Annotated in this window: 47 protein-coding genes (2 of these 47 cut by a window edge); 26 read left to right on the plus strand and 21 right to left on the minus strand. The window is 70.5% G+C overall.

Features of this window, described 5'->3' with window-relative positions:
* Positions 1–1725: the 5' portion of a cytochrome c oxidase subunit I gene (ctaD, locus tag OG975_RS13115; protein ID WP_406329279.1), read on the minus strand. The gene continues 12 nt to the left of window position 1, outside the view; only the first 1725 of its 1737 coding nucleotides appear in the window; the start codon lies at positions 1723–1725; its stop codon lies off the left edge, out of view.
* The gene (coxB, locus tag OG975_RS13120) at positions 1722–2681 is read right to left on the minus strand and encodes a cytochrome c oxidase subunit II (RefSeq protein WP_406329280.1); all 960 of its coding nucleotides are present in this window, start codon (positions 2679–2681) and stop codon (positions 1722–1724) included. Before coxB ends, ctaD begins: the two co-directional genes overlap by 4 nt.
* 353 nt (positions 2682–3034) lie before the next feature.
* Here coxB and OG975_RS13125 point away from each other — a divergent pair, with 353 nt between their 5' ends.
* Positions 3035–4417, plus strand: coding sequence for a cysteine desulfurase/sulfurtransferase TusA family protein (locus OG975_RS13125; protein ID WP_406329281.1), 1383 nt, complete (start codon positions 3035–3037; stop codon positions 4415–4417).
* A 52-nt stretch (positions 4418–4469) separates the two neighbouring features.
* Here the strand turns inward: OG975_RS13125 and OG975_RS13130 are convergent, their stop codons facing one another.
* On the minus strand, positions 4470–5444 hold the full coding sequence (locus OG975_RS13130) for a carbohydrate kinase family protein (RefSeq protein WP_369258066.1): 975 nt from the start codon (positions 5442–5444) through the stop codon (positions 4470–4472).
* A gap of 134 nt (positions 5445–5578) precedes the next feature.
* Between OG975_RS13130 and OG975_RS13135 the strand changes: the two genes are divergently transcribed.
* Together OG975_RS13135 and OG975_RS13140 are read left to right on the plus strand one after the other, a co-directional pair.
* Positions 5579–5800 (plus strand): hypothetical protein, encoded by a 222-nt coding sequence (locus OG975_RS13135; RefSeq protein ID WP_330303992.1) that lies wholly within the window; start codon positions 5579–5581, stop codon positions 5798–5800.
* Positions 5801–5985: 185 nt separating this feature from the next.
* On the plus strand, positions 5986–7575 hold the full coding sequence (locus tag OG975_RS13140; protein WP_406329282.1) for a hypothetical protein: 1590 nt from the start codon (positions 5986–5988) through the stop codon (positions 7573–7575).
* Positions 7576–7700: 125 nt separating this feature from the next.
* On the opposite strand, the gene OG975_RS13145 is transcribed toward OG975_RS13140, so the two are convergent.
* The gene (locus OG975_RS13145) at positions 7701–8057 is read right to left on the minus strand and encodes a HesB/IscA family protein (RefSeq protein WP_406329283.1); all 357 of its coding nucleotides are present in this window, start codon (positions 8055–8057) and stop codon (positions 7701–7703) included.
* A 301-nt stretch (positions 8058–8358) separates the two neighbouring features.
* Between OG975_RS13145 and nadA the strand changes: the two genes are divergently transcribed.
* The gene (gene nadA / locus OG975_RS13150) at positions 8359–9543 is read left to right on the plus strand and encodes a quinolinate synthase NadA (RefSeq protein WP_327428117.1); all 1185 of its coding nucleotides are present in this window, start codon (positions 8359–8361) and stop codon (positions 9541–9543) included.
* Positions 9544–9629: 86 nt separating this feature from the next.
* On the opposite strand, the gene OG975_RS13155 is transcribed toward nadA, so the two are convergent.
* The 4 genes from OG975_RS13155 to OG975_RS13170 form a co-directional block, all read right to left on the minus strand.
* Positions 9630–10313 (minus strand): response regulator, encoded by a 684-nt coding sequence (locus OG975_RS13155; RefSeq protein WP_406329284.1) that lies wholly within the window; start codon positions 10311–10313, stop codon positions 9630–9632.
* Positions 10310–11530: a sensor histidine kinase gene (locus OG975_RS13160; protein WP_406329285.1), complete on the minus strand. Its 1221-nt coding sequence runs from the start codon at positions 11528–11530 to the stop codon at positions 10310–10312. Before OG975_RS13160 ends, OG975_RS13155 begins: the two co-directional genes overlap by 4 nt.
* Positions 11531–11878: 348 nt before the next feature.
* Entirely contained in the window at positions 11879–12157 is a 279-nt protein-coding gene (gene pspAA, locus OG975_RS13165) for a PspA-associated protein PspAA (protein WP_406329286.1), read from the minus strand.
* Positions 12158–12196: 39 nt separating this feature from the next.
* Positions 12197–12985, minus strand: coding sequence for a PspA/IM30 family protein (locus OG975_RS13170; RefSeq protein WP_406329287.1), 789 nt, complete (start codon positions 12983–12985; stop codon positions 12197–12199).
* A gap of 289 nt (positions 12986–13274) precedes the next feature.
* On the opposite strand from OG975_RS13170, the gene OG975_RS13175 reads away from it, so the two are divergent.
* The 3 genes from OG975_RS13175 to OG975_RS13185 all read left to right on the plus strand — a co-directional run bounded on the left by OG975_RS13175 (position 13275) and on the right by OG975_RS13185 (position 15834).
* A complete protein-coding gene (locus OG975_RS13175; protein WP_327428121.1) occupies positions 13275–13901 on the plus strand; it encodes a DUF3043 domain-containing protein in 627 nt (208 codons plus the stop codon).
* Between the two features lie 83 nt (positions 13902–13984).
* Entirely contained in the window at positions 13985–14686 is a 702-nt protein-coding gene (locus OG975_RS13180) for a class I SAM-dependent methyltransferase (protein ID WP_406329288.1), read from the plus strand.
* A gap of 59 nt (positions 14687–14745) precedes the next feature.
* A complete protein-coding gene (locus OG975_RS13185) occupies positions 14746–15834 on the plus strand; it encodes a S1C family serine protease (RefSeq protein ID WP_406329289.1) in 1089 nt (362 codons plus the stop codon).
* Positions 15835–15949: 115 nt separating this feature from the next.
* On the opposite strand, the gene OG975_RS13190 is transcribed toward OG975_RS13185, so the two are convergent.
* Positions 15950–16162, minus strand: a complete 213-nt coding sequence (locus OG975_RS13190) for a hypothetical protein (protein WP_099500908.1) — start codon at positions 16160–16162, stop codon at positions 15950–15952.
* A 113-nt stretch (positions 16163–16275) separates the two neighbouring features.
* On the opposite strand from OG975_RS13190, the gene OG975_RS13195 reads away from it, so the two are divergent.
* Positions 16276–17478, plus strand: a complete 1203-nt coding sequence (locus OG975_RS13195) for a bifunctional adenosylcobinamide kinase/adenosylcobinamide-phosphate guanylyltransferase (RefSeq protein WP_406329290.1) — start codon at positions 16276–16278, stop codon at positions 17476–17478.
* Positions 17479–17486: 8 nt separating this feature from the next.
* Here OG975_RS13195 and OG975_RS13200 read toward each other — a convergent pair whose 3' ends face one another.
* Complete coding sequence (locus OG975_RS13200) at positions 17487–18548, minus strand: class I SAM-dependent methyltransferase (RefSeq protein WP_406329291.1); 1062 nt, start codon at positions 18546–18548, stop codon at positions 17487–17489.
* A 124-nt stretch (positions 18549–18672) separates the two neighbouring features.
* Between OG975_RS13200 and cobT the strand changes: the two genes are divergently transcribed.
* The 3 genes from cobT to OG975_RS13215 all read left to right on the plus strand — a co-directional run bounded on the left by cobT (position 18673) and on the right by OG975_RS13215 (position 22661).
* Entirely contained in the window at positions 18673–19716 is a 1044-nt protein-coding gene (cobT, locus tag OG975_RS13205; RefSeq protein ID WP_406329292.1) for a nicotinate-nucleotide--dimethylbenzimidazole phosphoribosyltransferase, read from the plus strand.
* Between the two features lie 346 nt (positions 19717–20062).
* Positions 20063–21820, plus strand: coding sequence for a phosphatidylglycerol lysyltransferase domain-containing protein (locus OG975_RS13210; protein WP_406329293.1), 1758 nt, complete (start codon positions 20063–20065; stop codon positions 21818–21820).
* Positions 21821–21890: 70 nt separating this feature from the next.
* Positions 21891–22661, plus strand: a complete 771-nt coding sequence (locus OG975_RS13215) for a hypothetical protein (protein ID WP_406329294.1) — start codon at positions 21891–21893, stop codon at positions 22659–22661.
* On the opposite strand, the gene OG975_RS13220 is transcribed toward OG975_RS13215, so the two are convergent.
* Entirely contained in the window at positions 22556–23323 is a 768-nt protein-coding gene (locus OG975_RS13220) for a hypothetical protein (protein WP_330304006.1), read from the minus strand. The two genes, OG975_RS13215 and OG975_RS13220, sit on opposite strands and share 106 nt — an antisense overlap.
* A 73-nt stretch (positions 23324–23396) precedes the next feature.
* On the opposite strand from OG975_RS13220, the gene OG975_RS13225 reads away from it, so the two are divergent.
* Positions 23397–24215: an adenosylcobinamide-GDP ribazoletransferase gene (locus OG975_RS13225; protein ID WP_406329295.1), complete on the plus strand. Its 819-nt coding sequence runs from the start codon at positions 23397–23399 to the stop codon at positions 24213–24215.
* Positions 24216–24307: 92 nt separating this feature from the next.
* On the plus strand, positions 24308–24913 hold the full coding sequence (locus OG975_RS13230) for an RDD family protein (protein ID WP_406329296.1): 606 nt from the start codon (positions 24308–24310) through the stop codon (positions 24911–24913).
* A gap of 9 nt (positions 24914–24922) precedes the next feature.
* On the opposite strand, the gene OG975_RS13235 is transcribed toward OG975_RS13230, so the two are convergent.
* From OG975_RS13235 to OG975_RS13250, 4 genes are all read right to left on the minus strand, one after another.
* Positions 24923–25594, minus strand: coding sequence for a spherulation-specific family 4 protein (locus tag OG975_RS13235; RefSeq protein WP_406329297.1), 672 nt, complete (start codon positions 25592–25594; stop codon positions 24923–24925).
* Complete coding sequence (locus OG975_RS13240) at positions 25591–27138, minus strand: hypothetical protein (RefSeq protein WP_406329298.1); 1548 nt, start codon at positions 27136–27138, stop codon at positions 25591–25593. The genes OG975_RS13235 and OG975_RS13240 overlap by 4 nt, the downstream gene beginning before the upstream one ends.
* Positions 27135–28655, minus strand: coding sequence for a GT4 family glycosyltransferase PelF (gene pelF / locus OG975_RS13245; protein WP_406329299.1), 1521 nt, complete (start codon positions 28653–28655; stop codon positions 27135–27137). The genes OG975_RS13240 and pelF overlap by 4 nt, the downstream gene beginning before the upstream one ends.
* Before the next feature lie 129 nt (positions 28656–28784).
* Positions 28785–30806 (minus strand): hypothetical protein, encoded by a 2022-nt coding sequence (locus OG975_RS13250; protein ID WP_406329300.1) that lies wholly within the window; start codon positions 30804–30806, stop codon positions 28785–28787.
* Positions 30807–31159: 353 nt separating this feature from the next.
* On the opposite strand from OG975_RS13250, the gene OG975_RS13255 reads away from it, so the two are divergent.
* The 5 genes from OG975_RS13255 to OG975_RS13275 all read left to right on the plus strand — a co-directional run bounded on the left by OG975_RS13255 (position 31160) and on the right by OG975_RS13275 (position 41968).
* Positions 31160–32680: a leucyl aminopeptidase gene (locus OG975_RS13255; RefSeq protein WP_406329301.1), complete on the plus strand. Its 1521-nt coding sequence runs from the start codon at positions 31160–31162 to the stop codon at positions 32678–32680.
* A gap of 341 nt (positions 32681–33021) precedes the next feature.
* Positions 33022–34410 (plus strand): dihydrolipoyl dehydrogenase, encoded by a 1389-nt coding sequence (lpdA, locus tag OG975_RS13260; protein ID WP_406329302.1) that lies wholly within the window; start codon positions 33022–33024, stop codon positions 34408–34410.
* A gap of 109 nt (positions 34411–34519) precedes the next feature.
* Positions 34520–36292 (plus strand): 2-oxoglutarate dehydrogenase, E2 component, dihydrolipoamide succinyltransferase, encoded by a 1773-nt coding sequence (gene sucB / locus OG975_RS13265; protein ID WP_406329303.1) that lies wholly within the window; start codon positions 34520–34522, stop codon positions 36290–36292.
* 206 nt (positions 36293–36498) lie between these two features.
* Entirely contained in the window at positions 36499–37938 is a 1440-nt protein-coding gene (locus tag OG975_RS13270; protein ID WP_406329304.1) for an esterase/lipase family protein, read from the plus strand.
* Positions 37931–41968, plus strand: coding sequence for an AAA family ATPase (locus tag OG975_RS13275; protein ID WP_406329305.1), 4038 nt, complete (start codon positions 37931–37933; stop codon positions 41966–41968). Before OG975_RS13270 ends, OG975_RS13275 begins: the two co-directional genes overlap by 8 nt.
* 358 nt (positions 41969–42326) lie before the next feature.
* On the opposite strand, the gene OG975_RS13280 is transcribed toward OG975_RS13275, so the two are convergent.
* Both OG975_RS13280 and OG975_RS13285 read right to left on the minus strand, forming a co-directional pair.
* Positions 42327–43568, minus strand: a complete 1242-nt coding sequence (locus OG975_RS13280; RefSeq protein WP_406329306.1) for an RNA-guided endonuclease InsQ/TnpB family protein — start codon at positions 43566–43568, stop codon at positions 42327–42329.
* Positions 43569–44237: 669 nt separating this feature from the next.
* Complete coding sequence (locus tag OG975_RS13285; RefSeq protein ID WP_406329307.1) at positions 44238–44942, minus strand: hypothetical protein; 705 nt, start codon at positions 44940–44942, stop codon at positions 44238–44240.
* A 290-nt stretch (positions 44943–45232) separates the two neighbouring features.
* Between OG975_RS13285 and OG975_RS13290 the strand changes: the two genes are divergently transcribed.
* From OG975_RS13290 to OG975_RS13305, 4 genes are all read left to right on the plus strand, one after another.
* Positions 45233–45856 carry a GntR family transcriptional regulator gene (locus OG975_RS13290; protein WP_406329308.1) on the plus strand — a complete coding sequence of 208 codons (624 nt, stop codon included), beginning with the start codon at positions 45233–45235 and terminating at the stop codon, positions 45854–45856.
* 348 nt (positions 45857–46204) lie between these two features.
* Positions 46205–48910: a pyruvate dehydrogenase (acetyl-transferring), homodimeric type gene (gene aceE / locus OG975_RS13295; protein ID WP_406329309.1), complete on the plus strand. Its 2706-nt coding sequence runs from the start codon at positions 46205–46207 to the stop codon at positions 48908–48910.
* A gap of 152 nt (positions 48911–49062) precedes the next feature.
* Positions 49063–50091 carry a helix-turn-helix transcriptional regulator gene (locus tag OG975_RS13300; RefSeq protein ID WP_406329310.1) on the plus strand — a complete coding sequence of 343 codons (1029 nt, stop codon included), beginning with the start codon at positions 49063–49065 and terminating at the stop codon, positions 50089–50091.
* A 150-nt stretch (positions 50092–50241) separates the two neighbouring features.
* A complete protein-coding gene (locus OG975_RS13305) occupies positions 50242–50760 on the plus strand; it encodes a DUF4240 domain-containing protein (RefSeq protein WP_406336253.1) in 519 nt (172 codons plus the stop codon).
* A gap of 3 nt (positions 50761–50763) precedes the next feature.
* Here the strand turns inward: OG975_RS13305 and OG975_RS13310 are convergent, their stop codons facing one another.
* Positions 50764–50979, minus strand: coding sequence for a hypothetical protein (locus OG975_RS13310; protein WP_406329311.1), 216 nt, complete (start codon positions 50977–50979; stop codon positions 50764–50766).
* Between the two features lie 278 nt (positions 50980–51257).
* Positions 51258–52235 (minus strand): peptidoglycan recognition protein, encoded by a 978-nt coding sequence (locus OG975_RS13315; RefSeq protein WP_406329312.1) that lies wholly within the window; start codon positions 52233–52235, stop codon positions 51258–51260.
* Between the two features lie 100 nt (positions 52236–52335).
* Here OG975_RS13315 and OG975_RS13320 point away from each other — a divergent pair, with 100 nt between their 5' ends.
* Entirely contained in the window at positions 52336–53520 is a 1185-nt protein-coding gene (locus tag OG975_RS13320) for a MarP family serine protease (RefSeq protein WP_406329313.1), read from the plus strand.
* Positions 53521–53569: 49 nt separating this feature from the next.
* Here OG975_RS13320 and OG975_RS13325 read toward each other — a convergent pair whose 3' ends face one another.
* Positions 53570–54355 (minus strand): SDR family NAD(P)-dependent oxidoreductase, encoded by a 786-nt coding sequence (locus tag OG975_RS13325; RefSeq protein ID WP_406329314.1) that lies wholly within the window; start codon positions 54353–54355, stop codon positions 53570–53572.
* Positions 54356–54536: 181 nt separating this feature from the next.
* On the opposite strand from OG975_RS13325, the gene OG975_RS13330 reads away from it, so the two are divergent.
* Positions 54537–55202 carry a TetR/AcrR family transcriptional regulator gene (locus OG975_RS13330; RefSeq protein ID WP_406329315.1) on the plus strand — a complete coding sequence of 222 codons (666 nt, stop codon included), beginning with the start codon at positions 54537–54539 and terminating at the stop codon, positions 55200–55202.
* Between the two features lie 53 nt (positions 55203–55255).
* Here the strand turns inward: OG975_RS13330 and OG975_RS13335 are convergent, their stop codons facing one another.
* Positions 55256–55744, minus strand: a complete 489-nt coding sequence (locus OG975_RS13335) for a GNAT family N-acetyltransferase (protein ID WP_381264160.1) — start codon at positions 55742–55744, stop codon at positions 55256–55258.
* A gap of 192 nt (positions 55745–55936) precedes the next feature.
* Here OG975_RS13335 and OG975_RS13340 point away from each other — a divergent pair, with 192 nt between their 5' ends.
* Together OG975_RS13340 and OG975_RS13345 are read left to right on the plus strand one after the other, a co-directional pair.
* Positions 55937–56854 carry a TIGR01777 family oxidoreductase gene (locus OG975_RS13340; protein WP_406329316.1) on the plus strand — a complete coding sequence of 306 codons (918 nt, stop codon included), beginning with the start codon at positions 55937–55939 and terminating at the stop codon, positions 56852–56854.
* 487 nt (positions 56855–57341) lie between these two features.
* Positions 57342–57671 carry the 5' portion of an NAD(P)/FAD-dependent oxidoreductase gene (locus OG975_RS13345; RefSeq protein WP_406329317.1) on the plus strand. The gene runs 1059 nt beyond the window's last position, so only the first 330 of its 1389 coding nucleotides appear in the window; it begins with the start codon at positions 57342–57344; the stop codon falls past the right edge of the window.

Raw genomic sequence — 57671 nt, forward strand, 5'->3', positions numbered from 1 at the left:
CTCCTTGCCACCAGTCAGGGCCGACGAACCGTGACCGGCGCTCTCAAGCTGGTCGAGAGCGGCGATCTCCGGGTGGTGCAGGTCGAACGCCGGGGATTCGGAACGGATCCGCGGCAGGGTGAGGAAGTTGTGCCGCGGCGGCGGGCACGAGGTGGCCCACTCCAGCGAGCGGCCGTAACCCCACGGGTCGTCGACCTCGACCTTCTTGCCGTACTTGGCCGTCTTCCACACGTTGTAGAGGAACGGCAGGATCGACAGGCCGAGCAGGAACGAGGAGATCGTCGAGATCGTGTTCAGGGCGGTGAATCCGTCGGCCGCGAGGTAGTCCGCGTACCGGCGCGGCATACCCTCCGCACCCAGCCAGTGCTGGACGAGGAACGTGCCGTGGAAGCCCACGAACAGCGTCCAGAAGGTGATCTTGCCGAGACGCTCGTCGAGCATCTTGCCCGTCATCTTCGGCCACCAGAAGTGGAAGCCGGAGAACATCGCGAACACCACGGTGCCGAAGACCACGTAGTGGAAGTGCGCCACCACGAAGTACGAGTCGGAGACGTGGAAGTCCATCGGCGGCGACGCCAGGATGACACCCGTCAGACCACCGAAGGTGAAGGTGATCAGGAAGCCGGTGGCCCAGAGCATCGGGGTCTCGAAACTCAGGGACCCCTTCCACATCGTTCCGATCCAGTTGAAGAACTTCACGCCTGTTGGCACGGCGATCAGGAACGTCATGAAGGAGAAGAACGGCAGCAGCACTCCGCCGGTGACGTACATGTGGTGGGCCCACACGGTCACGGACAGACCGGCGATGGAGATGGTGGCCGCGATGAGGCCCATGTAGCCGAACATCGGCTTGCGTGAGAACACTGGGATCACTTCGGAAATGATCCCGAAGAACGGCAAGGCGATGATGTACACCTCTGGATGGCCGAAGAACCAGAAGAGGTGTTGCCAGAGTAGGGCTCCGCCATTTGCCGCGTCGAAGACGTGGGCACCGAACTTGCGGTCCGCCTCCAGGGCGAACAGCGCGGCCGCGAGGACCGGGAAAGCGAGCAGGACCAGCACACCGGTCAGCAGCACGTTCCACACGAAGATCGGCATACGGAACATCGTCATGCCGGGAGCGCGCATGCAGATGATCGTGGTGATGAAGTTGACCGAGCCGAGGATCGTGCCGAAGCCGGAGAAGGCCAGACCCATGATCCACATGTCGGCGCCGATGCCCGGCGAGCGGACCGCGTCCGACAGCGGGCTGTAGGCGAACCAGCCGAAGTCGGCCGCACCCTGCGGGGTGAGGAAGCCGCCGACCGCGATGAGCGAGCCGAACAGGTAGAGCCAGTAGGCGAACATGTTCAGCCGCGGGAACGCCACGTCGGGCGCGCCGATCTGCAGCGGCATGATCCAGTTCGCGAAACCGGCGAACAGCGGCGTCGCGAACATCAGCAGCATGATCGTGCCGTGCATCGTGAACGCCTGGTTGAACTGCTCGTTCGACATGATCTGCAGACCGGGCCGGGCGAGCTCGGCGCGCATGAGCAGCGCCATGACGCCGCCGATGCAGAAGAACGCGAACGACGTGACCAGATACAGCGTGCCGATCGTCTTGTGGTCAGTGGTGGTGAGCCACTTGATCACGACGGCGCCGGGCTGCTTGCGCCGAACCGGCAGCTCGTTCTCGTACGAGTCTTCGGTTTCGGCGGCACCCTGAGGTTCGTTGAGGATGCTCACAGGTTGTTCGTCTCCCGGTTCTTCTCGTGGCCCGTCTGCTCAATGCCGGCCGGGACGTAACCGGTCTGCCCCTTCGCCGCGAGCTCCTTGAGGTGGGCCTCATAGCGCTCGGGGGAGACGACCTTCACGTTGAAGAGCATCCGGGAGTGGTCGACGCCGCAGAGTTCGGCGCACTTGCCCATGAAGGTGCCCTCGTGGTTCGGGGTCACCTGGAACGAGTTGGTGTGGCCCGGGATGACGTCCTGCTTCATGAGGAACGGCACCACCCAGAAGGAGTGGATGACGTCACGCGAAGTGAGGACGAAGCGGACCGTCTTGCCCTTGGGGAGCCAGAGGGTCGGACCGGGGTTGCCCGTCTGCGGGTTCTTCGTACCGGGCGTACCGACGTCGTAGACACCGCCGGCGTTCGCCGGGAAGTCCTTCTTGAACCGGTCCGGAATGGCGGCCAGGTTCGGGTCGATCTTCGCGTTCCCGGTGGAACCGGGGACGTCCGCGATGTAGTTGAAGCCCCAGCTCCACTGGAAGCCGACCACGTTGACCGTGACGTCGGGCTTCGGGGAGAGGCTGAGGAGCTTCGTCTCGTCGCGGGCGGTGAAGTAGAACAGCACCGAGACGATGATGAGCGGGACCACCGTGTACAGCGCCTCGATGGGCATGTTGTACCGGGTCTGCGGAGGAACTTCGACCTTGGTGCGGCTGCGCCGATGGAAGATGGTCGCCCACAGGATCAGGCCCCAGACCAGCACGCCCGTGGCGAGCGCGGCCGCCCACGAGCCCTGCCAGAGAGAGAGGATCCGCGGACCCTCCTCCGTGACCGGGGTGGGCATACCAAGGCGGGGAAAGTCCTTGTATGTGCAACCGGTGGCGGTCGCCAGGACCAGGCCCGCAGTCATTGCCTGCAGCAGCTTCCGCCGCATCGGGCGCCGCGGCGAGCGGTCGGAGCCGTTGGGACTCACGTAGCGCCTTCCCGAGAGTCTCGCCCGCGCTGGTTGGCTACGGCCCTTCTCGCTGGTCGCTCGCCGCCCTGGCACACGGGCAGGGGTTTGGATGTTTATGCGGACCAAACCCTACTGGACGCTATTTGGGGTCGCGCGGGGAGGGTGCCTAACGCGCCGCGGGTCACTCAGAAGGGGTGGAACTTGGTGTTCCGGGGGGATCTGACGGGGGGTTGGGGGGGCGCCTGACAGCTCGGGGGTGCGGGGTAGTTCGGCGTGTGCGGGCGCTCTGTGGCTGGTCGCGCCGTTCCCCGCGCCCCTTACGGGGCGCCCCCTTCGGGGCGCTGTGCTGACGCAGGCTTTAGCGTTGCTGTGTGTCCTACTTTGATGCCGCCTCTGCCGCTCCCCTGCATCCCGTTGCCCGGCAGGCCTTGCAGGCCTCGTTGAATGAGGGGTGGGCCGACCCTGCCCGTCTCTACCGGGAGGGGCGGCGGGCGCGGTTGTTGCTCGACGCGGCGCGGGAGGCGGCGGCCGATGCGGTGGGGTGCCGGGCGGACGAGCTGGTGTTCACCTCGTCCGGTACGCGGGCGGTCCACTCCGGGATCGCGGGCGCTCTCGCGGGCCGGCGGCGCGTGGGGCGTCACCTGATCGTGTCAGCCGTCGAACACTCTTCGGTGCTCCATTCGGCAGAGGTCCACGAGGCGGACGGCGGGACGTTGACGCAGGTCCCGGTGGAGCGCACCGGTGCCGTCTCCGTCGAGGCGTACGCCGCCGCGCTCCGCCCCGACACGGCGCTCGCCTGTCTCCAGTCGGCCAACCACGAGGTGGGTACGGAGCAGCCGGTGGCCGAGGTCGCGGAGGTGTGCCGGGCGGCGGGGGTGCCGCTGCTGGTGGACGCCGCGCAGTCGCTGGGGTGGGGCCGTGTCGAGGGCGACTGGTCGCTGCTCACGGCAAGTGCCCACAAATGGGGCGGACCTTCGGGGGTCGGGCTTCTCGTCGTCCGCAAGGGAGTGCGGTTCGCTCCCCAAGGGCCCGCGGACGAGCGGGAGTCGGGGCGGGCGGCCGGGTTCGAGAACATCCCCGGGATCGTGGCCGCGGCTGCGGCGCTGCGGGCCGTCCGCGCGGAGGCGGCCGAGGAGGCCGCGCGGCTGCGGGAACTGACGGACCGGATCCGGGTACGGGTGCCCGAGCTGGTCCCGGACGTGGAGGTGGTCGGCGACCCGGCCCGGCGCGTGCCCGGCATCGTCACCTTCTCCTGTCTCTATGTCGACGGAGAGACTCTGCTCCACGAGCTGGACCGGGCGGGCTTCTCGGTCTCCTCCGGTTCGTCGTGCACGAGCAGCACGCTGACGCCCAGCCATGTGCTGAAGGCGATGGGCGTGCTGAGTGAGGGCAACGTCCGTGTGTCGCTGCCGCCGGGTACCCCGGAAGAGGACGTCGACCGCTTCCTGTCCGTCCTCCCGGGCACGGTGTCGGCGGTCCGCGAGAAGCTGGGCGCCCCGGTGGAGGTGACGAAGACCCCCGCCGCCTCGGACACCCTCGTGGTGAACGCGCTGGGCAAGCGCTGCCCCATCCCCGTCATCGAGCTGGCCAAGGTGATCGGCGACGTCCCGGTCGGCGGCACGGTCCGTGTCCTGTCGGACGACGAGGCGGCCCGCCTCGACATCCCGGCGTGGTGCGAGATGCGGGGGCAGGAGTACGTCGGGGAGGAGCCGGCGGACCACGGCTCGGCATATGTGGTCCGCCGGGTGTCCTAGACAGGCCAGGTGACCCTGGGGCCTCGCCAGGACAGGTGTGCCCGGGGCCTGGCTAGGCCAGGTGAGCCTGGACCTCGGCGGCGGCCTCATGCCCGTACGCCTTGGTGAAGCGGTCCATGAAGTGGGCGCGGCGGAGCTGGTACTCCTGGGTGCCGACCGTCTCGATGACGAGCGTGGCGAGCATGCAGCCGACCTGGGCGGCGCGCTCCAGGGAGACGCCCCAGGCGAGGCCGGAGAGGAAGCCCGCGCGGAACGCGTCGCCGACACCGGTCGGGTCGGCCTTGCGCTCCTCCTCCGGGCAGCCGACCTCGATCGGCTCCTCGCCGGCGCGCTCGATGCGCACGCCCTGCGCGCCGAGGGTCGTCACGCGGTGCCCGACCTTGGACAGGATCTCCTCGTCCGTCCAGCCGGTCTTCGACTCGATGAGCCCCTTCTCGTACTCGTTGGAGAAGAGGTACGTCGCTCCGTCCAGCAGTATCCGGATCTCGTCGCCGTTCATCCGGGCGATCTGCTGCGAGAAGTCGGCGGAGAAGGGGATCGAGCGGGAGCGGCACTCCTCGGTGTGGCGGAGCATCGCCTCGGGGTCGTCCGCGCCGATCAGGACGAGGTCGAGACCGCCGACCCGGTCCGCGACGGCCTTGAGCTCGATGAGCCGGGCCTCGCTCATCGCGCCCGTGTAGAACGAGCCGATCTGGTTGTGGTCGGCGTCGGTGGTGCACACGAAGCGCGCGGTGTGCAGCACCTCGGAGATGCGGACCGAGTCGGTGTCCACGCCGTGCCGGTCCAGCCACGCGCGGTACTCGTCGAAGTCGGAGCCCGCCGCCCCGACCAGGATCGGCCGGGTGCCGAGCTGACCCATGCCGAAGGCGATGTTCGCGCCGACCCCGCCCCGGCGTACGTCGAGGTTGTCGACCAGGAAGGAGAGGGAGACCGTGTGCAGCTGGTCCGCGACCAGCTGGTCGGCGAAACGGCCGGGGAAGGTCATGAGGTGGTCGGTGGCGATGGAGCCGGTGACTGCGATACGCACGGCTAGGACACGCTCCTGCGAGGCGAGGGGATTGACAGTTCACGCTACCCGGTCCACACGGACCCGTTGAAGCGGGCAAAACTACCCGATAGTAGATCTTTCTTCGTGACGGCAACGGTGCATACGGTTCCGGTATGACGAACCTCAAGGTCCACGGCTCCGCTCCGCTCGACCTGGGAAGCGACCTGGAAGGCGATCTGGCCTCCCTGCGCGGCGACTGCGCCCGGATGGCCGGGCACTGGTCGGCACCCGCCCCGGTCACCGCCCTCCCCGTCTCCCCCTCACTCATCCACGGGGTGACCGTGCCACCCACCTCCGCGCGGCTGCTGGACGCGATGTCCGACTACGGCGACTGATCCGGGCAGGGCCGAACGGGCGACGCCGAACGGGGGAATTCGGAGAGCGCCCGCAGGGAACCGCGCGCTCCCCCGCTGCGTCCCATCGCTGTCCCCTGTAAAGGGGATGCGGTATACGACCCTTCAGTGCCCCTTTTTGACAGGGCCGGGTCATGGGACAGCAGTGGAGCCGAAGGAGCGATGCGGTGAGCACCGAGCGACCCGACAACGACGCGACCGAACCCGCCGAGGGTCCCGCCGAGGGCGCCGGGCAGGACAAGCCGCGCCGCCGGCATTCCCCGGTGATCGTCGCCTCGGTCGCGGCCGCGGTCCTGCTGGTCGGGGGCGGCGGGGCGTATTTCGCCGCGACCGCGTCCGGCGGCGGGACTGGCCGTTCCGGGGTCCCCGGCGGCGACGGCACTCCCCCGCCGCTCGCCCTCGACGGCTATTCCGAGAGCACTACGAGCAGCGGTACGGGCGGTACGGACGGCATCGCGCCCGGTGAGCCCAACCCGTACGGGGCGACCTACCACGCGGACGGCAAGCTGCCCGGCGGCCCGGGCTCGGCGCCCGTGTACTGGGCGAAGGGCGAGGTGACGAAGGCCGAGGTGGCCCGGCTCGCGAAGGCCCTCAAGCTGGAGGGCACACCGAGGCTGGTCGGGGACAGCTGGACGGTCGGCTCCACGAAGGACGGTGCGGAACCGAACCTGCGGGTGAGCCTCAAGGCGCCGGGGACCTGGACGTTCAGCTCATACATTTCGGGGACCGACAACTGCCCCAAGGACAAACGCTGTGTGCCCGTCGGGTCCAGCGGTCTGGCCGGGCTGCGTCCGGCCGCGGTGAGCGAGGAGGAGGCCAAGAAGGCGGCCGCTCCCGTGCTCAAGGCCGTCGGTCAGGACGACGCGAAGCTGGACGCGAGCCAGCTCATGAACGATGACCGGGTCCGGGTGGTGAACGCGGATCCGACGGTGGGCGGACTGCCGACGTACGGCTGGACCACCGGCCTCCAGGTCAACTCCGAGGGCAAGGTCTTCAGCGGCAGCGGCCAGCTGAAGACACCGGTGAAGGGCGACACGTACCCCGTCATCGGCGCTCAGAAGACGCTGGACCTGATGAACGGCTCGGCGTCCACGGAACGCGGCGGGCGCAAGGGCATCGGCGGCTGCGCCAGTCCCGTACCCCTGAAGGACCGCGACGAGATGCCGTGCGAGCACCCGACGGTGCTGCCGGCGCCGGAGTCGGTGGCCGTCGAGAAGGCCGTCTTCGGGCTGGCGAGGCACTATGCGAACGGGCGGGCGGTCCTGGTGCCGTCCTGGCTGTTCGAGGTACGGCCGCAGGGCGCGGACAGCGGCTTCACGGTGACCCACCCGGCGGTCGACCCGCAGTACCTGACCTCGCCGGAGCCCAGCGGGACACCGACCGTCGTGCCGAGCCCGTCGCCGACCGCGCCGGGCGACGAACCGACCGCGGCGCCGACCGCGCGTGACGTCACGGTGCAGGGCTACACCGTCGACGGGCAGGATCTGACGGTCAGCTTCACCGGCGGGGTGTGCGCCGACTACTCGGCCTCGGCGAGCGAGAGCTCCGACAAGGTGACCGTCACGGTGACCGAGCATCCCTGGCAGGGCAAGATCTGCATCATGATCGCCAAGATCTACGAGAAGACCGTGCATCTGGACAAGCCGCTGGGCGACCGCGAGGTCGTGGGCTCGGACGGCAAGGAGATCCCGGAGGGCAAGGTGCCCGGCGCCTCGCTGTCGCCGTCGTCGGCCCAGAAGTCGACGCAGCCGCAGTAGCGGGCGCGTGCGCCCGGGCCCGGGCCCCGGTGGCGGGGCACGGCGGCGGCTCCGGATACGCGAAGGCGGCGTCCCTGTCGGAGGGGGACGCCGCCTTCGTGCGTATGCGGCTGTGCGCTACGGGCTTAGCTGAAGGAGTCGCCGCAGGCGCAGGAGCCCGTCGCGTTCGGGTTGTCGATCGTGAAGCCCTGCTTCTCGATGGTGTCCACGAAGTCGATGGACGCGCCGCCCAGGTACGGGGCGCTCATGCGGTCGGTGACGACCTTGACTCCGTCGAAGTCCTTGACGACATCGCCGTCGAGGGAGCGCTCGTCGAAGAAGAGCTGGTAGCGCAGGCCGGAGCAGCCGCCGGGCTGGACGGCGACGCGCAGGGCCAGATCGTCGCGGCCTTCCTGGTCGAGCAGGCCCTTGACCTTCGCCGCAGCGGCGTCAGACAGGATGATGCCGTCGGTGACGGTGCTGGTCTCGTCCGATACGGACATCTACATCTCTCCCGGGTTGTACGGAGACTGCTTGGCGACGATTGCAACCGGCAGGGCCTCGAATTCATTCCGGGCCAAGCGCGTTTTCTTCGCTTCTTCATTCATGCTCGCACATGCGCCGGAGCACGGACAGCGTCCTGTGGACAACCCTCCGGGATTCACGTCACATCGACGTTATGGACATCGTCAACGTGACGTGAAGCGGTTATGATAGATAGCGTCAATTCGACGAAAAGGCATCGTTCCGCCGGACCCGCGCACTACGGGCCCGGCGAGCCGCAGAACAGAAAGGGTGCGTGTCGTGACCACCGCCCAGACCCAGGAGCTCGACGTACAGCCGACGCCCCTCGCCCTGCTGCTGCTCGGCCGCGAGGCCGACCCGAGGAGCGAGCGCGGCGTCGAGTGTCCCGGCGACCTGCCCTCCCCGTCCGACCCGGACCTGGTGGAGCGCGCCCGCGCGGCCAAGGAGAAGCTCGGGGACAAGGTCTTCGTGCTCGGCCACCACTACCAGCGCGACGAGGTCATCCAGTTCGCGGACGTCACGGGCGACTCCTTCAAGCTGGCCCGGGACGCGGCGGCGCGCCCGGAGGCCGAGTACATCGTCTTCTGCGGTGTGCACTTCATGGCGGAGTCGGCGGACATCCTGACGAGCGACGACCAGAAGGTCGTGCTGCCGGACCTCGCGGCCGGCTGCTCGATGGCCGACATGGCCACCGCCGAACAGGTCGCCGAGTGCTGGGACGTGCTGACCGAGGCCGGGATAGCCGAGCAGGTCGTCCCCGTCTCGTACATGAACTCGTCCGCGGACATCAAGGCGTTCACCGGCAAGCACGGCGGCACGATCTGCACCTCGTCGAATGCTCAGCGGGCGCTGGAGTGGGCCTTCGAGCAGGGGTCGAAGGTGCTCTTCCTGCCCGACCAGCACCTCGGCCGCAACACCGCCGTCCGCGACATGGGCATGTCCCTCGACGACTGCGTCCTGTACAACCCGCACAAGCCGAACGGCGGCCTGACGGCGGAGCAGCTGCGGGACGCGAAGATGATCCTGTGGCGGGGCCACTGCTCGGTCCACGGCCGCTTCTCGCTGGACTCGGTGAACGACGTCCGCGAGCGGATCCCCGGCGTGAACGTGCTCGTCCACCCCGAGTGCAAGAACGAGGTCGTCGCGGCGGCGGACTACGTGGGTTCCACGGAGTACATCATCAAGGCCCTCGAAGCCGCGCCGGCCGGCTCGAAGTGGGCGATCGGCACGGAGCTGAACCTGGTCCGGCGCCTCGCGAACCGTTTCGCGCCCGAGGGCAAGGAGATCGTCTTCCTCGACAAGACGGTCTGCTTCTGCTCGACGATGAACCGCATCGACCTGCCCCACCTGGTGTGGACCCTGGAGTCCCTCGCCGAGGGCAACCTGGTCAACCGCATCGAGGTGGACCGCGAGACGGAACAGTTCGCCAAGCTGGCACTTGAGCGGATGCTGGCGCTTCCGTAGATCCGTAGACCTGGTCGTGCGTACGCGAAAGGGCGCCCCTCCGGCTGAGGGGCGCCCCTTCGTCATGCGACACCCCTCTGCGGAGCTCAGTCCACCCGTGGGCGGACCAGCCCGGACTCGTACGCGATGACCACCAGTTGCGCCCGGTCGCGCGCACCGAGCTTCGCCATGGCCCGGTTGACGTGCGTTTTCACGGTCAGCGGGCTGACTTCCAGCCGCTCGGCGATCTCGTCGTTCGAATGACCGCCCGCGACCTGGACGAGCACCTCGCGCTCGCGCCCGGTGAGCGCGTCGAGCCGCTCGGCGCGGGCGGGATCCCGCTCCTCGTCCAGGCCGTCGCCCTGCGCGAGGAACTTGGCGATCAGCCCCTTGGTGGCCGCCGGCGACAGCAGCGCCTCGCCACCGGCGGCGATCCGGATGGCGTTCAGCAGCTCCTCGGGCTCGGCCCCCTTCCCGAGGAACCCGGACGCCCCGGCCCGCAGCGACTGCACCACGTACTCGTCGACCTCGAAGGTCGTCAGCATGACCACCCGTACGTGCGCGAGCCCCGGATCGGCGGTGATCAGCCGCGTGGCGGTGAGCCCGTCGGTCCCCGGCATCCGGATGTCCATCAGGACCACGTCGGCGCGCTCGACCCGCGTCAGCCGCACGGCCTCCGCGCCGTCGGACGCCTCCCCCACGACCTCCATGTCGGGCTCGGAGTCGACGAGTACGCGGAAGGCGCTGCGCAGCAGTGCCTGGTCGTCGACGAGCAGGACACGGATGGTCATACGGAGTCCCCCCTGGCAGACGTGCGGTTCTTGACCGGAAGGATCGCATGGACCCGGAAGCCGCCTCCGTACCGGGGACCGGCCGTACAGCTGCCGCCGATCGCCGTCACCCGCTCACGCATGCCGAGCAGCCCGTGCCCGCCGCCCTCCTCCGGCCCGTCGTCCTGCCCGGGCCCGTTGTCGAGGACGGTGACTTCCACATTCGGCCCTACGCGTACGACGCTGACCTCGGCCTTCGCCTCCGGGCCCGCGTGCTTCTGCACATTGGTGAGGGCTTCCTGGATGACGCGGTACGCGGCGAGGTCGACGGCCGCGGGAAGGCTGACGCCGTGGTCGCAGCGGGCCACCTCGACGGGGAGGCCCGCGTTGCGGAAGGTGTCGGCGAGCTCGTCGAGACGGGCGAGGCCGGGGGCGGGCTCGGTGGGCGCCTCGGGGTCGCCGGACTGGCGCAACAGGCCTACGGTGGCGCGGAGTTCGTTCAGGGCGGAGCGACTGGCCTCGCGGACGTGCGCGAGGGCTTCCTTGGCCTGGTCCGGCCGCTTGTCCATGACGTGGGCGGCGACACCCGCCTGGACGTTCACCAGGGCGATGTGATGGGCGACGACGTCGTGCAGATCACGGGCGATCCGCAGCCGCTCCTCGGCGACGCGGCGGCGGGCCTCTTCCTCGCGGGTGCGTTCGGCGCGTTCGGCGCGCTCCTTGATGGCGTGCACGAAGGCGCGACGGCTCCGTACGGCGTCGCCGGCCGCGGCGGCCATGCCGGTCCAGGCGAAGATGCCGAGGTTTTCCTGGGCGTACCAGGGCATCGGGCCGGCGAGCATCGCGACCGCGGTCAGAACGGTCATGGTGACCAGTCCGACGCGCCAGGTCGTGGGACGGTCGGTGGCCGAGGCGACGGTGAAGAGGGCGACGACGGCGGACATCGCCACCGGGGCTCTGGGGTCGCCGGTGGCCAGCTCGACGAGGGAGACGGCTCCCGTCGCCGCGAGGACCGTCATCGGGGCGCGGCGGCGGAAGACCAGTGCCGCGGCGCCGAGCACCATCAGGGTGAGGCTGAGGGCGCCTGGGGTGCGGGCGCCCCAGGCCGCGCCGTTCTCGCCGTGGGGGTCGACGAAGGAGCCGGCGACCATGCTGGCGAGGACGCCTGCGGCGAGGGCGGCGTCCAGGGCGAGGGGGTGGGCGCGGGGCCAGTCCCTCGTGCGCTCTAGGGTGCTCACGGCGTCAACGGTACGGGGGCCCTGCGGGGCTTGGAACGGGTACGTCCGCCGCAGCCCGGCAAGGGTTTTCGCCCCCGCCGCCCCTACCCGTCCCATCCCGTTCCTGGGGCTCCGCCCCAGACCCCGTGGGTTGTGTGTCGGCTGGCGGGTGGGTGGGGGCTGGGCCAAAAGATTGCGCAGTTCCCCGCGCCCCTAAAAGACAAAAGCACCCGGGGCGGGCCGGGGGCGACGGGGCGCAGCCCCGAGCCGTCAGGGGCGCGGGGAACTGCGCGACCAGCCCCCACCCACCCGCAGCCGAAGAACCGGCCCACGGGACGGGTGTAGGGGCGGCGGGGGCGAGGAAACGCCTCAGCCGGGGATCAGGCCCTCGTTGCTCAGCAGCTCCCGGACCTCTTCGAGGGTGGCGTCGGGGGAAGGGAGGATGAGTTCCGAGGGTTCGAGGGCGTCGTCGGGGAGCGGGGCGCCAAGACGGCGTACCGAGTCCAGGAGGGTGTTCAGGGTAAGGCGGAAGCCGGGCTCGTCGCCGCTCTGCATTTCGGCGAGCAGCTCGTCGTCCAGCTTGTTCAGTTCGGTGAGGTGGCTGTCGTCCAGCCTCACCTGCCCCTCCCCCATGATCCGTACGATCATGTCGCCCTCCTCAGGCGTGGGAACCGATCAGTCGGTCACTCACTGCTTGTCGAAGCGTGGAGTGTCCTGGGGCTGCGACTGCGACTGCCCCGTGCCGCCCTCGATCGCCTGCTGCGACGAGGACCCACCGGCCAGCTCCGCCTTCATGCGCTGCAGCTCCAGCTCTACATCCGTACCACCGGAGAGCCGGTCCAGCTCGCTCTGGATGTCGTCCTTGGCCAGACCGGACTGGTCGTCGAGGGCTCCGGAGGCGAGCAGCTCGTCGATGGCGCCGGCGCGCGCCTGGAGCTGCGCGGTCTTGTCCTCGGCACGCTGGATGGCCATGCCGACGTCGCCCATCTCCTCGGAGATGCCGGAGAAGGCCTCGCCGATGCGGGTCTGCGCCTGGGCAGCCGTGTAGGTCGCCTTGATCGTTTCCTTCTTGGTGCGGAAGGCGTCGACCTTCGCCTGGAGTCGCTGGGCCGCGAGGGTGAGCTTCTCCTCCTCGCCCTGGAGGGTCTGGTGCTGCGTCTCCAGGTCGGTGACCTGCTGCTGGAGCGCGGCACGGCGCGACAGCGCCTCACGGGCCAGGTCCTCGCGGCCGAGCGCGAGCGCCTTGCGGCCCTGGTCCTCCAGCTTGGTGGACTGGTTCTGGAGCTGGTTCAGCTGCAGTTCGAGGCGCTTACGGCTGGTCGCCACATCCGCGACACCGCGGCGCACCTTCTGCAGCAGCTCCAGCTGCTTCTGGTACGAGTAATCGAGGGTTTCGCGCGGGTCCTCGGCCCGGTCAAGGGCCTTGTTCGCCTTCGCGCGGAAGATCATCCCCATACGCTTCATGACACCGCTCATGGGCTTCGCGCGCCCCCTTCTGACGGACTGCTGCTCCAGGTACTACAACAGAACCCACGGTACGGGGTCTGCATCCATTACCGCACTGTTCGGGGACGGATGCGCTCATCCCCAAGGACGACTGCGTACGGCATCGCTCCGGCGTAGGGAGTAGGTGAGAGCAGGTGAGCCTCAGGGTCTCCCCCTCGGCTCCTCCGTGTCTCCACGTGTCTCCCCCGCGCGAAGCGCCCCCCTTGTCCCACTACAGACGCACGGCGTTGCCGGATCGTTCCCCACTCGAACGACGTCCATGCCCCCGAACCCCGTACCCTTGGGTTTTGTGTTCCGTAGCCGTGCCAAGGAAGAGAAGGCCCCCGCCGACAAGGCGCCGGTGACCGACTCCAAGCAGACCCGTGACCCGCAGGCCCCCAAGGGCCGCCCCACGCCCAAGCGCAGTGAGGCCCAGACCCAGCGTCGCAGCGTGGCCAATACGCCGACGACGCGCAAGGAGGCGGCCAAGCGCCAGCGCGACGATCGCCGTACGCAGATGGAGAGGCAGCGCCAGGCGCTGGCCAGTGGTGACGAGCGCTATCTGCCCGCCCGCGACAAGGGGCCGGTGCGGAAGTTCGCGCGTGACTTCGTGGACTCGCGGTTCTGCATCGCCGAGTTCTTCCTGCCGCTGGCCGTGGTCATCCTCGTGATGAGCATGGTGCGGATCGGCTCGCTGCAGAACATCGCGCTGCTGCTGTGGCTCGTGGTGATCGTGCTGATCGTGGTCGACTCGGTCGGCATCGCGATCCGCCTGAAGAAGCAGCTCAACACGCGCTTCCCCGAAGCGAACAAGAAGGGCGCGGTCGCCTACGCGCTGATGCGCACACTCCAGATGCGTCGACTCCGGCTGCCGAAGCCGCAGGTCAAGCGCGGAGAGCGGCCCTGAGCACGACGTCTTTCTCCGGGGGCGCGGCGGACGCCTGGCTGAACAAGCTGGGCGGCCTGCGTGATGTCGTACGACAGGAGCTGGTGGCCCGGCAGCTCGACGAGCAGATAGCCGCGCGGTTCCCGGTGGGCCAGCGGCTGCGGATCCTCGACGTCGGGATGGGCCAGGGCACCCAGGCGCTGCGCCTCGCCCGGGCCGGGCATCAGGTGACCGGACTCGAACAGGACGCGAAGATGCTCGCCGTGGCCCGCGAGGCGCTCGCCGCCGAGCCCGAGGGCATCCGCGGCCGTGTCCGCCTCATCGAGGGCGACGGGCGCGAGACGGGCGTCCACTTCCTGCCCGGCAGCTTCGACGTGGTGCTGTGCCACGGCGTACTGATGTACGTGGAGGAGCCGGACGCCCTGCTGGCGGGCCTTGCCCGGATGCTGGCCCCGGGCGGACTGCTCTCGCTGCTCGTGCGGAACGCTGACGCGCTGGCGATGCGGCCCGGACTGTCCGGGGACTGGTCGTCGACGCTGGCCTCGTTCGACACGACCGCGTACACCAACCGGCTCGGCCTCGACGTCCGCGCCGACCGGCTCGCCACGCTGACGTCCACGCTCGCGGGGATCGGAGCGCCGCTGCACGCCTGGTACGGGGTGCGGGTCTTCACGGACACCGCCGTCGACGGCGCAGCGATTCCGCCGGATGTGGAGAGTCTGCTGGCCGCCGAGGAGCGGGCCGGGCGTACGGATCCCTATCGGCAGGTGGCGGCGTTGCTGCACCTGTGCGGAGTGCGCGGCTGAGCGACCCGTTCGGGTGCGCATCACAGGTCGCGAAATCCCCCGAAAGGGAGACTTCGGGCATGGAAGCTCATCCCCGGCGCCCTCGTCCGCGTACCTTCCGGTTCGTCGGGCCCGTAGCCGTGCTCGCCTGTTCGGCCGCACTGCTCTCCGGCTGTTCGGACGGCTCCTCGTCGTCCACGAAGGACGGCTCCACGACGACGCAGGCGGCGGCCCCCGCCTCCGCGGGCGCCGACCTTGAGGACGACTTCCTGAAGGTGATCAAGGACGTTCTGCCGTCGGTGGTGCAGATCCGGGCGAGCAAGGATCTGGGGTCGGGGGTGGTGTACGACGACCAGGGACACATCGTCACCAACGCGCACGTGGTCGGGAACGAGAAGACGTTCAAGGTCACGACCGCCAACAGCCAGGACGAGCTGACGGCGACGCTCGTCTACGCCTACCCGGACCAGGATCTCGCCGTCATCAAGCTCGACAAGGCACCCAGCGGGCTGAAAGCGGCGACCTTCGGGGACTCCTCGAAGGTCCAGGTCGGCCAGATCGTGCTGGCGATGGGGTCGCCGCTCGGGCTGTCGTCCAGTGTGACCCAGGGCATCGTCTCAGGGACCGGACGCACCGTCAGCGAGGGCCGTGGCGGCGGCGGTACGGGCGCCACCATCGCGAACCTGGTGCAGACGTCGGCGGCCATCAACCCCGGCAACAGCGGCGGCGCGCTGGTGAATCTGGACAGTCAGGTCATCGGCATCCCCACGCTCGCCGCCACCGACCCCAATTTCGGGGGCAACGCGGCGCCCGGCATCGGGTTCGCGATCCCCGCGTCGATGGTGAAGACGATCGCCGACCAGATCATCAAGGAGGGCCGGGTCACCGACTCGGGGCGGGCCTCGCTCGACATCACGGGCCGTACGGTCGTCGACGACAACTACCGGGCCACGGGGGTCGCCGTCGTCGACGTGAAGAAGGGCGGCGCGGCCGACAAGGCGGGCATCCGGCCCGGCGACGTCATCACCAAGCTCGGCGACACCCCCATCACCACGATCACCTCGCTGTCCGAGGCGCTCGCGGCCGACAAGCCTGGCGAGAAGACGACGGTGACGTTCATGAGGGGTGGGAGCGAGAAGACGGTGGATGTGACGCTGGGCGAGATCTGACGTCGGTCTGGCGTGTGTCTGGCGTCGGTCCGACGGGTTGCGGGTCAGGTCGGGGCGCGGGGCGAGTTGCCGGGGTCCGCCCCCGGCAACCCCGGCACTCGACACCCCGACCGGCCTACTCCGGCTCGGCGTGCAGACTCATCGGCCCATAGATCTGCGTGCTGTCCTCGAAGAGGAACACCTGGTCCGCGCCGCCCTCCAGGAGGTCCTTCCACACCTCGCCGATCCAGGACTCCGCGTCCCCCTGCGTGGTGAACTCCTCGGGCTGCACCGCGGGTTGGACCTCTGTCCCGTCGGACTTCTCGAACCGCCACGTCCATGCCGCCATGTACGCCTCCAAGGTATGAGCACACTGCACAGCGGAAGCCGGACAAGATCCGGCTCCGGTCTGAAGCCTAGTCGGACGCGCAAGACCTGCGGGGACACGGAAAAATCAACCCCGTGGAACTGACTCTGCTCGGCACCGGCACCCCCGAGGGCCTGCCCCGCCCCGACTGTCCCTGCGCGGCCTGCGCGACCGCGCTCGGCGAGAACGCGCGGGCCGCCACCGCGCTGCTCGTGGACGGCACGCTCCTGCTCGACCTCACACCCGGCGCGGCGTTCGCGGCCGCCCGCGCCGGGCACTCGCTGGGCGGCGTACGGCAAGTACTGCTCTCGCATCCGCACGACGGGCCCGCCGTCGAGGTGCCGGCCGGGCTGCCGCAGCCCGGGCGGGTGCCCGACGGGCGGGAGTTGGCGCTGCTCACCGGGCACCGGGTGCGGGCGGTGCCGATGGACGCGCCCGGCACGGGGTACGCGGTGACCGGGCCGGACGGGAGGCGGCTGCTCTATCTGCCGCCGGGCGCGGCGCCCGCCGGACTGGACGTGAACGGCGACCCGCCGTACGACATGGTGCTCGCCGATGTCGTGGGGCGGCCGGACGGCCTGGCGAAGCTGCGGGCGGTGGGGGCCGTCGGGCCGACGACCGATGTGATCGCGGTGCATCTCGACCACGACGTGCCGCCGGGCCCCGAACTGCGGCGGCGGCTCGCGGCGGCGGGCGCGCGGGCGGTGCCGGACGGGACGACGCTGGACGTGGGCGTCTACGAGGACGTACCGGATGTGCCGCGCCGCACGCTCGTGCTCGGCGGGGCGCGTTCGGGCAAGTCGGTGGAGGCGGAGCGGCGCCTCGAAGCCTTCCCTGACGTCCTGTACGTCGCGACGGGCGGCTCCCGGAACGGGGACACCGAGTGGGCGTCACGCGTCAGCGCCCATCGAGAGCGGCGCCCCGGCTCCTGGCGGACCACCGAGACGTGCGACCTCGTCCCCCTCCTGACGGAAACCGGCCCTCCGCTGCTCGTCGACTGCCTGTCCCTGTGGCTGACGGACGCGATGGACACCGTGAACGCCTGGGACGACGCGGAGTGGGCCGACGGCGGTGAACGCGCGCTGCGCGCCCGGGTCGAGGAACTCACCGCCGCCGTCCGCGCCACCCGCCGCACCCTTGTCGCCGTCTCGAACGAGGTCGGCTCCGGCATCGTCCCCGCCACCGCGTCGGGGCGTCGTTACCGGGACGAACTCGGGCGTCTCAACGCGGCGTTCGCGGCGGAGTGCGAGCACGTGCTGCTGGTGGTGGCGGGACAGGCGTTGTCCCTGCGGGGGTGAGGGGGCGGTCACCGTCGCGCGATGATCCGGTACGCGTTGGAGAAGCGGGTGCGGCGGAAGAGGGGGGCGAGGGCGTGGTCCAGGGCTGAGGTCGAGGCCAGGAGTGGGGTGGACGCCCGGGTCAGGGCCGTGTGGAGGGCGCGCTGGAGCGGGCTCGGCGGGGCGGGCCGCCAGGGCGCGTCGAGGTCGGGCAGGACGCGGCCGAGCGCCAGGGCGAGGGCGCCGGCGAGATCGTAGGGGATATGCGGTTCGCGGCGGTCCGTCGCGACGACCTCGCAGCCGAGGGACTCCAGTTCGCCCAGCAGGTTGGGCAGCGGCATGAGGTGGAGGTGGCGCGGCTGGCCGTACGACACCCACCACTTGCCCAGCAGTGCGCCGAACGCGCAGTCGGGGTCCGGGACTTCGACGAGGAGGTGTCCGCCGGGCCGCAGGACCACCAGGGCGGCGCGCAGTTCCTCGCGCGGGTCGGGGGTGTGCTCCAAGTGGTGGAACATGCTGACGACGTCGTAGCGGGCGCGCAGCCGCTCGGCGGTCCGGGGGTCGGTGAGCCGGCCTCGGTGGGCCTCCTCCACCCGCCCGGCCGCCCGCGCCTTCTCGACACGCCGGGTGGCGTCGAGCCCGTCGAAGGCGGTGTACGGGTGGACCTCCTTGGCGACGGCCGGGAAGTGCCCGTGCCCGGTGCCGACGTCCAGCCAGCTCTCCGGCTCGGCGTACGGCAGCATCGCGCGGGCGGCGGCGCGATGGCGTCCACGGCTGCCGCGGGCGCCGAGGAGCCGCTCGACGAGGCCCTCGTGCGCGCCTCCGTGGAGGTCCCGGTGGTAGAAGGCCAGCCCCTCCGCCGTGAGCCGCGGGTTCTGGAAGGCGTGGGCGCAGTCCCCGCACTCGTCGACGACGAACGTTCCGGGCTTGCGCTGCACCAGGTCCGACGTACGCAGCCGGGTGCGCAACCGCTTCGAGCCGCACCAGGGGCAGTCCTCGCGGCGCGGCTCGTGGAAGCGGTCGGTGCCCTGGGCGAGTTCGGCCGCGTAGGCCGCGCGGCGTTCGGCGATCCATTGTGGTGTGGGGGGCATGGGCGCTCCTGGAGGGGAAGAGGGCCGTACGACAATCCGACACAAACGGTACGTAGCGGATCGCGATCCGGGGCGCAACGACGTGGCGCGGACGTGTTCGATCGGTGCCGGTACTGTTCGGCGAATGAGCTCGCTTAATCTCGACGACTTCACCGATCTGATCGAGCGCCCCGACGGCGGCGTGCGCCGTGACGCCGAGGCGCGCCGGGAGCGCCAGATCGTGCCGCCCGGTTCTCTGGGCCGCCTCGACGACCTGGGTGAGTGGCTGGCGGCGGCGCAGTCCGCGGTGCCGGTGCGGCCGATCGAGCACCCGCGCGTGGTGCTGTTCGCGGGCGACCACGGGGTCGCCGAACTCGGCGTGTCGGCGCGGCCCGCGGGCACCGCCGACCAGTTGGTGCGGGCGGTCCTGGAGGGCGCCAGCCCGGCTGCGATCCTCGCCCGGCGGCTGGGTGTGCCGGTGCGTGTCATCGACATGGCGCTGGACTGCGAACCGGACGGGCTGCCCGACGAGGTCGTACGGCATCGGGTGCGGCGCGGTTCGGGACGGATCGACGTCGAGGACGCGCTGACGCTGGAGGAGGCGGAGGCGGCGTTCCGGGCGGGCGTCGCCGTCGCGGACGAAGAGGCGGACTCCGGTACGGATCTGGTGGTGCTCGGCGATGTCAGCGTCGGCGGGACCACGGCGGCGGCCGTGCTGGTCGCCGCGCTGTGCGGGACCGACGCGTCCGTGGTCACCGGGCGGGGCGGGCGGGCCATCGACGACCTCGCGTGGATGCGTAAGTGTGCCGCCGTGCGGGACGCCTTGCGGCGGGCTCGGCCGGTGCTCGGGGATCAGTTGCAGCTGCTGGCGACGGTCGGTGGGGCTGATCTCGCGGCGATGACGGGCTTCCTTCTGCAGAGTGCGGTGCGGAAGATGCCGGTGATTCTTGACGGGGTCGTCTCGGCCGCGTGTGCGCTGGTCGGGCAGCGGGTTGCCTTCCGGGCGCCGGACTGGTGGCTGGCCGGGCAGAACAGTGGGGAGCCGGCGCAGGCGAAGGCCCTGGACCGGATGGCCCTGGAGCCCGTCCTCGACCACGGGGTCACCGTGGGCGAGGGCGCGGGCGCGCTGCTCGCCCTGCCGCTGGTCCAGGCTGCGGCCGCCTTGTCCGCCGAGCTGCCGGAGAAGTAGACGGGGGGGGCGGCCCAGGGGTTTTCGCCCCCGCCGCCCCTACCCGTCCCATCCCGTTCCTGGGGCTCCGCCCCAGACCCCGCGGGCCGGTTCTTCGGCTGCGGGTGGGTGGGGGCTGGTCCAAAAGATTGCGCAGTTCCCCGCGCCCCTTAAGGGGCGCGGGGAACTGCGCAATCTTTTAGGGGCGCGAGGAACTGCGCGACCAGCCCCCACCGTCCCGCAGCCAAACGAACAACCCCCGCGCGCCCCCACAGCCGAAGAACCCGAACGTCACAAACCCCCGGCCGGCCACACCCGCCGCACCCCTCCCCCGCACACACCACCCCGCCCCATATCATCGCCCTTTATGGGAGATGCCCGAATTGCCGCCGAGCAGGGAGGGGCTGCCTCACGGCGCGCCGCCGCCTTCGCCGTCTGGTATCTGCGTGCCGTCACGTTCATCAACTTCCTGAGCGCCGCCTGGGTGTCGCTCGGGCAGGACGTGCGGCGGCACAACACCGAGAACTACTTCACGCCGTATCTGCTGACGGCAGGATTCGCTTCCGGTGTGTTCACGATGTTCCTCGCCATCACGATGCGGCGGCGCAAACGGGCTGCGTGGATCTTGAACTTCGTGCTCAGCGGGCTGTTCCTGCTGCTGTTCGCCGTCGCGATGGCGTTCCCGGAGATCCGGCAGTACGCGCAGAACTGGATCTCGCTCGTCCTGACCGCGGCGTTCGTCGGCTCGCTCGTCGTCGGCCGCCGGGAGTTCTACGCGAAGGGCGACCGGTCGAACCCGAAGCTCGCCGCGGTGGTCGGGATCGGCGGGCTGCTCGCCACCTCGCTGCTCGCGGCGCTTGTGGTGACCGTCACCAACAACGCCCACGACCCGCACCGTTCCACCTTCCTGGACCGCTGGCGCTACGGCACCCTGCGGCTCGTCTCGGTCGCCGCCGACGACTCCCACTACCCCGGGATCTCGACGCCGAACTGGGTCAACGTCACCATCAACGTGCTCAGCACCCTGCTGGTCCTCGCCGTCTTCTACGCGGCCTTCCGCTCCCGCCGCGCCGTCGACCCGCTCACCGAGGACGACGAGAAGCGGCTGCGGGTCCTGCTCGACAAGAACGGGGACCGGGACTCGCTGGGCTACTTCGCGCTGCGGCGGGAGAAGAGCGTCGTCTGGTCCCCGACCGGCAAGGCGGCGGTGGCGTACCGCGTCGTCGGCGGCGTCTCGCTGGCCTCCGGTGATCCCCTCGGCGACCCCGAGGCATGGCCGGGCGCCATCGAGCCCTGGCTCGCCGAGGCACGGGCGCACGGCTGGATCCCGGCGGTGATGGGCGCGAGCGAGGAGGCGGGCACCGTGTACTCCCGGCACGGCCTCGACGCGCTGGAGCTCGGCGACGAAGCCCTCGTCGAGATCGCCGAGTTCACTCTCGAAGGGCGGGCCATGCGCACCGTCCGGCAGGCCTACAACCGGGTCAAGCGCGCGGGGTACAAGGTGCGCATCCGGCGCCACGAGGATATCCCGGCCGCCGAGATGGCGTATCTGCTGAAGCGGGCCGACGACTGGCGGGACGGGGCGACCGAGCGCGGGTTCAGCATGGCGCTGGGGCGGCTGGGCGACCCCGACGACGGGCTGTGCGTGATGCTCGAATGCACGGACAAGGACGGGGAGTTGAGGGCCGTTCTGTCCTTCGTGCCGTGGGGGCCGCACGGGCTGTCCCTCGACCTCATGCGGCGCGACCGCGACTCCGAGAACGGGCTGATGGAGTTCATGGTGATCGAACTCCTGCGACGCGCCCAGGAGATCGAGATCACTCAGGTCTCGCTCAACTTCGCCATGTTCCGTTCGGTCTTTGAACGTGGTGCACGCCTCGGCGCGGGACCGGTGCTGCGGCTGTGGCGCTCACTGCTCAGCTTCTTCTCCCGCTGGTGGCAGATCGAGTCGCTGTACCGCGCCAACGCAAAGTACCGGCCCATCTGGGAGCCCCGGTTCCTGCTCTTCGAGAAGAGCGCGGACCTGCTGCGCATCGGTGTCGCGTCCGCGCGCGCCGAGGGGTTCCTGGAGGCGCCGGGACTGCCGAAGTGGCTGCACCGCAAGCACCTGGAGTCGCACAGATGAGGAGCGATATGCCGAGCGACATGGGCAGCGATATGAGCAGCGATATGAGCGGCGTCGTGGGGACCGCCGGGTGAGTGGACTCGCCCGCTGGGCCCGCGCCGAATGGGGACTGCTGTTCCTCACCGTGCGACAGGCCCTGGAGGCGCGGCGCCTGCGGGCGATCCCCATGACGATCGGGGCGGTGTGTCTGACGGCGGCCCTCCAGTTCACGCAGAACCAGTCCTGGGGTTATCAGTTCGTGCAGAACATCGGCGCCGTACGGGCCGAGGACCCGCTGTGGCTCGCCCTGCTCCGCACCCCGCTCTCCCTGTTCGTACCGGCCCTGGATCTGCCGGTGTGGGGTGCGCTGGTGCAGATCCTGCTGGTGTTCGGGATCGCCGAGATCTGTCTGGGCTGGTGGCGCGCGCTCGCCGTCTCCTACGTCGCCACACTGGCCGGCACGCTCTACGCGCGCGTCGGTATCGCGCTGGGCCCGCACCACCCGCTGGGGCTGCCCGGGTCCGACGCGCAGGTCGTCGACACCGGGCCTTCGGCGGCCGTGGTGGGCCTCGCGGTGTTCCTCGGCTGGCGCTATCGCGCGTATGTCACGGCGGGTGTGGTCATCGGGGCCATGGTGGTCGAGGTGCTGCTGAAGGAGAACCTGGCGGGCAAGGAACATCTCGCGGCCATCGCCGCGGTCCTGGTGATGTGCGGGATCCCAGCGCTACGCCACCGGCGTCACCGGTGTCAGCGGCGTCACCGGTGTTCGGGGAGGGACCGGGCGAGTTCGTCGTCCGGTTTGCCGCCGATCCAGTCCTGGAACTTGCGGCGGGGGCCCGACCAGCGGCGGTCGTGGCGGTAGGCGCGCAGCCAGGACCTGGCCCGGGCGCGCGGCCGCCGGCGATAGAGCCGTCTGGACCACGGTGAGCCGGGCCTGGCCAGCCGGATCGCGCCGATCAGGGCGACGAACGGGACGATCACCCCGAAGACCGCCATGCGCACCTTGCCCTTGCTGAGGGCGAGCAGCGCGAAGAGGAAGTTCACGACGACGGTCAGGATCACGCCGCCGCGGTCCTGCAGTTCCTGATCGCTGAGGTCGTTGACGCCGAACGGCGCGAAGCCGCTGAGGACGAGGCCGACGAGGGCCGCCGTGACCACCACGACCTCGACGCTCTGGCGGCCCTCCTCGGTCCAGTAGACGTCGTCGAGGTGCAGGATCAGCGCGAACTCGTCGAGCACCAGGCCCGCGCCGATCCCGAACACCACGGCGCACAGGCACGCGCCGAACCCGTACCGGCTGCTGGCCACCGCCCCGAAACCGCCGATCACGATCAGCACGACACCGGGGACGACGTGGTGGATGTGCAGGCCGCCGGCCTTCACATTGCCGAAGGGGCCCTTGCCCGCGCGGATCATCCGGACGATGACGCGGGTGATCACGAAGGTCAGTACGAAGGAGGCGAGCGCCAGCAGCAGCGGCAGCTTCCCCGGCTCGACGATGTTCCGGTACAACCAATGACCCATATGCGAACTTTATCCACGGCCGCCGTATCCAGCCGCTGTATCCGCCCTCCGGGCACCCCGGTAACCTGCGCCGGTGTCCAAGCCCACGCCCAAGCCCGCATCCGAGCCCACGTCCAAGACGCCCCTCTGCGACGGCCTCCGCTTCGCCTTCGGCACCCTCACCGTGCTGCCTGTGAAGGTGACCCGCTGGGACCGCGACGCCGCGCGCGGCGGAATGCTGTGCGCGCCCGTGGCCGGGCTCGTGGTCGGGGCGGGCGCCGCCCTCGTCGGCGTGGTGCTCCTCGCGATGGGCGCGGGCCCGCTGCTCGCCGCCGTCGCCACCGCCGCCGTACCGGCCGCCCTCACCCGCGGTCTGCATCTGGACGGCCTGGCCGACACGGCGGACGGGCTCGGCAGCGGCAAGCCCGCCGAGGACGCGCTGCGGATTATGAAGCAGTCGGACATCGGCCCGTTCGGCGTGATCACCCTGCTGTTCGTGCTGCTCGCCCAGGTGGCCGCGCTCTTCCAGGCGTACGACACCTCGTGGGCCCGGGGTGTGCTCGCGGCCGTCGTCTCGGCGACCGCGGCCCGCCTCGCCCTCACCCTGGCCGCCCGCACCGGGGTGCCGCCGGCCCGTCCCGAGGGCCTGGGCGCGGCGGTCGCGGGCACGGTGCCGGTGCGCGGCGCGCTGCTGGTGACGGTGGCCGTGGCGGGCGCGGCGGTGGGCGCGGGCGCGCTCGTCGGGACGTACGACGCCGTACGCGCCGGGGTGGCGGTGCTCGCCGCCTGCGCGGTCGCCGAACTGCTGCTGCGCCACTGCACGCGCCGCTTCGGGGGCGTGACCGGCGATGTGTTCGGCGGCCTCGCGGAGACGGCGGCGACGACGGCGCTCGTCGTTCTGTCACTGGGTTGAAACGATCCTCCGCGAACTCACCGATCACACCCGCCCCATGGCTAATCTGATCCGCCGAACAGCCAACACATGATCGTCATCGGGGGATGTACGTGCCGAAGCTTCGCCGTGCCGTGGCCTGGTTCATCGACTTCGCGTTGGTGCTCGCGGGGGCCTCGGTGCTCGCCGTGTTGACCTTCCACCGGATCTCCGCGCTCGTCACCGACGTGCCCGACCTCGCCACGCGGAGCGGCTTCGATCTGTTGACCTCGCGCGGCGATGTCGTCAACGCCTCGGAGCACCTCGGGCTCTCGCTGTGGAACAAGTCGGTGCTGTACGTGGAGGAGGCCTTCGGGCTGCTGATCGTGGTCACTTTCCTCTACCAGTGGGCGTGCCTGGCCCTGGCCGGCCGCACGATCGGCAAGGGCCTGCTGGGTCTGAAGGTCGCCCCGGCCGCCCCGCGCCGCGCCGCCCTGCGCGCCCTGGTCACCACGGCGGCGGACGTCGCCGTGTACGCCGTGGCCTGCGTCCTGCTGATCGAGGGCCAGTTCGCGCTGTCGGTGCTGGTGTGGGCGGTGGCGGTGATCATCTTCTTCCTCAACGCGCTGCCCGTGCTCTCCCCCAGCCGCCGCTCCCTGGCCGACCGCCTGGCGGGAACGGCGGTCACCGGCCTCGGGCTCGGCACACCCGGCGCCACGCCCGCCGCTCGTACTTTTTGAGCATCGACCTCAGCGTGAGCCGGTCGGCTTCAGGGCGTGCGGCAAGGTCCCCCAGGGGTGATCGCTCACGCCCGGCACCGCGCAGTGGAGGGTGGCGCCCCGCTCCCGTGCCGACGCCGCCAGGTCGACCCCGGCCGGCACGCCGTAGACGAGGTGGCACAGCCGCGCACCGGCATCCGTCCACGGCGGGAGGTGGTTCCTTCGGTACGTCGCCCACGGGCCCTCGAACGTCACCAGTACGTCGGCGATGCGGGCGTACGAGGGGTGCGGCACCGTTCCGTGATTGAGGGCGAGGGTGCCGCAGCCCAGGCCCCAGGCGGCCGTCGCGAGCCGCCGGTAGTACGTGAACTCGGCCTCACCCGAGGCGACTTGGTCGAGGAACGCGCCGTCGGTCCCGTACCAGGCGCGGTGCCGGGACAGCTCACGTACGACGTCGGTCATGGGTCTGCGGCCGTAGTCCGTGTCCGCGTAGCCGAGCACCCGGACGTCCGCCGCGCGCAGCCGCTCGGCGACCTCGGCGAACGCCGGGTCGGGGCGCTCGCCGGGGCCGCTGGCCGGGTTGAGCACGACGGCGTGGAGGCGGGGAGCGGCGGCGATGAGGGCGTCCCATTCGGCGGGGCGGACGGACGGGTGCTCGTAGTACGGGACCAGGAGCGTCTTGGAGGTGCTGGGCAGGCTCATCGGTGCGCGGTCGCCCTCCCCAACAGGCCGCAGACCAGGCCCGCTTGGGCCCCGGCCGCCGCCCCGTACACGATCAGGCCCACCCAGTGCGGGCTGCCCGCGTGCGCCGCGAGGGCCGCGGTCTGGGCGAGCGCCGCGACACAGCAGACCACGGCGGCGCTCGTGACGGCGCCGAAGGACTGGAGCAGCAGCCCGGTCCACAGGACCACGCCCAGCAGGAGCAGTCCGGCGAGCCGGACCCCGCCCGTGGTCGCGGGCGCGTGCGGCCAGAGCGCGGAGGCGGCGAGGCTGAGCGCGAGCAGCGCGACGAGATAGCCGGTGAGGCACTGGACGAGGGTGATCGCGGTGGTCCGCCAGAAGTCCTTCGACGTGCTGCTGGAGCGCAGCCCGGCGAGACTGCCGCTGCGGAACCGGAAGAGCAGCCACTCGGCCGGGCCCATGCTGAGCGTCAGCGCGACCGCGGCCGGCGCGGCCACCGCGCTGTGGGCGCGCGCCAGTACGTCCCCGAGCGCCGCGTACAGCACGAGGACCCCGCTGCCGAGCCCGAACAGGGCGTACGGCAGGGATCCGGTGAGCCAGGGGGCGGCGGCCGCCGGCCGCGGCGCGTCGGGTCGCGCCGGCCCGTCCGCGGCACCCCGCAGGTTCCCGAACGGCAGCAGCGCGGTGAGACCCGCGCCCCAGCTCCCCTCCCCCAGCTCCCTTACCGCGGGCGCCACTTCGAGCAGGGCGAGCAGCGCGACCGCCACGAGCGAGCCCAGCAGCAGGACCGCTCTCGCGAGGTCGGGCACCGGGTGGACCAGGGCCAGGACCGCGCCCGCCGCCATGGGCGACAGGACGCCGAGCAGGGCCCGTTCGCGGTCCATGACCAGCAGGACGGTGGCCGCGCCCAGATAGCAGGACTGTCCGGCGGCGAAGGCGACCGCGGTGCCCGGGTGGGCCGCGCCCGTCGCGGTGAGGGCGACCAGGGAGCCGAGCAGCACACCCACCGGCGCTCCGACGAGCAGTGCGCGGCGGGCGGCCGAGCGGTCGCCGAGGCCCAGCCAGGAGTACGCCCGGTGCGCCAGCCCCTGGTTCCAGGTCCAGCCGCACAGCGCACCGGCGAGCAGCGGGACGGTCCCGGCCGGGAGTCCGAACTCGCCCTTCGGACCCGCGAGGAGCGGCGCCCCCAGCACGTATCCGAGGCCGGGGAGAGCGAAGACGACTCCCCGCAACAGACAGCCCAGCAGGCCGAGTCGCCAGGGGTCGTGGGCCGGCCCTTCCGGCTCGGGGTAGTGGCGCTCGACCCGTTCGTACAGCTCCTCCGCGAGGGCGAAGGAGTTCTTGACGCCGTAGCGCCGGCGTATCTGGTCGTCCGACATGCCGTCGGATTCGAGGAGTGCGGCTATCTCGTCGGGATGGACGGCCGCGGCGATGAACTCGCCCAGCCGCTCGGCGAGTTCCTCGATCGGGTCGGGCTGCGCCCAGTTGGGCGGGCGGCGCTGCCGGGGCACGTACGGGAGGGTGTCCTCGTAGGTGCCGGGCGGCATCCGAAGGGAGCCGCTCACCAGCCGGTCCCGTCCGTGGCGACCGACTGGTACCAGGGGTCGCGCAGTTCGAGGGTCCAGTCGGCGACGGTCTCGACGGTGGGCTCGTACACCTCGGGCAGGCCCGCCAGCTCCTGGTAGATCGTCCGGAAAGCATCCACGGAACGGCGCAGCGTAAACCGGTCGATGACGCGCTGACGGGACAACTCGCCTAACTTCAGGCGCCGTTCGTCGTCCCGCAGCAGGGTGAGTGCGGCGGCGGCCATCTTCTCCGGTTCGCGCGGCGGCACCACGATGCCCGTGTCGCCGACCGCCTCGCGCACTCCGCCGACGTCGGTCGACACCGTCGTACGGCCGCAGGACATCGCCTCGATGATCGAGAACGGGAAGCCCTCCGAGATGGAGGAGAGCATCACCACATGGCCCGCCGCGTACGCGCGCCACACCTCACTGATGCGGCCCTCGAAGGTCAGGCCGTCCGTGACACCCAGTTCGGCGGCGAGCTTCTCCAGCCGGGTCTGGTACGCCTCCCCGCCGGGCGGCACCGGGCCGAACAGCCGCAGCCGGGTCTCGGGCATCTCGGCGCGCACCATGCTGTACGCGCGCAGCAGCGTTTCGAGGTCCTTGATGGGGTCGACGCGGCCGCACCAGGTGAGGGTGGGGACGGCCGGTTCGGGGCCCGCGTGCGGGAAGGCGTGCGGGTCGACGCCGTTGTAGACCGTGCGGATCCGGTCGGAGTCGGCGCCGCCGCGCTCCTCCCAGCGGCGGTTGTACTGGTTGCAGGGGGTGATCAGGTCGGCCGCCCGGTAGCCCAGCGAGTTCAGCTCGCGGTAGAAGCCGAGCATGAACGCCTTGACGGGCCAGCGCTGTTCGCCGCTGCGGTAGCCGAGATAGCGCTCGCGCAGATAGATGCCGTGCTCGGTGAGCAGGAACGGGACCCCGTCGAGGTGGTGTGCGGCGAGGGCGGGCAGGGTGGCGAGGCCGCTGCTGACCGCGTGCGCCACGGAGTCCTCGGGGATCCGGACGCCGAGCGGGCGCAGCGCGTGTTCCAGCAGGTCGGTGGCGGTGAGCGCGTCGTGCACGGTGGGCCGGGCGGCGGCCGTGGGCAGATGCGGCATCGACCAGATCCACATCAGCGAACGCAGCGCGGTCTCGGTGCGCAGCGCCGCCGACAGCCGTCCGTCGCGGGCGAGCCCGGCGAGCTCGTACAGCGCCCCGCCGAAGTCGCCCTGCGCGTCCGGGTCGAGGAAGGCGAGCAGGAAGCGCTCGTAGATGTCGGCGAAACGACGGAGTGCCCGGCCCAGCGGCGGCCGTGCGCGCCCCGGCCGCGGGCCCCAGGTCGGCACGGAGGTGTGCCGGCGGATGTTGGGCGGCAGCTCCCAGGTCACGGGTTCGCGGCCGCTGCCGGTGAGCGAGACGATGTGGAAGTCGACCTCCGGCATGCCCTTCACAAGCTGGTCGCACCAGGTGCTGACCCCGCCGTGGACATGCGGATAGGTGCCTTCGGTGAGCATGGTGACATGACGGCCGTTGCGCATCACGCGCGTTCCCCCTGTGACTGTTTCTTCCCGGGGGCCACCCCCGGACCCCCGGTTCAACTACGGCTCAGCACGCACCCCGGCCGGTCATGGCCGGGGTGCGCGTCGTGCGGCCGATCTGCCCGCGCCCTACGCGGGCAGGGTCAGCTTGAGAGCGGACTGCAGGAGCTCCGGCGTGGTCCAGGCCGAGCGCTCACCCGCGTACGGCGTCCCGAACGCGCTGGTGCCGAGCAGGAGTTGCTTCTTGGTCCCCTCGGGTGCGGTCACCGGGATCTGGGTCCCGGACGGGGCGGTGACGGTGACGGTGGTGCCGACGCGGTACGCCGTGACCTTGCCGTTCGCGACGGCCGTCTGCCAGGCGGCCCGGCGCTGCAGCTCGGCGCCGGTCGCACTCTGCCGGGGGTTCACCAGCGGGGTGTTGTCGGCGTAGAGCGCCTTGTAGTCGCCGAGCACCTTGTCCAGGACCGGGTAGAGGATGCGCTCCTCGGCCAGGTTGGACTGGTGTACGTAGTGCGGTCGCGGATCGTTGGTGATGACGTGCCCGAGCGCGGTGTGCGCCTCCAGCGGGACGATGTACGACGCATAGCCGGTGGCGGTGTCCAGCGGCGCCGGCAGGCAGGTGGAGGTCGCGTTGTTCTCGCAGATGCCGCTGCCGCCGTCGGCCCTGGACGTGTAGATCCAGTTGTACTCGTCGGCCATCTCGGCCGCCGTACCGGCGTTGTAGTACACGTTCATCGGATAGCGGGGCACAGTCAGCGCGCTGCCGACCGAACGCTGCGCGGATTCACGGGAGTTGTCGGAACCCGTCCACTTGATGCCGTTGGCGGCGAGGGCGCCCGCGAGGTTCGGGTTGTCGTCGGGCTGCTGGGGCAGCGTCTTCAGGCCCGAGTGCTCACCGGTGACCAGTTCGGTCCGGTCGAGCGGAAGGCCCTTCTGGACACCCCAGTTGTAGTTGTCGGAGATCTCGCCGGAGATGTCGGCGCGGCTCGTCCACTGGGTGGTTCCGTCGGCGTTCTTCCTGCACTGCCAGGGGACCACCGTGACGTCCTGGAGGCAGCCGAGGAACAGGTGCGTGTAGGTGTGGTTCACCCAGCGGTACTTGGCCTTGTCGGCCAGCAGCTGGGTGGCTAGCGCGTCGGTGCCGCCGTTCTCGCTCTTCCACACCTCACCGGCGCCCGCGTTGTAGACCATGTCCAGGATGAAGCCGCTGGCCTGCTCCCACTGGGCCGCGTACTGCGCGTCGGCCGCCGTCATCCGGATGTCGGTGGTCGTGGCGCCGCCGGACTGGCAGTCGTAGTCGCCCGGTGTGCAGTTGTCGGTGGTGTCCCAGCGCGCGTCGGGCGCAAAGACGTCGTCGACATGCACCGAGAAGTAGTTGCGGTCCTGACCGAGGTGTACGCCTTGAGTCAGCCACTCCACAACACCGCGGGCAAGGACCCGGAACTGCTGCTGGTACTGGTTGTACGCGAAGGTCAGCACGAGTTCGCGGCGCCCGTCGTGCGCGTACTCGCCGAGCAGGGTGCCGCCCGTGGGCGCGTCCAGGTAGCTGGTGAACCCGTCCCTCGGATGGGCCGCGTAACCGTAGCTCTCCTGCACCGACGGGTCGTTGTCCTCGAAGGTCAGCGGCCCGTCGAGGTAGCCGAAGGCGCCCGCCCGGCCGGCCGCGGTGACCTGGGTGCGCGCGCCGTCCAGCACGCCCGACCAGCCGCCGTTCTGGTCGGTGTAGTCGAGACCGACCTCCGGATGGGCCCAGGTGTAGGCGTCGACCTGCGGAATGCCGTACGTCTTCTCGTACGTCTCCAGGGCGGTCTGCTCGGCCGAACCCGGGGCGAACGGTGCCTCGTTCGGCACGACGACACCCTGGTACTTGGCCCGCGGGGTGCCGTTCACCGTGTCGCTCAGGAACGCCGTGTCGATGACCGGGCGGCCCGAGTTGCCCAGATCGACGGTGGTGTACGGGATGCCGGTGCTCTTCAGCTCGGCGGTGATGGCCCCGACCTGGACGGCGCCGTTGTCGATGACCAGGACCTTGAGATCGATGCGCGGTGTGGTCGCCGCGGACGCGCCGGGCACCCCCAGGCCCAGCACCGACAAGCCCGCCGCCGTTAAGACAGCGGCCGCGTTTCTCCATCTGCGCGCGGTATGCGCCATTTTCTGTTCCTCCCCCTCGAAGATCCTCTTTTGGTCGAACCGAGGAGGATCCGTGGAAATGATGCGAAGCGGTGAGCGTCGCGCTCACCGGAACACGATGAGTGTGGCTCAGGTCACCTGGAGTGAGGGGCGGGAAGCGGACACGACGCCACTGGACGGTGAACGCCCGCAGGAATGAGCGAAACCCGGCCCCGAGCGTAGGCTCGTCCCGGGTACTTACCTCAGCGACTTCCCCGAGACCGCTACCCCGGTAGGGACCGCCCCCGCAGGCCGGATCTAGGGTCAGCCGTCGGGCCCGGTCGACCCACCCCACTCGGCCACCACCACTTCAACGGAAGCGAGATTTCACCACCGTGACTGCTCTCACTCTCAGCACCGCCGCGGCGTCCGGTCTGCGGGCCGACGCGATCGTCGTCGGTGTCGCGAAGGGGCCCAAGGGTCCGGTCGTCGCACCGGGCGCCGAGGCCGTGGACAACGCCTACGACGGCGGGCTCGCCGGGATCCTGGAGACCCTCGGCGCCACCGGGGCCGAGGGCGAGGTGACGAAGCTGCCCGCGCCGTCCGGTTTCAAGGCCCCCGTCGTCGTGGCCGTCGGCCTGGGAGCTGTCCCGGAGAAGGACGACACGTTCAGCGCCGAGGCACTGCGCCGCGCGGCCGGTGTCGCGGCCCGCGCGCTCGCCGGCGCCAAGAAGGCCGCCTTCGCCCTGCCGATGGCGGACGCCGCCGACGCCGGTGTCGTCGCCGAGGGCGCCCGCCTGGGCGCGTACACCTTTGACGCGTACAAGGACAGCGGCAAGGACGGCAAGAACAGCAAGGGCCCGCTCGGCGAGGTCGCCCTCCTCGGCGGCAAGCCCCGCGACGCGGCGTACAAGGCCGCGATCGCGCGCGCCACCGCCGTGACCGAGGAGCTCAACCGCGCCCGCGACCTCATCAACACCCCGCCGAACGACCTCGACCCGGAGGCCTTCGCCGCCGTCGCCACCGCGGCCGCCAAGGAGCACGGCATCAAGGTGCAGGTGCTCGACGAGAAGGCCCTGGAGAAGGGCGGCTACGGCGGCATCCTCGGCGTCGGCGCCGGCTCGGCCGCCACGCCGCGCCTGGTCAAGCTGTCGTACACCTCCCCGAAGGCGAGCAAGCACCTGGCCTTCGTCGGCAAGGGCATCACCTACGACTCGGGCGGCATCTCCCTCAAGCCCGCCGGGCACAACGAGACGATGAAGTGCGACATGAGCGGTGCGGCGGCGGTCTTCGCCGCCGTGGTCGCCGCCGCGCGCCTCGGCCTGGAGGTCAACGTCACCGGCTGGCTCGCGCTGGCCGAGAACATGCCCTCCGGTTCCGCCACCCGCCCCGGTGACGTGCTGCGCATGTACAGCGGCAAGACCGTCGAGGTCCTCAACACGGACGCCGAGGGCCGCCTGGTCCTCGCCGACGCGCTGTGGAAGGCCTCCGAGGAGAAGCCGGACGCGATCATCGACGTGGCGACGCTGACCGGAGCGATGGTGCTCGCGCTCGGCAGCCGTACGTTCGGTGTGATGGCCAATGACGACGCGTTCCGCGCCTCGGTCGTCGAGGCCGCGGAGGAGGTCGGCGAGGAGTCCTGGCCGATGCCGCTGCCCGACCACCTGCGCAAGGGGATGGACTCCCCGACCGCCGACATCGCCAACATGGGTGAGCGGATGGGTGGCGGACTGGTCGCCGGTCTGTTCCTGAAGGAGTTCGTGGGCGAGGGCATCACCTGGGCGCACCTGGATATTGCCGGGCCCGCATTCAATGATGGCGGACCGTTCGGGTACACGCCGAAGGGTGGTACGGGGTCGGCTGTGCGGACTCTGGTTCGCCTGGCTGAACTGACCGCGGCCGGGGATCTCGGCTAAGGACTTACGGCGACTGCGAGTGATTTGTGGTTGCTCGCGCAGTTCCCCGCGCCCCTAAAGGGGCGCTACAGCGGGCCCCGGGCAACATGTTGCCCGGGGCCCGCTGCACGAAGGCTTCACTCACGACGAAATCCGTACGTTCCGGCTCATCCGGAGCTTCTCGACGTGATGGATCAGACGTCTCACACACCGGCCCGGCGTCTCGCTCGCCCTCGACAAGTGCGAAGATGGGTTCTCGGCAGGACAGGGCCCCCACCACAGGGCCGAAGAAGAGCGGCCGGACACCAGCCGCCGACCGGTCACTGGAGACCGGCGTGGCGCACATGCATGGAGGACGTGACGTGGCGAACGACGCCAGCACCGTTTTCGACCTAGTGATCCTCGGCGGCGGTAGCGGCGGTTACGCCGCGGCGCTGCGCGGAGCGCAGCTGGGCCTGGACGTCGCCCTGATCGAGAAGGGCAAGGTCGGCGGTACCTGCCTGCACAATGGCTGCATCCCCACAAAGGCACTGCTGCACGCGGGCGAGATCGCCGACCAGGCCCGCGAGAGCGCGCAGTTCGGTGTCAAGGCCACCTTCGAGGGCATCGACATCGAGGCCGTCCACAAGTACAAGGACGGGGTCATCTCGGGCCTGTACAAGGGTCTGCAGGGTCTCATCGCGTCCCGCAAGGTGACGTACATCGAGGGCACGGGCCGCCTGTCGTCCCCGACCTCCGTCGACGTGAACGGCCAGCGTATCCAGGGCCGCCACGTGCTGCTGGCGACCGGCTCCGTGCCGAAGTCGCTGCCGGGCCTGGAGATCGACGGCAACCGCATCATCTCCTCGGACCACGCGCTGGTCCTGGACCGCGTCCCGCAGTCCGCGATCGTGCTCGGCGGCGGCGTCATCGGCGTCGAGTTCGCCTCCGCGTGGAAGTCCTTCGGCACCGACGTGACGGTGATCGAGGGCCTCAAGCACCTCGTCCCGGTCGAGGACGAGAACTCCTCCAAGCTTCTTGAGCGCGCGTTCCGCAAGCGCGGCATCAAGTTCAACCTGGGCACCTTCTTCTCGAAGGCCGAGTACACGCAGAACGGTGTCAAGGTCACCCTCGCCGACGGCAAGGAGTTCGAGGCCGAGGTGCTGCTCGTCGCCGTCGGCCGCGGCCCGGTCTCCGCCGGTCTCGGCTACGAGGAGCAGGGCGTCGCGATGGACCGCGGCTACGTCCTGGTCGACGAGTACATGCGGACGAACGTCCCGACCATCTCCGCCGTCGGTGACCTGGTCCCGACGCTCCAGCTCGCGCACGTCGGCTTCGCCGAGGGCATCCTGGTGGCGGAGCGTCTGGCCGGTCTGAAGACCGTTCCGATCGACTACGACGGCGTGCCCCGGGTGACGTACTGCCACCCCGAGGTCGCCTCCGTGGGTATCACCGAGGCGAAGGCCAAGGAGATCTACGGCGCGGACAAGGTCGTCGCTCTGAAGTACAACCTCGCGGGCAACGGCAAGAGCAAGATCCTTGGCACCTCGGGCGAGATCAAGCTCGTCCAGGTGAAGGACGGTGCCGTGGTCGGCGTCCACATGGTCGGCGACCGCATGGGCGAGCAGGTCGGCGAAGCCCAGCTGATCTACAACTGGGAGGCGCTGCCCACCGAGGTCGCCCAGCTCATCCACGCCCACCCGACGCAGAGCGAGGCGCTCGGCGAGGCCCACCTGGCCCTCGCGGGCAAGCCGCTGCACTCGCACGACTGACCGGCCACCGGCTGACCTTCAGCCACCGGCTGTCCCCAGTCACCGCGTCGCTCATGGGCGCGACGACGACCACAGACTTCCGCACCATTCGTAAGGAGCAACAGAAACCATGCCGGTTTCCGTAACCCTTCCGGCGCTCGGTGAGAGCGTTACCGAGGGCACTGTCACCCGCTGGCTGAAGGCCGAGGGCGAGCGCGTCGAGGCCGACGAGCCGCTGCTCGAAGTGTCGACCGACAAGGTCGACACCGAGATCCCCTCGCCCGTCGCCGGCATCCTGGCGTCCATCAAGGTCGCCGAGGACGAGACCGTCGAGGTCGGCGCCGAGCTGGCCGTCATCGACGACGGCACGGGTGCCCCCGCCGCCGCCCCGGCTCCGGCCGCCGAGCCCGTGGCCGCTCCGGCCGCCCCGGCCCCGGTCGCCGAGGCCCCCGCAGCTCCGGCCGCCCCCGCTGCCCCCGCCGCCCCGGCCGGTGGCGCCACCGGTACCGACGTCGTGCTGCCCGCGCTGGGCGAGTCGGTCACCGAGGGCACCGTCACCCGCTGGCTGAAGCAGGTCGGCGAGGAGGTCGCGGAGGACGAGCCGCTGCTCGAGGTCTCCACGGACAAGGTCGACACCGAGATCCCCGCGCCGGTCGCCGGCGTCCTGCTGGAGATCGTGGTCGGCGAGGACGAGACCGCCGAGGTCGGCGCGAAGCTCGCCGTCATCGGTGCCCCGGGCGCGGCTCCGGCCGCCGCTCCGGCTCCCGCCGCTGCCGCCCCGGCCGCTCCGGTGGCTCCCCCGGCTCCGGCCCCGGCCGCCCCGGCCGCCCCGGTGGCGCCCCCGGCTCCGGTCCAGGCCGCCGCCCCGGTCGCGCCTCCGGTCCCGGCCCCCGCGCCGGTCGCCGCGCCCGCCCCCGTCACCCCGGCTCCGGCGCCCGTCGCCGCGCAGGCCACCGACGAGGGCGCGTACGTGACCCCGCTGGTGCGCAAGCTCGCCGCCGACAACGGCGTCGACCTGGCCACCGTCAAGGGCACCGGCGTCGGCGGTCGTATCCGCAAGCAGGACGTCATCGCCGCCGCCGAGGCCGCGAAGGCCGCTGCCGCCGCCCCGGCGCCGGCTCCGGTCGCCGCCGCCGCTCCGGCCGCCGGCGCGAAGAAGGCCCCGGTTCTCGAGGTCTCCCCGCTCCGCGGCCAGACCGTCAAGATGACCCGCATCCGCAAGGTCATCGGCGACAACATGGTGAAGGCCCTGCACGAGCAGGCCCAGCTGTCCTCGGTCGTCGAGGTCGACATCACCCGCCTGATGAAGCTCCGCGCGCAGGCGAAGGACTCCTTCGCGGCCCGCGAGGGCGTCAAGCTCTCCCCGATGCCGTTCTTCGTGAAGGCGGCGGCCCAGGCGCTGAAGGCCCACCCGGTCATCAACGCCCGGATCAACGAGGCCGAGGGCACGATCACCTACTTCGACTCCGAGAACATCGGTATCGCGGTGGACTCGGAGAAGGGCCTGATGACCCCGGTCATCAAGGGTGCGGGCGACCTGAACATCGCCGGCATCTCGAAGGCCACCGCCGACCTGGCGGGCAAGGTCCGCGCCAACAAGATCACTCCGGACGAGCTGTCCGGCGCGACCTTCACCATCTCCAACACCGGCTCGCGCGGCGCACTCTTCGACACGATCATCGTGCCGCCGAACCAGGTCGCGATCCTGGGCATCGGCGCCACGGTCAAGCGTCCGGCCGTCATCGAGACGGAAGAGGGCACCGTCATCGGCGTCCGCGACATGACCTACCTGACGCTCTCCTACGACCACCGTCTGGTGGACGGCGCCGACGCCGCCCGCTACCTGACCGCGGTCAAGGCGATCCTGGAGGCCGGCGAGTTCGAGGTCGAGCTCGGCCTGTAGTTCGCACGTTCGCACGTCGCTCACACGGCGCCCCTGTCCGGAGTTCTCCGGGCGGGGGCGCCGTCGTATTTCCTCTCATTCTTCCTCCGCAATCGCCCCATCCCCTGATGCGGTCCGGTCCGGCTCGCTACCGTTAGTTAGTTCATTTGCGGCCATCCCACGGGCGGGTTCAGGCCGCAGCGGTTCACGCAACGGGGGGGAGCCGCATGAAGCGCGCACCTGTCACTGATCTTGTCGTGTTTCTGCCGGGCATCATGGGGACCCGGCTCGCGGACGCCGACGGCGCCGCCATCTGGGATCTGTCGGGCGGTGCCCTGTGGCGGGCCCTTCGCACCTTCGGGAAGTCGGTCAAGGGACTGCGGTTACCCGCCGACATCGGTGACGACCACCCCGGCGACGGCGTACGTCCCGTCGGCGTCATGCCCGACCTCCACGCGATCCCGGGCATCTGGCACCCCGTCGACGGCTACACCGACCTGCTGGGGTTCCTGGAGCAGAACTTCACCCTGCGTCGCCGACTGCCGAACGACCCTCCGGGTACGGCGGCGAACCTGGTCGAGTTCGGGTACGACTGGCGGCTGTCCTGCCGGTACAACGCCCACCGCCTGCGGGAACGCGTCACGGAGGAGCTGGAACGCTGGCGCTCCTCGGCACCGGAGCGCGCCGACGCGCAGGTCGTGTTCCTCTGCCACTCCATGGGCGGACTGGTGGCCCGCCACTACGTGGAATGCCTGCGCGGACACGAGACCACCCGCCGCCTCATCACCCTCGGCACCCCGCACCGCGGCTCACTCGACGCCCTCGTCCATCTGGTCAACGGCCTGCGCAAGGGCTGGGGCCCGTTCGGCATCGACCTCACCGGCTTCGCACGCTCGCTCCCCTCGCTGCACCAGCTCGCACCGGACTACGCGTGCGTCTCGACGGCGGACGGTCTCGCCTACGCCCGCGATCTGACCGGCCTCCCCGGCCCCGACGCCAAGCTCCTGGAGGACGCGGCCCGCTTCCACGCCGAACTGCGACAGGCGGCGGAGGCGCCCGGCCGTTCTACCCGCACAGACCTGATCGCGGTCGTAGGCGTACGTCAGCCGACGGCGACCACGGGTGTGTACTCCGACGATGTGCTGGTCCCCGCGTGGGACATCGACGGCGTCGACGAGGGCGGCGACGGCACCGTCCCCCGCCTCTCGGCCCTCCCGGCCAACGCCGCCGGCACGGGATCCCTGACAGCCACGGCCTTCACCCCCAACGAGCAGCACGGCTCCCTACAGAACAACCAGGGCGTGCGCGACGCGATCTGGGGCTGGCTCGGGCAAGAGCCTCCCTTCCACCGGGGCCCGGAGGACGAGGATGTGCCACCGCTGAGCGTGCTGGCTCCGTCCCTGCTGGAGCACGGGGTGCCCTATGAGGTGCGGGTTTCGGTGCCGGGTGACGTGGAGGGGCACGACGAGCTGCTGGTCGTGGCGGAACTGACACCCGCGGGCGCACGGGACGGGGCGTCCCGGTCTCTGCGGAACCTTGGCGGCGGGCGCTACCAGGGGAGTTTCCCCGCTCCGGAGGGTGGGGCCTATCGGCTGGCGGTACGGGTGGAGGGGCGCGCGGAGTCGACGGTCACCGCGCTGACGTTGGTGGGTGAGTCGGGTGAGTGAGCAGCCGGACCAGCCGGTCAAGGGGACTGTTCTCGGGGTTGTGGTTCAGCGGTACGAGAGCGCGAAGTTCCCCGAACTGGACCACGCGGCAGAGCAGTTGAACAGCCTTTGCACGCTGCTGGAGGGGTACGGGTATACGCCGACCGTGGTCGAGGACCCACGCCGCGATGGCCTCAAGGCGTCGGTGGAGGACTGGCGGAAGGGGTGGAAGGAGCGGGGCGGGAACGGGCCGGCGATTGTGTTGTGGTCGGGGCACGGACAGCTCCGCAACGACAGACTCCGGCTGATCGTGCACGACACGCTCGACATCAAGGATTCCGAGCAGACCTACGGGATGGACACCCTCACGTCCGCCACGCTGCGCAGTGGTGCGGATCAGATTCTGCTGCTGGTCGACACCTGTTACTCGGGCGCGGGAGTCATGGCGTCTCTGGACGAGGCACTCGCCGATCTGGCCGCCAAGACTCTTCCACCGGGCCGGTCGAACTGGCTCGGGGTCGTCGCGAGCTGCCGCCCGCAGGAGAAGGCCGAGGGGCGCGGCATCCTGCTGGCGACCGTGGCCGAGGTCTTGCGCAACGGCCCCCGGGCCAAGAGCTACCGCCACGAATGGAGCCCCCGGAACGGGCAGATCACCGGATCCGCGGTCATCCAGGCCGCCCTTGACCAATGGCCGGAGGACGAGGGCCAGCTTCCGATCCCCGCTTTCCTCGGACGGGACCGACCGATGTTCCACAACCCGCAGAAGGAGAAGAAGCCCGAACCGGAGCTCGTGGAACACCTGGTCAGGGCGGCACGCGGGGTGGCCCGTGTCGAAGAGGGCTGGTTCTTCAGCGGACGCCGGCGGGTGCTCAGGGAGATCGTCGACTGGTGCAAGGCCGAGGAGCCGGGGTTGTTCCTGGTCACGGGGAGCGCGGGCAGCGGCAAGTCGGCCGTGTTGGGGAGGATCTCGACCCTCGCCGACCGAGTACACCGAGCCGACATCGAGAAGCACGGCGCCCTCCGCGAAGACGATCCGGCTCCCCGAGTGGGCACGGTGAATGGCTCCCTGCATCTGCGGGGACTCACGGTCCAGCAGCTCGCGGAGGCCATCGCCCGGGAACTGAAGCTGGACGCTCCCGAGACTCCGGCCGCCTTGATCGCCGATGTGGAGCGGGAGTGGCCCGCCTCCGGTCCACCTCCGGTGCTTGTCCTGGACGGTCTGGACGAGGCCGCCTCGGACCAGGCCGCCCCGATCGTCGAACAGGTGCTGGCTCCGCTCAGCCGGATGGCGTGCGTCCTGCTGGCCTCTCGGGACCGGCCGTTCAATCCCGGGGCCGAGGAGGCCGGGGAACCGCTGGATCAGGCGATCAGTCGCGTTCTGGGGATCCGGGCACGCGCGGCCGGCCTGGACGACGAAGCCGACACGGGTGACGACATCGAGGAGTACGCCCGCCGCCGATTCCAGGGCACGGGCCTGCCCGACGAAGCCGCCGTGCTGATCAAGCGACGGGCCTCCGTGAGCCATGGGGGGTTCCTGTTCGCCCAGATGGCAATCGATTCCGTGATCAGGCACTTCCCCGAGACCGGCGCCGAGGAGTGGGAACAGAGTGTTCCGGCCTCCATCTCGGCCGCGTTCACGGAAGACCTGACCGCCGGGCCGAAGCTGGAGCGGGACGGGGAGGTCCTCCCGCACGCCGCGCAGGATCTGCTGACCGCGCTCGCCTGGGGCACGGGCAACGGCATGCCCGCCAGGGGCGTGTGGGAGGCGGCGGCCACGGCACTCAGTGCGGCCGGGACTGTCTATGGGCGGGAAGACCTGGACTGGCTGCTCAACTGCTACGGGCGGTATGTCATCGAGGACAGCGATGGCGTCCAGGCCGTGTATCGGCTTTACCACCGGGAGTTCATCGAGCATCTGCGGGGGGTGTCCGCCGGGCCGCGTGCGGAGGGACAGGCGGGGCCTGCGTTCCGCGTGGCTCGTGCGTTTGTGGATCTTCTGCGGCAGCAGAGCGATGATGCGTCGGTTCTTGAGCACGCGAATCCCTACCTGCGGGGGTCGCTTTCAGAGCACGCGGTCATGGCGGGAGGCAGGGGTATCGCGTTGGTGCGTGAACTTGTGGAGCTGCGGGGGGAGGTGTTCTGGCCTGATCTCGCGAGGGCGTTGGGTGGGCTGGCGGTCTCCCTTTGGGAAGCGGGACAGTGGGAGAAGGCGCTTGTGCCGTCCCGGGAAGCGTCTGACCTGTATTGGACCCTTGCCGAAACCAACCCCGCCGCCTACCTCCCCGACCTCGCCCTGTCCCTGAACAACCTCTCCGTCTACCAGAGCGAGACCGGAGACCGACAAGCCGCACTCACCACCATCAACCAAGCCGTCACCATCCGCCGCACCCTCGCCGAAACCAACCCCGCCGCCTACCTCCCCGACCTCGCCACCTCCCTCAACACTCTCGCCATCCGCCAGAGCGAGACCGGAGACCGACAAGCCGCACTCACCACCATCAACCAAGCCGTCACCATCCGCCGCACCCTCGCCGAAACCAACCCCGCCGCCTACCTCCCCGACCTCGCCACCTCCCTCAACAACCTCGCCATCTATCAGAGCGAGACCGGAGACCAGCAGACCGCACTCACCACCAGCAACCAAGCCACCGACCTCTACCGCACCCTCGCCGAAACCAACCCCGCCGCCTACCTCCCCGACCTCGCCAGTTCCCTCAACAACCTCGCCATCTATCAGAGCGAGACCGGAGACCGACAGACCGCACTCGCCACCGTCAACCAAGCCACCGACCTCTACCGCACCCTCGCCGAAACCAACCGCGCCGCCTACCTTCCCGCCCTCGCCACCTCCCTCAACAACCTCGCCACCACTCAGAGCAAGACCGGAGACCGACAAGCCGCACTCGCCACCGTCAACCAAGCCGTCACCATCCGCCGCACCCTCGCCAAGGCCAACCCCGCCGCCTACCTCCCCGACCTCGCCAACTCCCTCAACAACCTCGCCACCATCGCCCCCGTTGACGAAGCGCTTACCGCCTTCACCCAGGCAGAGCAGTCCCTAGACTCCCACCCAGCTGCCGCGCGCCAGATCGGCGTCCAGCGCGCGGAATTCCAACTCACACAGGCAGAACCCGATGCCGGAATTCACTCCTTGATCGAACTCCTCGCATCGCCCCCACTCACCGGCCCAGATCCCGCCGCTCTCAATGCCCGGCGCCTGCTACGCGACCTCAGCCGCACAAGCACCGACGCCGCCTCTCAGATCGCTGACTCCTGGCGTACATCAACCGGCGCAGAACCCCCGGCATGGCTGGCGCTCCCCGAGGCCACCATCGATCTCGCCATCGAGTGGATCAGCTGCCCCACTTGGGTGGCCTCCCGCGCTTTCTGGGAGGAACACTCGGCGCACCTCCAGTCCCCCGAAACCGCCCTGGCCTTGGAGGAACTCGCTCTGGTCTCCAAGGCCGCCGAGCAACATCTGCGCATCGCCCACGACGCCACAGCCAACACCCCGGACGCCGCGTTCCGCCCGTACCTCACGGGAGAACTTCTCAGTTCCTGGATCAACTCCCCTACCTGGGAGAAGTCCCAGACCTACCTCTCGGACCACGCAGAGCATCTCCTGCACGACCAGGCCCTCGGACTACTCAGCACCGACACCGAAAGCGCAGAATCCGCCGCCCACTTCGGACTCCTCGTCCTGGCCCGCGCAGACGGAATCCCCACCGCCTACCGATACGTCAAGGACCGCACCCCCCTGAACGAACGAATCCAGCAGCTAGTAGCCGCCCCGGACCCCACCCTCCTCAACGCCTGCGCCCTGCTCGAACTCCTCATCCATCAAGACGAGTTCACCGGCACCGTCCACCTGGCCATCTCCGCAGCCCTCGCCGACACCCCCTACGACCCCACTCCCTGGCCCACCCCCGACCCCACAGCCCGAGACCGAGCCATCGCCGAGATCGCCACCCTCATAGGCCGCTCCCCCCAACACGCCCCGGCCCTGAACACCCTCCTCCAAAGCCTCCTGTCCACAACAGCCACCCCATGACGACCCCGTAACCACCCACGCCCACCCATGGCCACGCCGCCCCTCCCCTGCTCCACGATCCTCGTAGTCCAGGCAGCCTCCCCCCGACTACCCGGAACCCCAGACGCCGGAGCGGAGTACCGGGAAATGCAGCAGAGCATCACGCACGGGCGGTACGGCCACGCCCTCACCCTCGAAAGCCTCCAAGCGGCGCAGGCCCGAGACCTGCCCGACCGTCTGATCAGGGGCGCCCCCGCAGTCCTGCACTTCTCCGCCCGCGGCACCCCCGGCGGCGGCCTCCGTTTCCTCACCGGCGACGGCGGAGAGGCCCCGGTCTCCGACCAGGGCCTATGCAAACTGCTCAGTCAACTACCCGGCGCTAAAGCGCCGGGCTTGCACAACGGGCGTCACTGGCGGTGACACTGCGTTTGCGTCCAGTCCCGATCCGGCGGTGCTGCCGGGGCGGGGCAGGGGCCGTTGACTGGGCCCCGCGTCGCCACAACTGCCAGGCACGAGCCCGGATGTTGCGGGAGCTGTTCCGGTCTGCGTGATCAACGAACCCGCAGTTCCGGCATGCGAACCAGGCCTGGGAGACCCGGTTCGCCCTGTCGATGTGCCCGCATTCGGCGCAGGTGCGGGAGGTGTACGCCGGATCGACGTGCACCACCGGCACGCCCGCCTTGCGGGCCTTGTACGCGATGAACGACCCCAGCTGGGCAAACGACCAGCTGGAATGGGTGGCCCGTTGGGGCTTGCGAAGCCGTACCCGCTCGCGGATCCCTGTCAGGTCTTCCAGGGCGATTCCGCGACCGGTGCGTTCTGCCTCGGCCACCACGTGTTTCGCGATCTTGTGGTTGATGTCCTTCGCCCGCCTGGCCTCCTTGCGCCGCCGCTTCTTCAGCCGGCGCTTGGCGGACGGGGTGTTCTTCTTCTGCAGCTTGGCGCGGAGTGTGCGTTCCCGGGCCCGGATGCGGTTGAGTGCCCGCCCGGCCAGGATCTCGCCGTCCGAGGTGGTGGCGATGTTCACGATGCCCAGGTCGATCCCGAGGAAGTCCACTGGATCGGTGTCCAGCGGCGCTTCGGGGACTTCGCAGGTGGCGCTCAGGAACCACATGCCGTCCCGCTCCAGCAGGTCGGATTCGCCCTTGCGGTACAAGGCCAGGGCCGCCAGCTGCTCTGGGGAGGCGGTGAATGCCACGTTCTTGACCCGCCCGCCGGGGGTCCAGATCGACACCGTCCGGTCCGGGATCTGCCAGGACAGCATCCGGTCGTCGTAGGGCTGCGCCCCCTGGGGGCGGAACATGATCGGCTTCTCGGTGGCCCGGCGGTAGCGGTTCGAGCCGGGCCGTCCCAGGTTTCCGGCCTTCAGGTTCGCCCTCAACGTGGTGTACGCGTCGCACGTCTTCTTGATGACGTGCTGGGCGGCCTGCGCGCCCAGGCCCCAGCGCGACTTGACCTCGCCGTAGACGCGCTTGCGCAGGGCGAAGTTCTTGAACTCCCCGCGCTCGAAGGCCACCTCGCTCACCCAGGTGGCCGCCTCGTTGCAGGCGCGCAGGGTTGCCTCGAACGCCGCCGCCTGCTGGGGCGTCGGCAGCAGCTTGACCTGCACCACCAGCTTCACAAGCACCGAACGTACACACCCGCACGAGACGGCACCACACGTTCGAAGTCGATCACCTGAACGAGTGAACACGCATGGCCATGCGTCGGCGCCTTGACCGGACGAGAGACCCGGCCGCTCCGCGGCCGAGCAGACATCATGACGCTGCGGCGCTCCGCGCCGCCTGACCAAGGATGCGATTCCTCCCGGGCGTGAACGCCCGGGGTTCCTCGCAAGAAACAAGCTGAATTCGTGGCGGAGTGCCTCCGGCTCGTAGTCCTCAGCGCCTGCTGGACCTCCGAGCTGGCCGCGCTTCTCTCCGAGACCGTCCCCTGCGTCATAGGCACCGGCGGCCCGATCACCGACACCGGCTGCCTCGACTACTCCCGCACGCTCTACAGCGCCCTCGCCCACGGCCGCTCGGTAGGGAAGGCGCACAGCATCGCCATCGGCGCAGCCGAGATGTACGGCGCGGACCGGCGCTGCCTGCCTGAGGTGAGTACCGCCCCCGGCTCCTACGCCGATGCCCTCCACCTCGTAGCCGCCGGGTATCGCATCCCGCCCACCCGTACCCCCATCAAGCCCCGAGGCGGCGGCTTCCCCTGGCGGTTCCGCAAAACCAAGATCCCCAACTCCCGGGAACCCCGCCATAGCCGGACAGCCGGACGACGAACAACCAGACAACCGACCTCACCGAGGCGTCAGCGCCCTGTCCGTCCACAGCACCAACGTCTCCACCCACACATTCGGAATCTCCGTCTGATACGCAGGCGTCAGATGCCGCGTCCGATACGCCTTCAAAACGTCGTACGTCGCGTCCAGACAGTCCCGCGACCCCAGATCCCCCGTCTCCGGGTCGATCCCGACGAGGAACCCGCGGCTCTCCACCGTACGGATCATCGCGCGGGCGCCGTTCACGTCGCTGGTGGACGAGGACGTGCAGCGGTAGCGGCTGTACGGGTGGGTCGACTTCCCGGGGTAGTGCGCGTCGCGGGACATGTCGCTGAGCATCTGGGCGTACGAGCCCTCGGCGTGCCAGGCGCCGATGTCGCCGCCGGGTGGGGTGTAGAGCCCGTTGCCCGGGTTCTCGACGGCGCCGTACTCCCAGCGGTCGGTGCCCGTGATGCGGAAGCCCCAGCCGGTGTGGCCGAACTTCTGGGCGCCGTCCGGCTTGACGAAGACGCAGGCGCCGCCGGGGCCTGCGGGCTGCCCGGCCGAGCCCACCGGGCCTGCCGAGCCGGTGCCGGCGGTGGCGCTGTGGGACGGTGTGCCGCCGCTCGGCTTCACGGCCGCCCCGGTGTCCATCGGCTGGCAGCCCGTCATGCCCACGACCACTCCGGCCGCGGTCGCCGCCAGCGCCCAGCGAAACCCTCGTTTCCGTGCCCGTCCGCTCATGTCATCCCCCTGGTGTTCCCGCCGATGTTCCCGAGGGCGCCCGGCGCGGGAACCCTGTGCAGGGGGCCACACGTAACGGGGGCTCGGCAGTTCAACGGGTGACACGGTCGTGACGCCTCCGGGCCGTACCCGGTACGGGTCTTTACAGGCGCGGGCACTCTGACAGCGTGTAAGTCTCGTCTCACCTGCATGAAAGCGCCCCCGTGCGCCTCTCACGGAGCGGGGTGCGGCCTTATTGTCTAAACGTCAAACGCCCTCGGGGTTCCCGCACCCCTCCCAAAGGAGCCTTCATGACCGCGCCCGTCGTCCACTCGCTGCGCGAACAGATCCGCGAGCACATCGTGGAGGGGATCGTCAGCGGGCGCTGGAAGCCGGGCGAGCGGATCGTGGAGCGGCGGATCGCCACCGAGCTGGAGGTCAGCCAGACCCCTGTGCGGGAGGCGCTGCGCGAGCTGGAGTCGCTGCGGCTGATCGAGTCGGCGCCGAACAAGGGCGTGCGGGTGAGAAACCTGACAGCCGCCGACCTGGAGGAGAGCTACCCCGTACGAGCCGGTCTCGAGGCCATCGCGGCCGAGCTGGCGGCCGAGCGGCTCGCCGAGGACTGCTCGGCGCTGGAGCCGCATGTCGCGGCGCTGTACGAGGCCGACCGGCTGTCGGACGGGACCGGTCAGGTCCGGCACACCGTGGGCTTCCACCGGGAGCTGGTGCGGGCCGCCAACAACTCCGTGCTGCTGCACACCTGGGAAGGGCTGGGCATCGAGGTGTTCACGGCCCTGTCGATCCGCTGGCTGGGGACCGTCCAGCAGTCGTACGCGGAGGAGCACGAGGCCCTCGTGGACGCGTTCCGGCGGCGGGATCCGCTGATCGCCGACCTGGTGAAGGCGCATGTGCTGGGGTGCGCGCCGCGGCCGTGACACCGCTGAGGCACGGCCGAGGCACTCGTGCCGGGCGGCGCGCCACGGCCTCGCCGCAGCCTCGACACAGCCGAGCGCAGCCGAGCACACCCGTGCTCACCTGGGAAAACCCTGAAGAATCCCTGGGAATCCAAGGCACCCGGTGCCTGCCGTGAAGGCACCCCGTGCCGACTTTCGCGATACGAAGAGGTTTTCGGCCTGAACCCTTTGATCGATCATCGATCAGGGGGTTACAGTCACCGACGGGCTCCCACCAGAGCCCATCGCCCTGTCCTGCCAAAGACAAAGGGCACCCCGAAAACCCCTTACCGATGAGGGAACCCCCCTCCGCATCCGGAAGGCGGCGCAATGACCGACCCCACCGCAATCCAGCCGAGCGAGCTCGACCAGCTCCCGGACCGCGACCCCGAGGAGACCGCCGAATGGCAGGCTTCCCTGGACGCCGTCACCCAGGCGGCCGGGCCGCACCGTGCCGCGTACCTGATGCGCCGCACACTGGAACGCGCCGAGGGCAACGGTCTCGCGCTGCCCAAGCTGCTTGAGACGGACTACGTCAACACCATCCCCACCGCCGCCGAGCCCACCGTGGACGGCGACGAGGAGATGGAGCGCCGGATCACCGCGTGGAACCGCTGGAACGCGGCCGCGATGGTGAGCCGGGGCAGCAAATACGGGGTGGGCGGCCACATCGCCACCTTCGCCTCCGCTGCCTGGCTCTACGAGACCGGCTTCAACCACTTCTTCAAGGGCAAGGAGGCCGACGGGTCCGGCGACCAGCTCTACATCCAGGGCCACGCCTCCCCCGGCATCTACGCCCGCGCCTTCCTCGACGGCCGGCTGAGCGAGCAGCACCTCGACCGCTTCCGCCAGGAGTCCGGCGGCAACGGTCTGCCCTCGTACCCGCACCCGCGCCGCCTCCCCTGGCTGTGGGAGTTCCCGACGGTGTCGATGGGCCTCGGCCCGCTCTCCGCCATCTACCAGGCGCGCTTCAACCGCTACCTCACCAACCGCGGCATCAAGGACGTCTCGCAGTCCCACGTCTGGGCGTTCCTCGGTGACGGCGAGATGGACGAGCCCGAGTCGACCGCGGCACTCGCACTCGCCTCCCGCGAGGGTCTGGACAACCTGACCTTCGTCATCAACTGCAACCTGCAGCGCCTCGACGGCCCGGTCCGCGCGAACTTCAAGATCGTGCAGGAGCTGGAGGCCCAGTTCCGCGGCGCCGGCTGGAACGTCGTGAAGTCGCTGTGGGGCTCGGCCTGGGACGAGCTGTTCCAGCTCGACACCACGGGCGCGCTCGTACGCCGCCTGCGCCAGGTACCCGACGCGCAGGTGCAGACGTACCAGACCCGCGACGCCGCCTACATCCGCCAGGACTTCTTCGGCGCCGACCCGGCGCTCGTCGAGATGGCGAAGCTGCTGAGCGACGACAAGATCCTTGAGTGCTTCCACCTCTCCCGCGGTGGCCACGAGTCGCGCAAGGTGTACGCCGCCTACCGCGCCGCCCTGGCCCACAAGGGCGCGCCGACGGTGATCCTGGCCCAGACGGTCAAGGGCTTCACGCTCGGCACGGGCTTCGCGTCCAAGAACGCCAACCACCAGATGAAGAAGCTGTCGACGGACGAGTTCAAGCAGATGCGTGACCTGCTCGAACTCCCCATCTCCGACAGCCAGTTCATCGACGGCCAGGTCCCCTACGGCCACCCGGGCGCCGACGCCCCCGAGGTCCGTTACCTCCAGGAGCGCCGCGCGGCCCTCGGCGGCCCGGCCCCGGCCCGCCGTACGCACGCCCTCGCCCCGCTGCCCGCCCCCGCCGACAAGACGTTCGCGTCCTTCGACAAGGGCTCCGGCACGCAGAACGTGGCGACGACGATGGCCTTCGTCCGCCTGGTCAAGGACCTGGTCCGCGACAAGCAGACCGGCAGGCGCTGGGTGCCGATCGTCCCCGACGAGGCGCGCACCTTCGGCATGGAGAGCCTCTTCCCGTCCCTCGGCATCTACTCGCCCAAGGGCCAGACGTACGAGCCGGTCGACCGCGACCAGCTGATGTACTACAAGGAGGCCAAGGACGGCCAGATCCTCAACGAGGGGATCACCGAGGCCGGTTCCATGGCGGACTTCATCGCCGCGTCCACCGCGTACTCCACGCACGGCGAAGCGATGATCCCCTTCTACATCTTCTACTCGATGTTCGGCTGGCAGCGCACGGCCGACCAGATGTGGCAGCTCGGCGACCAGCTCGGCCGCGGCTTCCTCGTCGGCGCCACGGCCGGCCGTACGACGCTGACGGGCGAGGGCCTCCAGCACGCCGACGGCCACTCCCCCGTCATCGCGGCGACCAACCCGGCCGCGCTGTCCTACGACCCGGCGTTCGCGTACGAGATCGGGGCGATCGTCAAGGACGGTCTGCGCCGTATGTACGGCGAGGCGGCTCCGGGCGAGGACCCGAACGTCTTCTACTACCTGACGGTCTACAACGAGCCGATGCCGCAGCCCGCCAAGCCGGCCGGCCTCGGTATCGACGAGGGCATCGTCAAGGGCCTGTACCGCTTCAACACCGCCGAGTCGGCGGGCGTGAACGTGGCCGCCGCCAACGCCCCGCGCATCCAGCTGCTGGGCTCCGGCACGGCGATCCACTGGACGCTCGAGGCACAGAAGCTGCTCGCCGAGGAGTGGGGTGTCGCGGCGGATGTATGGTCCGCGACGTCCTGGACCGAGCTGCGCCGCGACGCGCTGGAGGCCGACGCGGCCCTGCTGCGCGGCGAGGAGCGGGTGCCGTTCGTCCGCCAGGCGCTGCAGGGCGCCGAGGGCCCGGTCCTCGCGGTCTCCGACTACATGCGCCAGGTCCCGGACCAGATCGCGCAGTGGGTCGAGCAGGACTACTCCTCGCTGGGCGCGGACGGCTTCGGCCTCTCCGACACCCGTGAGGCGGCCCGCCGCCACTTCGGCGTGGACGCCCAGTCGATCGTCGTCGCGGCGCTGGCACAGCTCGCCCGCCGCGGTGAGGTCAAGGCGTCGGCGGTGAAGGAAGCGCGGGAGCGCTACGGCCTGTAAGACCTGAGGTCCGGTCCGGTCCAGTCTGGTCTGATCTCATCTGGTCCGGTTCAGTTCAGTTCAGTTCGGCGAAGGGGTACGGCAACTGCCGTGCCCCTTCGGCGTCTGCCGCGGTTCTCCGCGCTGTCAGTGGTGCCCCGCATCATGAACGTATGCGTGCTGCCCGCCTGATCAAGATGGTGCTGCTGCTCCAGTCGAGGCCGTCGATGACCGCCGCCGAGCTGGCGCGGGAGCTGGAGGTGTCCGAACGGACCATCACGCGGGACGCGCAGGCGCTGTCGGAGGCGGGGGTTCCGGTGTACGCGGACCGGGGGCGGGCCGGCGGCTATCGGCTGGTCGGCGGATACCGGACGCGGCTGACGGGACTGGCCCGCGGCGAGGCGGAGGCGCTGTTCCTGAGCGGGGTGCCGGGGGCGCTGCGCGAGATGGGCATGGAGGACACGGCCTCGGCGGCCCGCCTGAAGGTGTCCGCGGCCCTCCTCCCCTCCCTGCGGGACGCTTCCCGTACGGCGGCGCAGCGGTTCCATCTCGACGCGCCCGCCTGGTTCAGCGAACCCGAGACGCCCGAGCTGCTGCCCTCGGTCGCGGACGCGGTGTGGGACGACCGGCGGATCACGGCGCGCTACCGTCGCGGGGATGCCGAGGTCGAGCGGGTGCTCGAACCGTACGGGCTCGTGCTGAAGGCGGGGGTCTGGTACCTGTGCGCGCGGGTGGCCGAGGTCGCGGAGCCGGGGTCCTCGCCCGGGCCCTTCCGTGGGTACCGGGTGTACCGGATCGACCGGTTCACGGCCGTCTCGCCGGGCGAGGAGCGCTTCGGCCGGGACGAGACGTTCGATCTGCCCGGGTTCTGGGAGGAGCGGGCCGAGGAGTTCGCACGCTCCATCCTGCGGGCGGAGGTCGTCGTACGGCTGTCTCCGGAGGGCGTGCGGAGACTGTCGTACGCCGTTGATCCCGCGTCGGCCAGACAGGCGCTGTCCGCCTGCGGCGCGCCTGACGGCATGGGCTGGGTGACCGTCACCCTCGCCGTCGAGTCCGAGGAGGTCGCCCACGCGCAGCTGACGGGGCTCGGACCGGAGGTGGAAGTGCTGTCCCCGGCGGAGCTGCGTGACCGTTTCGCGCGGGACGCGGCTCGGCTGGCGGCGCTCTATGAGTGGGGGCACCGTGGAAGTGCGCACGAGTGAAATACGCGCAGGGCGCACGGGGGAACCACCGAAACGCATAAGAATGAAATGCGCACGAACGCGGTGGTTTTACCTTCGGCATGTGCACGCATAACAATCTGCGCCACTCCACGTGCGTCCCTCCCGTCCAGGCCCGATGCTTGACCCGTGATGGACGAGACGGAGTTCTGGGAGCTGGTGGACACGACCCGCGAGGCCGCCGAGGGCGACCCCGAGGAACAGGCCGACCTGCTCGTCGAGCGACTCGTCCAGTTGGACCCGGACATGGTCCTCGACTTCGCCCGGCACTTCGAGGCCCGCTACAACCGCGCGTATCGCTGGGATCTGTGGGGCGCGGCCTGGGTGCTGCTCGACGGCGCCAGCGACGACGCCTTCGACTTCTTCCGGTGCTGGCTGATCGGCCAGGGCCGGGACGTCTTCGAGGGCGCGGTGCACGACCCGGACTCGCTCTCCGATCTCCTGGAGGACTTCGACGAGGAGATCGACGGCGACGGCGAGGAGCTGGGCTACTCGGCGGACGAGGCGTACGAACAGCTCACCGGCGTCGTCGCCCCCGACCTGGGCATCCCGCCCGCCGCCGCGGAGCCCGAGGGCACGCCGGTCGACTTCGAGAACGAGGGCGCGCTCGCGGAGCGCTATCCCAAGCTCTGGGAGCGGTTCAGGGGCTGAGCCTCAGGCCGCCAGCGTCCTGCGGCGGCCCGTGTCCGACGGGATGTACGCCTGCGCCTGGTCGGCCTTCACCGCGTGGTGCATCGGCGCCGCGTTGGCCTGGTCGAGCGCGGACGCGGTGCCCGCGGCCGGCCCGAGCACGACCGTCGCGACCGCGCAGACCACCGCCCACGGCCCGCGCGCGGACTTGTTCGCGTTCTGGGTACGACTGCTACTCATGATCCCCACCTCCAGTCAGTGCGTGTCCACGACGCTATGACGCCTGCCTCGGGGTGATCGGTGAGCCACCTACGGGAACCCTGTGAGCCCGCCCCGGGTTCTTTTGTCTTTTAGGGGCGCGGGGCTGTGACATTTGCGGCTCCGCCGCGCGGGCGCGACCAGCCCCCACCGGCCCGCAGCCGACTTTCAGGGGCGCGGGGAACGGCGCAATCTTTGAGGGGGGTCTGGGGGCGCAGCCCCCAGGAACGGGATGGGACGGGTAGGGGCGGCGGGGGCGATCAACGCCCCTGCAACCGGGCGGCCAGCTCACGGATCTCCGGAAGGCGGGCCGTCAACGCGGCACCGGGGCAACTGGTCATGAACCCGTCGTTGTGCCCCGCCACGGTCGGCAGCATGGCAGCGGTCCCCGCATGGAACCGGCTCAGACTGTTGCTGGACACCAACCGCACCGCGCCCCGCGGATCAACCCCGGACAGCCCCAGCTTCCACGCGGCCAGCGCCGCGATCGCCTCGGTCATCGCCCGCGGCACCTCCGTACCCGCCGTGAACGTACCGATGGCCGCGACCCCGGCGGTCCGATGGTTGAACCCCTGCGCGTGCGCCCCGGTGACGGGCCGGTCCATCCCGCCCGCACGCCCCTCATAAATGGTCCCGCAGCGGTCGACGAGGAAGTTGTAGCCGATGTCGTCCCAGTTCCGGGCGCCGGTCTGGCCGGCGTAGAGGTAGCGGATGATGCGGGGCGCGTCGGCGCAGGCGTACCCGTTCGGCGAGTCGGTGTGGTGGACGAAGATCGCGACGACCCGGTCGTCGTACCGGGGTGCCGGCTGGGGGTGCGCACGTGCGGTCGCCGCGTCCAGCCAGCGCGACCTCGGCACGATGGCCGGCCGGGCCGCCGGGTGCGCGGCCACGGCGGGCCGGGCGGCGACCGGCGGCCGGGCGGGGTGGGCCCCCGTACGGTCCACCCCGGACGCGCACATCACCAGCGCCATCACGGCGACGAGCCCGGGCACGCACCCGAGCGCCACCAGGACCCCCCGCGGCAGCCGCACCCGCCACGGGAACCACGCCCGCCGCGAACTCCACAGCCGCCGCACGGCGCGAGGCACTCGCCCCGCACCGCTCGGTCGTGCCCCCCGCGTCTTCCGGAAGACACGCATGGACCCACCCTTGCCCCGATCCGCCACATCCGCGATGTGTGCTGTGCCACCTGGTGGAACCATCGTCCCGGTCCGGGACGTTTTTACAGTTCCACGCACGTGTGGAGCTCTCCGGTCGGCCGCCGACCGGCCACGCGCGCGTGCTTGATCACTGGGCCCGCCCCACGCGTACTAAGGGGCCCGAGAGAAAGGCGGCTCCGTGGACGTGCTCGACCTCCTGCTGATGCTGGTGATCCTGGTCTACGCGGCGTCCGGCTACCGCCGCGGCCTGGTCGCCGGCTGTGTCTCGCTGGCCGGTTTCGTGGGCGGCGCCGTCATCGGCGTATGGGTGCTGCCCTGGATGATGGACCTGGTCACGGCGGGGACGCCGGGGGCGACGGTGACGGCCGTACTGACGGTGCTCGTGCCCGCCGTGGTGGGGCACGAACTGATGGGGCGGCTGGCGCTGAAGCTGCGCCGCGAGCTGGACCGGGGTCCGCTGCGGGTGGCCGACGGAGTCGGCGGGGCCGCGGCGAACACGCTGGCCGTGCTGCTGGTGGCCTGGGTGGCCGCGAGCGTCCTGGGCGCGTCCTCGTCGACCGTGGTGACGCAGTCGATCCGCAACTCTGCGCTGCTGGGCGCGGTCCAGAACGCGATGCCGGAGACCACGCCCACCTGGTTCTCGCGGGCGACCTCTGCGCTCACGGAGGCGGGCTTCCCGCAGGTCTTCAACCCGTTCGAGAACGAGCCGACGGCGGGCGTCGCGAAGCCCTCCGGGGACAACGTCACGGCGTCCGCGACGAACGCCGCCAAGCTGAGCACGGTGAAGGTCGAGGGCGCCGCGGGCAACCAGGGGCGGGAGGGCAGCGGCTTCGTCTACACGTCCGAGCATGTGATGACCAACGCCCACGTGGTGGCGGGCATCGACCGGCCGACCGTACGGGTGGGCGGGGTCGGACGCCCGTACGAGGCGCGGGTGGTGCTCTTCGACTCGCAGAAGGATGTCGCGGTGCTGTACGTGCCGGGCCTGCGGGCGCCCGTTCTCGGCTTCGACGAGAGCGCCTCGCGCGGTGACTCGGCGGTGGTGGCGGGCTATCCGCAGGACGGCGGCCTCGACCTCCAGGCGGCCACCGTCGCGAACCGCATCAACGCGACGGGCCAGAACATCTACAACTCGGACACCGTCACCCGCGAGATCTACTCGATCCGCTCCACCGTCCGTCCCGGCAACTCGGGCGGCCCGCTCCTCACCACCGACGGCAAGGTGTACGGCGTGGTCTTCGCCCGCTCGACCTCGGACAACGAGACGGGTTACGTCCTGACGGCGAACGAGGTCGCGGGCGACGCCCGGAAGGCCGCGAACGCCACCGCACCGGTCGACACGGGCGACCTCGTCACGGACTGACGGTCACGAACCGACGCTCACGAACTGACGGTCACGGACTGACGCCGGCTCAGAAGTGGGTGCCGCCGTCGATGCGGACCTCGGTGCCGGTGATGAACCGGCCGTCCTCGGAGGCGAGCATCGCGACCACGCCGGCCACGGTCTCCGGTCCGGCGAAGCCCTGGCCGAGCGCCGGGGAGAGCTTGGCGAACAGGCTCCAGTCGGTGTCCTCGGGCAGACCGGGGCCGACGCTCTGCCCGCTGGCACCGGAGCCGTCGGTCATGCCGGACGAGATGGAACCGGGCTGTACGGCGGTGAAGCGGATGCCCTGCTTGCCGTACTCGCTCGCGAGGGCGTGCGTCATGGACTGGATGCCGCCCTTGGAGGCCGCGTACGCCGCCATGTACGGGTGCGCGAACATCGCCGAGGTGGAGCTGAAGTTCACGACGGCGGGGCTCTGACCGTCCAGCAGGTGCGGTATCGCCTCGCGGATCATCAGGAAGGTGCCGGTCAGGTTGACGGCGATGACCGTGTTGAAGTCGGCGAGCGTCGTCTCGTGCGTGTGACCTGAGCGCAGGATGCCGGCCGCGTTGACGAGCACGTCGAGACCGCCGAGGGCGCCTACGGCCCGGGCGATCCCGTCCCGCACGGACGCCTCGTCCGCGATGTTCACGACGACGGTGGTCAGCCGCCCGGCGTCGGCGCCGGCCTTGGCGACGGTGTCCGTGAGCCCGGCCTCGCTGACGTCGGCGGCGACGACCTGGCCGCCCTCCGCCAGTATCCGCAGCACGGTGGCCTGGCCGATGCCGGAGCCGCCGCCGGTGACGAGCGCGCGGCGTCCTTCGTAGCGATTCATGGCGTGTCTCCCTGTGCCTGTGGGTCGCTCGACGTCACTTCGAGTCTTCGAGCAGGGGTCTCCTGACCGGTCTCTCGACGTCGACATACTGATTGCTGCGTACACGATACGCCTGAGTGGCACGTTTTGCCACAGTGTCGAAACGTGCCCCTCTCCCCCGGGCGGGCGTACGCTTTCTCCCGTGAACAGCCAGCCGTCCCCCGTACCCGAGCCCCCCGCCCTCTCCCTGACCGAGCGGCGCAAGGCGGCGACCCAGCTCGACATCGCGCGCGCGGCCTCGGAGCTGTTCACGGAGTACGGCCCGGACGACACCACGGCGGAGGACATCGCCCGCCGCGCCGGGGTCGCGCTGCGCACCTTCTACCGCTACTTCAGGAACAAGCAGGACGCCGTGGGCCCCCTGCTCGCGGCCGGCGGCGACCGCTGGCGCGCCCTGCTCGCGGCGACGGAGCCGGGCACGGCGTTGCCCGAGGCGCTGGAGAAGGCGATCGCGGAGTCGCTGTCCGTCCCGGACGAGCACGCGGCGGAGGGCTTCCAGCAGACCCGGGCACTGCTGCGGGCGGCCGTGGACGATCCGGCACTGCGGGCCGTCTGGTACCGCGTGAACCAGGAGTCGGAGGAACGGCTGATCCCGGTGGTGGCCCGGCTGGCCGGCCCCGACGCGGACCCCCTGGAGGCGCGCCTCGCCGCCGCGGCGGCCACCGCCGCGATCCGGGTCGCCCTGGAGACCTGGGCGGAGACGGACACGACGGCCGGGGGCCCGGGCTCACCCGCCGAGCTGGCGGTCCGCTGCCTGCGTCAACTCATGGGCGGAATGCGCCCGTTGCTCGCCGAGGGCGAGGCCTGACCAAAGCGCTCCGGCAGGGCGCGGGGCGGTGGTCGGTGGGCGGTGGGGGCCGGTCAGAGAGAACGCCCCATCAGTACGTCATCCACGTACTCGCCGTCGAGCAGGAACTCCTCGGGCATGATCCCCTCCACCACGAACCCCTCGGACTCGTACAGCTTGCGCGCCGGGGTGTTGTGCCCGAGGACGCGCAGCGTGATGCGCCGGGCACCCTGCCGACGGGCCTCCTCCAGCACACCCCGCAGCAGCGCACGCCCGACCCCGGCGCCGCGCGCCTCGTCGGCGACGACGAGTCCCTGGATCTGCCGCACATGGGAGTTCGAGGCGAGAGGCGTCGGAAACCCCAACCGGATGTAGCCGACCACCGCGCCGTCGATCTCGGCGACGAGATGGTCCCGGGGGCCGAACCGGTCGCCGTAGAAGGGGTCGTACGGCGGTTCGGGGCGCGGCATGACGGCGTGCAGCGGGGACCAGGTGTCACGGTCGAGCCGACCGAGCGCGTCCTCGTCGTCGAGGGTGGCGGTACGTATGTACGGAGCTGGCATGCGGATCACTGTACGGCGGCGGTACGGGGCCCCTCCGGGAATTTCCCCGGCGGCTGTACGAGGCCGGTACGGGGCCGGTCCCCCGTGCTTCCCCGCATCCCCGCATCCCCGCCCGCTTCCCTCGCGACTTTCCCCGCGGCCGTACGGGGACCCGTCCCGGAATGTCCCCGGCCGTCCGGGCAGGATGGACCCATGACCGACTCGCCCCTTCCCCCCGGTTCCCGCATCGCGATCGCCGGTGCGTCCGGCATGATCGGCTCGGCGCTGACGCGCTCCCTGACCTCGGACGGACACGAGGTGGTCCGTCTGGTGCGCCGTGCGCCCCGCGCGAAGAACGAGGTCCAGTGGGATCCGGACGCGCAGCGGATCGACGCGGCGGGGCTCGTCGGCTGTGCGGCGGTCGTCAATCTCGCGGGGGCGGGGGTCGCTTCGCGGCGCTGGACGGAGGCGTACAAGCGGAAGATCCGGGACAGCCGGGTGCTGGGAACGGCGACGCTCGCGGAGGCGGTGGCGTCGTTGGAGGAGCCGCCGGGGGTCTTCGTCAACGGGAGTGCGATCGGCTTCTACGGCGATACGGGCGGGCGGGCGGTGGACGAGTCGGCGCCGCCCGGGGACGGTTTCCTCCCGGCCCTGTGTGTGGAGTGGGAGGAAGCGGCGGGGGCGGCCCAGGAGGCAGGGATTCGCACGGTCTTCCCCCGGACCGGTCTGGTGGTGGCCGGCAAGGGTGGGGCCTGGGGGAAGCTGTTCCCGCTGTTCAAGGCGGGGCTCGGTGGGCGGATGGGGGACGGTCGCCAGTACTGGAGTTTCATCTCCCTTCACGACGAAGTGGCCGCGATCCGCCACCTCGTGGAAACGGAGTCTCTGTCGGGCCCGGTGAACCTGACGGCTCCCGATCCCCTCACCAACCGCGAGATCACCGAGGCCATGGGGCGCGTCCTCCACCGCCCGACCCTCTTCACCACCCCGGCCCCCCTTCTCCGCCTCACCCTCGGTGAAATGTCCAGCGACATCCTCGGCAGCAGCCGCGTCCTCCCCACCCGCCTCCTCGAATCAGGCTTTACCTTCGCCTTCCCCTCAATCGAGTCAGCGCTACGAGCGGCCTTGACCTGAGGACTTCTTTCGCCCCCGCCGCCCCTACCCGTCCCATCCCTGGGGGCTGCGCCCCCAGACCCCCCTAAAAGATTGCGCAGTTCCCCGCGCCCCTGAAAGTCGTCTGCGGGTGGGTGGGGGCTGGTCGCGCAGTTCCCCGCGCCCCTAAAAGACAAAAGCACCCGGGGTGGGCCGGGGGCGAGGGGGCGCAGCCCCGAGCCGTCAGGGGCGCGGGGAACTGCGCGACCAGCCCCCACCTACCCGCAGCCGACACACAACCCCCGGGGTCGAAGGGGCGGAGCCCCTGGGGATGGGACGGGTAGGGGCGGCGGGGGCGGAAAAACCACGCCCCGGGACCCGCATATGCACCCCCATGCGCCCATGCACGCCCACCACGCGACTTCCCCCAGACGTCGACACCCCACACCCTCGACCCGAACTCGGGTATCCCAGACGCCTGTTGGGGGCATGACGTCCCCACCGGCCGCGCAACCTCGAGGAGGGGCACGTGCTAGAGCCCGCACGCCAAGCCGCGACCATCACGGCGATAGCGGAAGACGTGGACGTCGTCATCGTGGGAGCCGGCATAGCCGGCCTCGCGGCCGCCCGACATCTGACCAGGGCGGGTCTGACGACGACCGTCCTGGAGGCCGCCCCGACCGTCGGCGGCCGCATGTCCACGGAGAAAGTCGACGGCTTCCGGCTGGACCGAGTGGGCCGGCTCCTGTCCACCTCGTATCCCGAACTGCGCCGCACCCCGGGCCTGGAGGCCCTGACCCTGCGCACGTTCTCCCCGGGCGTCCTGCTCCACAGCGACGGCCACCACCACCGCGCCGCC

This window comes from Streptomyces sp. NBC_00203, assembly GCF_045206325.1.
Classification (GTDB): Bacteria; Actinomycetota; Actinomycetes; order Streptomycetales; family Streptomycetaceae; genus Streptomyces; species Streptomyces lutosisoli.

Bases quoted from the DNA above. Each gene is read 5' to 3' on its own strand.
- OG975_RS13170 (WP_406329287.1), bottom strand. From the start codon at position 12,985: ATGAGCGGTGTCATGAAGCGTATGGGGATGATCTTCCGCGCGAAGGCG.
- OG975_RS13250 (WP_406329300.1), bottom strand. From the start codon at position 30,806: ATGGCGCATACCGCGCGCAGATGGAGAAACGCGGCCGCTGTCTTAACG.
- OG975_RS13135 (WP_330303992.1), top strand. From the start codon at position 5,579: ATGACGAACCTCAAGGTCCACGGCTCCGCTCCGCTCGACCTGGGAAGC.
- sucB (WP_406329303.1), top strand. From the start codon at position 34,520: ATGCCGGTTTCCGTAACCCTTCCGGCGCTCGGTGAGAGCGTTACCGAG.
- cobT (WP_406329292.1), top strand. From the start codon at position 18,673: ATGAGCTCGCTTAATCTCGACGACTTCACCGATCTGATCGAGCGCCCC.
- aceE (WP_406329309.1), top strand. From the start codon at position 46,205: ATGACCGACCCCACCGCAATCCAGCCGAGCGAGCTCGACCAGCTCCCG.
- OG975_RS13235 (WP_406329297.1), bottom strand. From the start codon at position 25,594: ATGAGCCTGCCCAGCACCTCCAAGACGCTCCTGGTCCCGTACTACGAG.
- OG975_RS13145 (WP_406329283.1), bottom strand. From the start codon at position 8,057: ATGTCCGTATCGGACGAGACCAGCACCGTCACCGACGGCATCATCCTG.
- OG975_RS13175 (WP_327428121.1), top strand. From the start codon at position 13,275: ATGCCCCCGAACCCCGTACCCTTGGGTTTTGTGTTCCGTAGCCGTGCC.
- OG975_RS13210 (WP_406329293.1), top strand. From the start codon at position 20,063: ATGGGAGATGCCCGAATTGCCGCCGAGCAGGGAGGGGCTGCCTCACGG.
- OG975_RS13310 (WP_406329311.1), bottom strand. From the start codon at position 50,979: ATGAGTAGCAGTCGTACCCAGAACGCGAACAAGTCCGCGCGCGGGCCG.
- pspAA (WP_406329286.1), bottom strand. From the start codon at position 12,157: ATGATCGTACGGATCATGGGGGAGGGGCAGGTGAGGCTGGACGACAGC.
- OG975_RS13220 (WP_330304006.1), bottom strand. From the start codon at position 23,323: ATGGGTCATTGGTTGTACCGGAACATCGTCGAGCCGGGGAAGCTGCCG.
- pelF (WP_406329299.1), bottom strand. From the start codon at position 28,655: ATGCGCAACGGCCGTCATGTCACCATGCTCACCGAAGGCACCTATCCG.
- OG975_RS13305 (WP_406336253.1), top strand. From the start codon at position 50,242: ATGGACGAGACGGAGTTCTGGGAGCTGGTGGACACGACCCGCGAGGCC.
- OG975_RS13300 (WP_406329310.1), top strand. From the start codon at position 49,063: ATGCGTGCTGCCCGCCTGATCAAGATGGTGCTGCTGCTCCAGTCGAGG.
- OG975_RS13325 (WP_406329314.1), bottom strand. From the start codon at position 54,355: ATGAATCGCTACGAAGGACGCCGCGCGCTCGTCACCGGCGGCGGCTCC.
- OG975_RS13285 (WP_406329307.1), bottom strand. From the start codon at position 44,942: ATGAGCGGACGGGCACGGAAACGAGGGTTTCGCTGGGCGCTGGCGGCG.
- OG975_RS13155 (WP_406329284.1), bottom strand. From the start codon at position 10,313: ATGACCATCCGTGTCCTGCTCGTCGACGACCAGGCACTGCTGCGCAGC.
- OG975_RS13190 (WP_099500908.1), bottom strand. From the start codon at position 16,162: ATGGCGGCATGGACGTGGCGGTTCGAGAAGTCCGACGGGACAGAGGTC.
- OG975_RS13340 (WP_406329316.1), top strand. From the start codon at position 55,937: ATGACCGACTCGCCCCTTCCCCCCGGTTCCCGCATCGCGATCGCCGGT.
- OG975_RS13335 (WP_381264160.1), bottom strand. From the start codon at position 55,744: ATGCCAGCTCCGTACATACGTACCGCCACCCTCGACGACGAGGACGCG.
- OG975_RS13270 (WP_406329304.1), top strand. From the start codon at position 36,499: ATGAAGCGCGCACCTGTCACTGATCTTGTCGTGTTTCTGCCGGGCATC.
- OG975_RS13290 (WP_406329308.1), top strand. From the start codon at position 45,233: ATGACCGCGCCCGTCGTCCACTCGCTGCGCGAACAGATCCGCGAGCAC.
- OG975_RS13185 (WP_406329289.1), top strand. From the start codon at position 14,746: ATGGAAGCTCATCCCCGGCGCCCTCGTCCGCGTACCTTCCGGTTCGTC.
- OG975_RS13200 (WP_406329291.1), bottom strand. From the start codon at position 18,548: ATGCCCCCCACACCACAATGGATCGCCGAACGCCGCGCGGCCTACGCG.